This window comes from Pseudoxanthobacter soli DSM 19599 (assembly GCF_900148505.1).
Lineage (GTDB): Bacteria > Pseudomonadota > Alphaproteobacteria > Rhizobiales > Segnochrobactraceae > Pseudoxanthobacter > Pseudoxanthobacter soli.
On record NZ_FRXO01000005.1, the window covers coordinates 169,778 to 227,448 of the forward strand.

Genomic DNA, 57,671 nt, shown 5'->3' on the forward strand with positions numbered 1-57,671 from the left:
TCTCGGCCAGACGGCGCAGGGCGTCGTAGAGGCCCTCGCCGCCCGCGGTGGTGCCGCCGGGGCTGTTGATCGCCACGATCACGCCCTTCACGGCCGGATCCTTGGCCATGCGCTCGATGAGCTCGATGCGGTCGCGATCGTCGGTGATGACGCCGGAGACGGAAAGGCGGGCGATCTGGTCCTTCTCGCCCCGCACGTCGTCCAGCCCGCCGGCGAGGCCGATCCCTGCGATGATGGCGAGCGCGATGGCGACAATGGCGGCGACACGCCAGCCCGTGACCGAGCGGCGCAGGCGGCGGCGTTCAACCACCGCATCGGCCTGAAGCAGCGATCCGGTGTCGGAAGTGCCTCGTTCGACGGGCATCAGGCGTCCGTTCCCTCGCTTCACGGCAGACCGGGCAGCCGGCCGTGCTATGGCGTTTCCGCCGGATCCGTCCCCACCGATCCGGTGCCCCGATGTCCGGGTTCCTCGCCATGACGGCGCCGAAACCTCTTCCCTCGGCATCAAACAGACGCTGATGGCGAAAGCAAGGTTAATCTCACGGAAGCCGCTGGATCAACACGCGATTTCGCTCTTGACGCGACGGTCGTTTTCGTTCGTGTGCGAAGGCTGGCGCCTCAAAACGAAGAAACCCGCCTCGCGGCGGGTTTCCGGTATCGTCGGTCCCGGGGGCGCCGAAGCGCCCCGGGACCGGGAAGGAACGGCATCCGCGAAGCGGATCAGTCCTTGTCGCCGTCCTGGCGGGCGCGCAGCGCCGCGCCGAGGATGTCGCCGAGCGAGGCACCGGAGTCCGACGAGCCGAACTGGGCCACGGCTTCCTTCTCCTCGGCGATTTCCAGCGCCTTGATCGAGACCTGCACCTTGCGGGCGCGGCGGTCGAACTGGAGGATGCGGGCATCCACCTTGTCGCCGACGGCGAACCGCTCGGGGCGCTGGTCGGCACGGTCGCGGGCGAGGTCGGAGCGACGGATGAACGAGGTCAGGTCGGTACCGAGCAGCTTCACCTCGATGCCGCCTTCCTTCACCTCGGTCACTTCGCAGGTGACGATCGCGCCCTTCTTCAGGTCGCCCGCCTCCGCGAAGGGGTCGCCGGCAAGCTGCTTGATGCCGAGCGAGATGCGCTCCTTGTCGACGTCGACGTCGAGAACGACCGCCTTGACCACTTCGCCCTTGCGGAACTCCTCGATGACCTGCTCGCCGGGACGGTTCCAGTCGAGATCCGACAGGTGAACCATGCCGTCGACATCGCCGTCGAGGCCGAGGAACAGGCCGAACTCGGTCTTGTTCTTGACCTCGCCTTCGACGACGGACCCGATCGGGTACTTGTCGACGAAGCTCTCCCACGGATTGGACAGGGTCTGCTTCAGACCGAGGGAGATGCGGCGCTTCACCGGATCCACCTCGAGGATCATCACTTCCACTTCCTGCGAGGTGGAGACGATCTTGCCGGGGTGAACGTTCTTCTTGGTCCACGACATCTCGGAGACGTGGATCAGGCCTTCGATGCCCGGCTCCAGCTCCACGAAGGCGCCGTAGTCGGTGATGTTGGTCACGCGGCCGGTGAAGCGAGCCTCGACCGGATACTTGGCCTCGATGCCCTCCCACGGGTCGGACAGCAGCTGCTTCATGCCGAGCGAGATGCGGTGCGTCTCGTGATTGACGCGGATGATCTGCACGCGGACGGTCTGGCCGATCGTGAGGATCTCGGACGGATGGTTGACGCGACGCCACGCCATGTCGGTGACATGGAGCAGGCCGTCGATGCCGCCGAGGTCGACGAACGCACCGTAATCGGTGATGTTCTTGACCACGCCCTCGATGATCTGGCCCTCTTCCAGGCTCTGCACCAGCTCCGAACGCTGCTCGGCGCGGGTTTCCTCGAGAACGACGCGGCGCGACACGACGATGTTGCCGCGGCGCTTGTCCATCTTGAGGATCTGGAAGGGCTGCGCGGTGTGCATCAGCGGACCGACGTCGCGCACCGGGCGGATATCGACCTGGCTGCGCGGCAGGAACGCCACGGCGCCGTCGAGGTCGACGGTGAAGCCGCCCTTGACCTGATTGAAGATCTGGCCGGTGACCTTCTCGCCCTTGGTGAAGGCGACTTCGAGGCGCACCCAGCTCTCTTCGCGCCGCGCCTTCTCGCGCGACAGCACGGCCTCTCCGAGGGCGTTCTCGACGCGCTCCAGATAGACTTCGACTTCGTCGCCCACATTGAGCGCCCCGTCACGGGCGCGGGCTCCGAACTCCTTCAGGGCAACACGCCCTTCGACCTTCAAGCCGACGTCGATGACGGCGAGGTCCTTTTCGATTGCAACGACGATGCCCTTGATCACGGACCCTTCGTGCATCTCCGACTTGGAGAGAGACTCGTCGAGAAGCGCGGCAAAATCGTCGCGCGTGGGATTGAGCGAGGCCATTCAGACTCCTGAGCGTGCCGACGGTTCGAGTGGTTCGGACCGATCCGTCCAGCCCGGCCCCTTGGGGCTTCCGCCCTGTCATGAACGGGCGGGTCGGCACATGCGGGCTGACGGATTCGTAAGCTGCCTCCGGGCGTCCGCTTCTGCGTCCCCATGGGGCGGGCCTGCCGGCGCGTCCCGACAGGCATCGCGAAGACTTACGAAAACCGCCGTTTAAGCCCGGCTTACATAGCCGCAAGGGCCGTCATCCACAAGAGGATCTCGCCGGTTTCCGCCCTTTTTGCGCGTCCCCGCGCCACTTTTCGCGCGTTCCGAAGGAGGTCGACGATGCCGCTCCGGCCCGCCGGCGCATCACGCCGCCGCGCGGATGTCCTCCAGAAAGCGGCCGACCCGCTCCCGGAGCAGCTCCGACTGTGTCGAGAGTTCGGACGAGGCCGCCAGAACCTGATTGGCCGCGGCGCCTGTGCCTTCGGCCGCCTGGGCAACGCCGCTCATGTTGGACGTGACCTCATAGGTGCCCGAAGCCGCCTGGTCGACGTTCTGGACGATCTCGCCGGTCGCCGAATGCTGCTCGTCCACCGCGAGAGCGATCTCGTTCGCCACGGCGTTCATCTTCTCGATGGTGACGCGGATGCCGTCGATCGCCTGCACTGCATCGGCGGTCGAGTGCTGGATGTCGCCGATCTGGCGGGCGATGTCGCTCGTCGCCTTCGATGTCTGGGACGCCAGCGTCTTGACCTCGGCGGCGACGACCGCGAAGCCCCTGCCGGCCTCTCCTGCGCGCGCGGCTTCGATGGTGGCATTGAGCGCCAGCAGGTTGGTCTGGGCGGCGATGGCGTTGATGAGATCGACGATGGCGCCGATCCGCGAGGTCGCCTCGGCGAGATCGCGCACGATGGCGGCCGCGTCCCCGGCCTCGCGCACCGCGTCGCCGGACATGCGGGTCGAGGTTTCGATGCGCCGGCCGATGCCGTCGATCGAGGAGCCGAGCTGGGTAGCGAAGGCGGCGACCGACCGCACATTGGCCGAGGCCTGCTCGGCCGCCGCCGACACCGCCGTCGATTGATAGGCGGTTTCGTTCGCCGACTGGGAGAGCTGTTCCGCGGTCGATTGCAGTTTCGTCGCCGCGGAGGAAACGGTGCCGACGATCCCGCCGATGGCGGCGTCGAAACCGTCGGCGAGGTCGCGGGTCGCCTGCCGGCGCTGCCTCTCGGCCTCGGCCCGGGCCCGTTCCGCCTCGGCCTCCAGCGCGGCGTTGCGCACCATGCCGTCCTTGAACACGAGCACGGCCCCCGCCATGCGGCCGATCTCGTCGCCACGGTCGGTGTCGGGCACTTCGGTGGAAAGGTCATTGTCGGCGAGCCGCAGCATCGCCCCGGTCATCCGCTTCAGAGGGCGCAGCACGCGACGCCAGATCACGACGAAACTCGCAACCGCGACGACGAGCCCGACCACCATGGCTCCGACCGCCCAGAGGAAGGAGGTGCGGGCCTCGCCGGCGCTGGTGCGCGCCTGGTCCAGCGCCGCGTCCATGAAGGCGCTGGCGAGCGCGACAAGCGGAACGAAGGCTTTGTCGGCCTCGGCGCGATATTCCGCCAGCGAATAACCGGAGGCGCCGTTGCGGAGGTTTGCGATGAGCTGCGACTGGCGGGCGGCGAATTGTCCGCCGATAAAGCCCTTCTCGACCGCACCGGCCTTCTCGGCGAAGATCTTCGGCGTGCCCGGCGCGGTGGCGAATTCCTTGACCTGCGCCCAGAGCGTGGCGGTGCGGATCTGGGCGATCTGCGCCTTCTGCGATTCGATCGGGCTGAAGGCGCGCGCCTCGGAAAGCGCGGTGATGATCGCGAGCGCGATCTCGCCGCCGCTGGCGTGCACCTGCCACGTCAGGGTCTTGGCGCGTACATAGTTGCCCGCCACGGCATCGAGATTGCGCAAGGCGGCTTCGAGCGTGTCGGACGCGCGCTCGATGGCCTTCAGGAAATCGCCGGTTTCCGGCATGAAGCGGATGAGGAGCTGGGGGTTGCGCGTCTCGACGGAGACCGCGAGCGCGGCATCGACCGCCTTCCGCCGCTCGAGATGCGTCCGGTAGATCACCTCCAGCGACTTCGCCGCCTTCCGCCAGTCCGGCGCGTAGGGCAGGTCGATATTGGCCGAGACGATCCGCATGACGTCGTCGAGCTCTTTGCGATCGGCGGCGAACGTCGCCGCGGCGGCCGCCGCTTCCGCAGGAGGAAGCGCCAGCGCGGCGGCTGTGGCGTTGCGTTCGCTGCGGAAGGTCTGCAGCGCATGGAACAGCTGCTTCTCGACCTCGGCCATCTGGCCGACGACGTTGGCGAACTTGTACTGCCGGTATTGCTCCCAGGCGACGTAGCCGCAGGCGAGAACGACGATGAGGCTCATCACCGCGATCAGCGCGGTGAGCGTTGCGGCGATGCTGATAGAAACGGCGTGCGGCTTCGACATGGCGGCCCCTCGCAGCGCGGGCGGGGCCGCTGGCGGAGGCCGCCCGCAGGTTGACGGCGTTCCTTCTCCCGATCGGCTCGCCGCTCTCGCGCAGGCGCGCAAGAGTGGCCGGACCGCTGCTTTTCACCGATTATCCAGGGAAACACCCGTGGGTCGGCTGCGGTTCTCAATGGCCGGATTGCAACGCTAGGTGCCCAATCTTGCGCCAGGCTGACTTCCTGGTGGGCAGGCTGTGCAATGAGCCCCGCACGAGCGAATTTGCGTTCCGCCGCGGCCGGAGGGCCGGTCGAAGGAGGTGCTGGCTAGCCGAAAGTCTTACAGAACCGGGAGATTTTCGCGCGACGCCACGGCCGACGTCAGTCGGTTTTGCCCCTTGGCAGGTGGGCAGAATTAGAGCCGGAGGGCGGCGTCCGTCAGGTCGAGGGCGCGCAGAAAAGCGGCATCCGCGTCGAGATTGGTTGTATCGAGCAGGATGGCATCCTCGGCGATCCGCAGCGGGGCGCTGGCCCTGTTGCTGTCGCGGGCGTCGCGGCGCTCGAGATCGGCGAGGATCGTCGCGTAGTCCGCATGAAGCCCGCGGCTCGCCATCTCCGCGGTCCGCCGACGTGCCCGTTCGGCGACCGTGGCGGTCACGAACAGCTTGGCGTCCGCGTTGGGAAACACCACGGTGCCGATATCGCGCCCGTCGAGGACGGCCCCCGGCCCGCCATGGCCGAAGCTGCGCTGGCGGTCGAGCAGCGCGGCCCGGACAGCCGGGATCGCGGCGACGCGGGAGGCGGCCTCGCCGACGTCGTGGCGGGAAAGGGCGGCGGCATCGAGGCGCGAGAGGTCGATGCTCTCCGCCGCGCCGACGGCCGCCGCGCTGTCGTCGAGCGGCAGGCCGGCCTCGATGAGGGCTGCGCCGACCGCGCGATAGAGCAGCCCGGTGTCGAGATGCGGCAGCCGGTAATGGGCGGCGAGCCGGCGGGCGAGCGTGCCCTTGCCGGAGGCCGCCGGCCCATCGATGGCGATGATCATCGGCGGGTGCCGGGCAGTTCGGCCTCGGAGAATACCGCGCCGAGGCTGGTCATGAGGCTGCGGAATTCGGGGAAGCTCGTCATGATCATCGTGGTGTCGTCGACCGTCACCGGCTTGTCGGCCGCCAGCCCCATCACCAGGAACGCCATGGCGATGCGGTGGTCGAGGTGGGTTTCTACCACGCCGCCGCCGATCGGCGCGGTCCGGCCGCGGATCGTCAGCCAGTCGGGACCGGCATGATGGTCGACGCCGTTCGCGACGAGGCCGGCGGCGACGGCCGCCAGCCGGTCGGATTCCTTCACGCGAAGCTCAGCGAGGCCCTCCATCACCGTCTCGCCCTCGGCAAAGGCGGCGGCGACGGAAAGCGCGGGATATTCGTCGATCATCGACGGCGCGCGGGAGGCCGGCACGGTCACGCCGCGCAGCCGGCTCGACCGCACGGTGATGTCGCCGACGGGTTCGCCGCCGGACAGACGGCGGTTGCTGATCGTGAGATCCGCGCCCATCTCGATCAGGGTGTCGAACAGCCCGGTCCGGGTCGGGTTCAGCATCACGTTGTCGATGGAGATCTCGGAACCCGGGATGATCAGGCTCGCGATGATCAGGAACGCGGCCGAGCTCGGGTCCGCGGGAACGGCGACATCCTGCGGCTTCAGTTCCACGGGGCCGTGGATGCGGATCACGCGGCCGCCGTTCTGGTCCGGCTCGACCTCGATCGCGGCGCCGAAGCCCTTCAGCATCCGCTCGGTATGGTCGCGGGTCGCCGTCGGCTCGAAGACCGTGGTGGTGCCCTGGGTGTTGAGCGCGGCGAGGAGGATGGCGGACTTGACCTGCGCCGAGGCGATCGGCAGCCGGTACTCGATCGGAATGGGCGTCTCCGCGCCGCGAATCGACAGGGGCAGCCGGTCGCCCGCGCGCGCCACGACTTCCGTGCCCATGCGCCGCAGGGGCCCGAGCACACGGCCCATGGGCCGGCGGGAAAGGGAAGCGTCGCCGACGGCGGTCACCGCGATCGGATGGGTGCCGACCATCCCGAGGCAAAGGCGGGCGCCGGTACCGGAATTGCCGAAATCGAGCGCGGCGGCCGGCTCCATCAGTCCCCCGACCCCGACGCCGTGGACGTGCCAGATGCCGTTTTCGTCGCGCTCGATGCGCGCGCCGAGGGCACGCATCGTTTCAGCCGTCGCCAGCACGTCGGCGCCTTCAAGCAGGCCGGAAATGGTCGTCTCGCCCACGGCGAGGGTGCCCAGCATCAGCGAGCGGTGCGAGATCGACTTGTCGCCGGGCACGCGGACATGTCCCCTGAGGGCGCTGGAGGCAGAAGCTGTCAGCGGGACGGGGGTGGATGAGTGGCTCATGGGATCGAAATTCCGGCGAACAGGCGACACGATACGGACAGAGATGCGCCGTCCTAACATGCCCGTATGGGCACGTCACGCCGTCGAGCGGCATCGCTCCCACCTCGCTCCTCCAGCGCCGCGTGCCGGGTGAGGCGCGAAAGCCCGCTTTCCGATTGCTTCTTCGGCTTTGACAGCGCCCCCTTGCGCATGTAAGGGAGCGCCGCTTACGACAACAGGTGGGCGGTTTTTGCCGTCCGGCGGGGCCGTACTCCGCCGCACCGACCAGACTATCCGACTGACCCAGACAGACGAGGCGCGATCGTGGCGAAAGCGGAACTCGGCACCAAGCGGCACTGCCCGAATTGCGGCACCCGCTATTACGATCTGAACCGCACGCCGATCCTGTGCCCGAAGTGCGGGACCGTGTTCGACGTCGGTTCTGCCGTCCGTCCCGAGAAGGTCGCCAAGATGGCCGCCGTCGTCGCGGACGATCCCGAGGTCGAGGACGAGGTCGTCGACGTCGAGCTGGTGTCGCTCGAGGACGCCGACGCCGAGACCGCAGGTGTCGAGGACGTGCCGGACATCGAGGACGAGCAGATCGAGGACATCGGCGCCGAAGAGGACACGTTCCTCGAAGAAGACGACGACGAGGGCGACGACATGACCGACATCATCGGCGATGTCGAGGACGAGGAAGAGCGCTGAGCCTCTTCATGACGATCCGGGCGGAGACCTGATCCGCCCGGCAAGACTTGAGACCGCCAAGGCTTGAGACCGCCAAGGCTTGAGGCCGTCAAGGCTTGAGATCAGCAAGATCTTGAGATTTGGACGCGGCGCGGTCGTTCCGGACTGCGCCGAGGCGCCCCCGCCGGCGGCGCCACCCGGTTTGCAGCCTGCGCCGCCAGTGCGCAGGCCCTGTCCGGGCCGTCGGGTCCCTTCCGGTCAGATTTCCACATTGTCGATGAGGCGGGTCGCGCCGAGCCGGGCAGCGGCGAGCGCCACAAGGCATTCCGGCGTGCCGATCTCGTCCTGCGACGGCGGCAGCAGGTCGAAGCGGCGGCGGACGGTGACGTAGTCGACCGCCCAGCCGCGTGCGGCGATCCCGGCGACCGCTTCCGCCTCGATCGCGGGGATATCCCGGCCGCCCGCACGGATCTGCCGGGCGATGCGGTCGAGTGCCGCGGCGAGCGCCGGCGCTTCGCTCCGCTCCTCGGGCCTCAGAAATCCGTTGCGCGACGAGAGGGCGAGGCCGTCGCCGGCCCTGGCGGTATCGGCGCCGACGATCTCGATCGGCATGGCGAGCTGCTGCACCATGCGACGGATCACCATCAGCTGCTGGTAGTCCTTCTTGCCGAACACGGCGACGCGCGGCTGGACGAGCCCGAAGAGCTTGGCGACGACCGTGGCGACGCCGGTGAAGAAGCCCGGCCGGAATGCGCCCTCCAGGATGTCGGCCAGCGCCGGATCGGGCACCACCTTGAAGCTCTGCGGCTCCGGATACATCTCGCGCTCGTCGGGCGCGAACACCAGCACGTCCGGGCTGACGCTCGCGAGCTTGGCGGCGTCGTCGGCGAGGGTGCGGGGATAACGGTCGAAGTCCTCGTGCGGCAGGAACTGGAGGCGGTTGACGAAGATGCTCACCACCACCGGGCCGCCGCGGCGCAGGCCCTCGCGCACGAGCGAGAGATGGCCTTCGTGCAGGTTGCCCATGGTGGGGACAAAGACCGTCGCGCGCGCGCCCTCGAGCGCGCGGCGAAGGTCGGCGGCCGTGTGGACGATCTCCATGGCGGAGGAACCCGTGGTCTGGTGCTGCTGTGCTGGATGACGGGCCGGCCGCGCCGCCTCCCGCGATCGCGATGAGGCGCCGGCGTGGTGACGCCGCACTGGCCGCGGCCGGCGGAAGTCAGGTTCGGGCGGGCTTCCGGACGGCGAAGGTGTGCTCGGCGCCGGGGAAGCGCCGCGCGCGGACATCTGCCGCATAACTCGCCGCCGCCGCGCCGATCTCGGTGCCGAGATCCGCGTAACGCTTGACGAAACGGGGCGTGAAATCGGCGAAGGTGCCGAGGATATCGTCGATCACCAGCACCTGGCCGTCGCAGGCGACGGAGGCGCCGATGCCGATGGTCGGGACCGGGACGAGTTCGGTGATGCGGCGGGCGAGGGGCTCGACGACCGCCTCCACCACCATGGCGAAGGCGCCGGCTTCCGCCACCGCGACCGCGTCGGCGGTGATCTTCTCCTGCTCGGCATTGGAGCGGCCGCGGGCGCGGAAGCCGCCGAGATGGTTGACCGCCTGCGGCGTGAGGCCGACGTGGCCCATGACGGGGATACCGCGGTCGACGAGGAAGCGGATCGTCTCCGCCATCTCGATGCCGCCTTCGAGCTTCACCGCCGAGCATCCGGTTTCAGCCATGATGCGCGCAGCGGTGCGGAATGCTTGCTCCGGGCTCTCCTGATAAGCGCCGAATGGCAGGTCGATGACCACGCATGCGCGCCTGGAGCCCCGCATGACCGCCGAACCGTGAGCGATCATCATCTCGGGCGTGACGGCGAGGGTGCTCGGCAGGCCGTAGACCACCATCCCGAGGCTGTCGCCGACCAGCAGCATGTCGACATGGTCGTCGAGGAAACCGGCGATGGGCGCGGTATAGGCCGTCAGCATCACCACCGGTTCGCCACCCTTGCGTGCGGTGATGTCGGGCACGGTGATCCGGCGGCTTTCGCCTGTTGCGCTCATTGCCAACACTCCTCCCGCCGGCTTCCCGCTGCGGACGGTCGCGGGGGATGCGGATCGTTTGCGTGTCACGCGCCGACAAGGGTTGATTTATCCCCGCTCGCAGCCGCGTTCAACATGCTGCGGCGCATAATCGCCCGGCGGCGCCGCGCGGCGGGTCGCGGCCTCAGGGTGAAACCATCGTGACCGGCGCCATTGCCGGTTGGCAAAGCCGCGGGCAGGCATTAGAGCATATGCCGTCCGGACCCCGCGGGTCCAAACGGCGGGAACATGCTCAAGCGTTTGAATCCTGAGCGCTTTCCCGTCGATCAGATGATTGCATCCGATGGATGCGCGCTTCGGGCGAGGCGCGGGCCGTCGGTGATGTCCGAGGGCCGCGATGGCGCACCCACCCACCAACGCGAGCCGTGAAACCTCCATCCTCTGGCTGCTGTTCTCGTTCGACGGCCGCATCGGCCGCGAGCCGTTCTTTCTCGGCTTCGTGCTGATCACGCTGGTCGAGGTCGTGCTCATGAGCCCGATGCGCGGCGAGATCCAGGAGCTCATCGCGCAGCCGAACCTGCCGTTCCTCGTGATCATCGGCATCGCGCTCTGGACGGAGTTCGCGCTCGCCGTGAAGCGGCTGCACGATCGCGGCTACAGCGCGCTGTTCTCGCTGATCCTGTTCATCCCGTTCGTGAACTTCATCTTCTTCTTCCTCGTGCTCGCCCTGGTGCCCGGCGATGCCGGGCCGAACCGCTACGGCCCCTCGGCCAACAGCCGCCCGCGCTGACCCGCGCCGTCGGCTCCGCGCTCCGCGAAGGCGGACCGGACCGGCCGGTTCCGGGCAAAAAGGGGGCCGCCTTGCGGGGCGGCTTTGTTTCCTGTAACACCCCCGCCGGTTCCGGCTTCCAGGCCGTTGAACAGTTCAAAATCGATCGCCACCTGTCGCCGCGGTCTCATCGGCCCGCGGACCGACGCGCCCGGAGGCCGCCCGCGCGGCCTCGCCCGCCCGAAGAAGAGCCCTCCACGATGGCCCGCCTTGTGATGAAGTTCGGCGGCACCTCCGTCGCCAACCTGGACCGAATCCGCAACGTCGCCCGCCACGTCAAACGCGAGGTCGATGCGGGCCATCAGGTTGCCGTGGTCGTTTCCGCGATGTCGGGCGAGACCAACAAGCTCGTGGGCCTCTGCCGCGAGGCGAGCCCGCTGCACGACGCGCGCGAGTACGATGCGGTGGTCTCCTCCGGCGAACAGGTGACGTCGGGCCTGCTTGCAATCGTGCTGCAGTCGATCGGCGTCGACGCGCGCTCGTGGCAGGGCTGGCAGATCCCGCTCAAGACCGACGGCGCCCACGGCGCCGCGCGCATCATGGGCATCGACGGTGCGTTCCTGACCCAGCGGATCGACGGCGGCCAGGTCGCGGTCATCGCCGGCTTCCAGGGTATCGCGCCCGACAACCGCATCTCGACCCTCGGCCGCGGCGGCTCCGACACCAGCGCGGTCGCCATCGCCGCCGCCATCAAGGCCGACCGCTGCGACATCTACACCGATGTCGACGGCGTCTACACCACCGATCCGCGCATCGTGCCGAAGGCCCGTCGCCTCGACCGCGTTTCCTACGAGGAAATGCTGGAGATGGCCTCCCTCGGCGCCAAGGTGCTCCAGGTCCGTTCCGTGGAACTCGCCATGGTGGAACGGGTCCGTACCTTCGTGCGGTCGAGCTTCGACGATCCCGACGCGCCGCAGATCGGCGCCCACGGTCTTCCACCCGGCACCCTCATCTGCGACGAGGACGAAATCATGGAACACGAGGTCGTCACCGGCATCGCCTATTCCAAGGACGAGGCCCAGATCTCGCTGCGCGGCGTGGCCGACAAGCCGGGCGTGGCCGCGGCGGTGTTCGTGCCGCTGGCCGAGGCGAACATCAATGTCGACATGATCGTCCAGAACGTCACCGGCGACGGCTCGACGACGGACATCACCTTCACGGTGCCGGCGACCGACTACGATCGCGCCCGCGCCGTGCTCGCGGCTGCCACCGACCAGATCGGCGCCCACGAGATTCTGGGCTCCACCGATGTTGTGAAGGTGTCGGTGATCGGCATCGGTATGCGCACCCACGCAGGCGTCGCCGCCGCCTGCTTCAAGGGGCTGTCCTCCAAGGGCATCAACATCCGCGCGATCTCGACTTCGGAGATCAAGATCTCCGTGCTGATCGATGCGGCCTACACCGAGCTTGCGGTCCGGACTTTGCATTCGCTATACGGACTCGACGCGGCCTGACGCCGCCGTCGTCCATCGCCGGCGCAACCGGTGCGCGCGGACCGCGCGGCCGTCGTCCTGCCGGAAACCCGGCCTCGGCCGGGCCAGGACACGCGGCGCGGCCGCTGCCGGACGCAGGTTCGCCCGGCGGACGATGACTGAACCCGACCGGCCCCGTCCGGTCGCAGCCTGGAGACGTCGGGCGCGATGCGGTCTCCTTCCGCCGGTCCAAGATTGTTGCTGCGCCGCCTGCGCGAGGTGATGGCCGAGCCCATCGCCGCGCAGGAACGGCTCGACAAGATCGTCGTCCTGATCGCGGCCAACATGGTGGCCGAGGTCTGCTCGGTCTATCTGCTGCGCGCCGACGGCGTGCTCGAGCTGTTCTCCACCGAAGGCCTGAACCGCGCGGCCGTGCATCACACCGGCCTCAAGGTCGGCGAGGGTCTCGTCGGCCTCATCGCCGCGAGCGCGCAGCCGCTGAACCTCGCCGACGCCCAGTCCCACCCCGCCTTCGCCTACAAGCCGGAGACGGGCGAGGAAATCTACAATTCCTTCCTCGGCGTGCCGATCCTGCGGGCGGGGCGGATGCTCGGCGTGCTCGTGGTGCAGAATCAGGCCCACCGCACCTATTCCGACGAGGAGATCGAGGCGCTCCAGACCACCTCCATGGTCATCGCCGAGATGGTGGCGGCGGGAGAGATCGAACTCGCGCCCAAGCAGGGCAGCGGCCTCGACCTGCGCCGCCCGATGCACCTCACCGGCCTCGCGCTCGCCGACGGCGTCGGGCTCGGCCACGTGGTGCTGCACGAGCCGCGCGTCGTGGTCACGAACCTCATCGCGGAGGATGCCGGCCACGAACTTGCGCGGCTCCACCTCGCGCTCGAACGGCTGCGGCTTTCGCTCGACGACATGCTGGAGCGGCGCGAGGTCGCCCGCGACGGCGAGCACCGCGACGTGCTCGAGGCCTATGCCATGTTCGCGCGCGACCGCGGCTGGGCGCGCAAGATGGAAGAGGCGATCCGCAACGGCCTGACGGCCGAGGCGGCGGCCGAAAAGGTGCAGTCCGATACCCGCGCGCAGATGCTGCGCTCGACCGACCCCTATCTGCGGGAGCGGCTGCACGATCTCGACGACCTCGCCAACCGGCTGATGCGCGAACTCGTCGGCCGCGCCGGCGAACAGTTCGCCACGCTGCCGCGAGACGCGGTGCTCGTCGCGCGCAACATGGGCGCGGCCGAACTGCTCGACTACGAGCGCGACCGCCTGCGCGGGCTGGTACTCGAAGAAGGCAACCCGACGAGCCACATCACCATCGTCGCCAAGGCGCTCGGCATTCCGGTCGTGGGGCAGGTCGCCACGGTGGTATCGCTCGCCGAGGCCGGCGACGCGATCATCGTCGACGGCGAAAGCGGCGACGTGCACCTGCGGCCGCCGCCGGACATCGAGAACGCCTTCGCCGACCGCGTGCGGTTCCGGGCCCGCCGCCAGGCCGGCTACCGCCGGCTGCGCAACAAGCCGTCGGTGACCAAGGACGGCACGGCCATCGCGCTGCACCTCAATGCGGGCCTTCTGGTGGACATGCCGCAGCTGGAGGAATCCGGCGCGGCGGGCGTCGGGCTGTTCCGCACCGAACTCCTGTTCATGGTCGCGGCGCGGCTGCCGCGGGTCTCCGAGCAGGAAGAGCTCTACCGCCAGGTATTGGAGGCGGTGGGCGACCGGCCGATCAATTTCCGCTCGCTCGATATCGGCGGCGACAAGCTGCTGCCGTACCTGCGCTCGGTGGAGGAGGAGAACCCCGCCCTCGGCTGGCGCGCGATCCGGCTCGGGCTCGACCGACCGGCGCTGCTGCGCACCCAGATCCGGGCGCTGCTGAAGGCCGCCGCAGGCCGCGAACTGCGGCTGATGTTCCCCATGGTCACCATGGTGAAGGAATATCGCGCCGCGCGCGCGCTGGTGGACCGCGAGATCCGCCACCTGCGACGCCACGGCCACCCGATCGCGGAAACGCTGCGCTACGGCGTGATGATCGAGGTGCCGTCGCTGCTGTTCGAACTCGACGAACTGCTGGAAGAGGTCGATTTCGTTTCCGTCGGCTCCAACGACCTGTTCCAGTTCATGACCGCGACGGACCGCGGCAACACCCGGGTTTCGAGCCGCTACGATCCCGTTTCCGTGCCGTTCCTCAGGGCGCTGCGGCTGATCGTGGAGAAGGCGGAGGCGCTGCACGTTCCCGTCTCGCTCTGCGGCGAGATGGCCGGCCAGCCGCTGACGGCGATGGTGCTGATCGCGCTCGGTTTCCGCACGATCTCGATGCCGCCGGCCTCGATCGGCCCGGTGAAGGAGATGGTGCGCAGCCTCGATCTCGGCCGGCTCAGGGCCCGCCTGCTGCCCCGGCTGGAGCCGGGCTGCTGGAGCGGCGACCTGCGCGCGTTCCTCAAGGCCTATGCCGAGGAAAACGGGATTCCGGTATGACCATCTCCCCCGAGAAGCTCGACGCCCTGTCGGCGCGCTTCGCCATCATCGAGGACCGGCTCGGATCCGGCCCCGATGCCGAGACCCTGGTGAAGCTGTCGCGGGAATATGCCGAGCTGTCGCCGGTGGTGAACGCCATCGCCGCGCTGCGCCGGGCGGAACAGGAACTCGCCGATCTCGAGGCGCTGGCCGACGATCCGGAGATGACCGGCCTCGTCAATGCCGAGCGGCCCGTGCTGCAGGACGAGGTCGAGCGGCTGACCCACGAGATCCGCCTCGCGCTGATTCCGAAGGACGAGGCCGACGCCAAGAGCGCCATCCTCGAAGTGCGCGCCGGTACCGGCGGTGACGAGGCCGCGCTGTTCGCCGGCGACCTGTTCCGCATGTACACCCGCTATGCCGAGGCGCGGGGCTGGACCGTGGAGCCGGTGTCGTCGAGCGAGGGCGAGGCGGGCGGTTACAAGGAAGTGATCGCGGAGGTGCGCGGCGTCGGCGTGTTCGCGAGGCTCAAGTTCGAGTCCGGCGTGCACCGCGTCCAGCGCGTTCCGGCGACCGAATCGAGCGGGCGCATACACACCTCGGCGGCGACCGTGGCGGTGCTGCCGGAGGCGGAAGACGTCGATATCGACCTCGATCCGTCGGAACTGCGGGTCGATCTCTACCGCTCGTCGGGAGCGGGCGGCCAGCACGTCAACACCACCGATTCGGCGGTGCGGATCACCCATCTGCCGACCGGCATCATGGTGGCGGTGCAGGACGAGCGCTCGCAGCACAAGAACCGCGCGCGGGCGCTGATGCTGCTGCGGGCCAAGCTCTACGACGCCGAGCGCGAGCGACGCGATTCGGAGCGCTCCGCCGCCCGCCGCGGACAGGTCGGGTCCGGCGACCGTTCCGAGCGCATCCGCACCTACAATTTCCCGCAGGGCCGCGTGACCGACCACCGCATCAACCTGACGCTCTACAAGCTCGACCAGGTGATTTCCGGCGAGGCGCTCGACGAGATCATCGACGCGCTGACCGCCGAGCACCAGGCGGCGCTGCTCGCGGCCGAAGAGGCCTGAGGCGGCCGATGCCGGACGCGGCGGACAGCGGCACACGCATCGCGGACCTTCTGATCCGCACACGCGCGGCCTTCCGTGCCGCCGGCCTGCCGACCGCCGATCTCGATGCGCGGCTTCTGGTGTCCGAGGCGTTCGGGTTGTCGTCGACGGCCGTGGTGATCGAGGGCGACCGGGCGGCGACCGCCGACGGCCAGACCCGGCTCGCGGATTTCACGCGCCGCCGCCTTGACGGCGAGCCGGTCGGCCGCCTTCTCGGCCGGCGCGAGTTCTGGGGCATCCCGTTCGCGCTCGCCCCCGACACGCTGGAGCCGCGGCCCGATACCGAGACTGTGGTGGAGGCGGCGCTCGCGGCCTTTCCGCATCGCGACGCGCCGCTGCGTTTCGCCGATCTCGGCACCGGAACCGGGGCGATCGCCGTCGCGATCCTCTCGGAGCGGCCGAACGCCGTCGCCGTCGGGCTCGATCTCGCGCCCGGCGCGGTGGCGGCGGCGGTGAAGAATGCGGTCTCCGCAGGCGTCGGCACCCGCTTTCTGGGGGTCGTCGGCGATTTTTCACGGCTTCCGGTGGCCGGTTTCGATTTCATTGTCTCGAATCCGCCCTATATTACGTCTAGTGATATGGCTTCACTTGATCGGGGCGTGCTCGAATACGATCCGGCATTGGCACTCGATGGCGGTCCGGACGGGCTCGTCGCCTACCGTGCGCTCATCCCCGCGGCGTTCGCCGCCCTCAAGCCGGAGGGACGGCTGATCGTGGAGATCGGCGCCGGGCAGGAGCGCGACGTCGCCGCATTGATGACGCGGGCGGGGTTCGAAGCGGTGTTCGCGCGGCGCGATCTGGCGGGGCTCGACCGCGTGATCGAAGGCCGGCGGACGACGGCAAGATGAGCCAAATGTTCAGGAAAATCGCCTGAAAATAGCCCTTGGAAATCAGCGCCGAAGCGGCTAACGTCCATTTCGCCGAAGCAAAGCGCTGGTGATTGCAGCCGAAGGGGGGCGACGATCACTGGGATGTGACGTCCGGCAATGGCTTTTGCCTGCCGCGCGGTTCACCCGGACAAGGCCGGAGACGATTTCTCTCCCGGTCGGTTCACGAACCGGTGGCGTTCGGACATCGTATCTGCAATCCAGTGCCTCGGTAATACAACGCCGTGCCGCCGGAACGCACCGTCCCAAGGAACGCACCTTCCCCAAGGGCTGGCGCGTGCTCCGGCAAATGCCGAGAGGCGCTGAATTTCATGGGCTGTCGTCGTTCTCCGCCTTGCGGGGGACGGGTCTTGGATATTCGCGTGGGGCTTGAACATCCGCCCTTGTGGCAGGGGAACCGAGGGGCGCGAACCGAGGGGCGCGATCTGGATTTCGGGCGTCGACACCGCCGGAAAGCAAGCCGGCCCGCATCGGTTCAGGATGCCGCCGGGTAAACGGGAAGCCATGACCAGGAATGCCGGAGGCCGCATGCGGCCGGCCGGTTGGGCGACGCGCCGCGCAGGCCTCTGGCCGTCTGCGGTGACGCCGGTGAACGGGCGAGGCCACGCGCGGCGTGGCGGGGCCCTTTCTTTTAGAGAAGCGATCGGATGAGACAGGGAAATCCCAACAAGCGCCTCCGTGGCAGGAATAACAACAATAACAATAATAATAACGGCAATAACAATCGGAAAGGCCCAAATCCGTTGACGAGGACTTATGAGTCCAATGGGCCGGATGTGAAGATTCGTGGCACTGCGCTGCACATCGCTGAAAAGTACATGCAGCTTGCGCGCGATGCCCAGTCTTCGGGCGACACGGTTACCGGCGAGAACTATCTTCAGCACGCCGAGCATTATTATCGCATCATCGCTGCGGCGAATGCGACCTCTCCTCATCCCGTGTTCGTGCGGGAGGACGATACCGCCGACGACGATTTCGACGGCGCGCGCCAGGAAGGCCGCTACCAGGACTCCAACAATCGCTACGACAACAACGTCCGCAGCGAGGGCAACCGCTTCGAGGGCCAGCGCCAGGACCGTCCCGAGCGCCAGGAGCGCCAGGACCGTCCCGAACGCCAGGACCGTTCGGAGCGTTCGGAGCGCCACGACAATCGCCAGGAAGGCGGCTATCGCCACGAGGGCGGCCGCAACGGCGATGCGCCCTACCAGCAGCGCCCGCGCCACCAGCGCTTCGAGCGCCCGGTGTTCAACAACGGCGACCCGACCCTGCCCCCCGGCCTCGGCCAGCAGCCCGATATCGCGCCCGAGCCGGTGAACGCCGCCCGCGCGCCCGCCGCCCCCGCCCCGAGCCCGGCTCCGGTTCCCGCTGCGGCTGACGAGGCGCAGCCGGCCGTTGCATCGTTCGAGGCGGAGGTGCCGCCCGTTTCCGCAGAAGCCGCGCCGGCCGAGCCGGCCCCGCGGGCGACCCGCGGCCGTGGCCGTCCGCCGCGCACGCCGCGTCCGGCCGCCGAGGCCGACGAGGAGATCGCGAGCGCTGCCCAGGTTCCGGACGCCGAAGCCGAGGCGGGTGACGAGGAGGGCGCCGCGCGCCCGCGCCGCCGGGTTCGCGGCAGCCGCGGCCGCGGCCGTCGCTCGGCCGAGGCCGCCGAGGCCGTGGGCGAGCCGTCGCTGCCGCTGGGCGGCGAGTAGGCCGCAACGCACCGGTCCAGCGACCGGACGCATCGAAATCGGGAAAGGCCGCGCCGGCTGGCGCGGCCTTTTTCATGTCCGGGCGGGCGCGTTGAAGCCGTGCGAAATATCCGCCGAACCCCCCTTCCGTGTCGTTCCTGCAACACCATATGAAACCCGGTGCCGGAGCCATCCGGTGCCGCGGAGGCCGTTTTGAGGCTCCGCAATCCGCGATGCCCGCCATGCCGCTAGGGTGGCCGGGGCGGAAAGGAGAGGGACATGAATTTCGAAACCTATACCGAACGCGCACGGGGCTTCATCCAGTCGGCGCAGACCGGCGCCCTCGGCCAGGGCCACCAGCAGTTCCTGCCCGAACACCTTCTGAAGGTGCTTCTGGATGACGAGGAGGGGCTGGCATCCGGTCTGATCCAGCGCGCGGGCGGCAATCCCGCCGAGGCGCGGGCCGCGCTCGAACGGGCGCTCGCCAAGGTGCCGAAGGTCGGCGGCTCGGGCGGCGGCCAGCTCTATCTCGCCGGACCGACGGCGAAGGTGTTCGAGGCGGCCGAACGGCTCGCCAAGAAGGCCGGCGATTCCTATGTCACGGTCGAACGGCTTCTCGTCGCGCTCGCGAGCGAGAAGGATGCCGAGACCTCCAAGATCCTGAGCGCCGCCGGCGCGACGCCCGCGAAGCTCGAGGCGGCGATCGCCGACCTGCGCAAGGGGCGCACCGCCGACACCGCGTCCGCCGAATCCCAGTACGACGCGCTGAAGAAATATGCCCGCGACCTGACCCAGACCGCGCGTGACGGCAAGCTCGACCCGGTCATCGGCCGCGACGAGGAAATCCGCCGCACCATCCAGGTGCTGTCGCGCCGCACGAAGAACAATCCGGTGCTGATCGGCGAGCCGGGCGTCGGCAAGACCGCCATCGCCGAAGGGCTGGCGCTGCGCATCGTCAACGGCGACGTGCCGGAAAGCCTCAAGGACAAGCGCCTGCTCGCGCTCGACATGGGCTCGCTCATCGCCGGCGCGAAATATCGCGGCGAGTTCGAGGAGAGACTGAAGGCGGTGCTGTCCGAGATCGAGGCGGCGGCCGGCGGCATCATCCTGTTCATCGACGAGATGCACACCCTCGTCGGCGCCGGCAAGTCCGATGGCGCGATGGATGCCTCCAACCTGCTGAAGCCGGCGCTCGCCCGCGGCGAACTGCACTGCATCGGCGCGACCACGCTCGACGAGTACCGCAAATATGTCGAGAAGGACGCGGCGCTCGCCCGCCGCTTCCAGCCGGTGTTCGTCTCTGAGCCGACGGTCGAGGACACCATCTCGATCCTGCGCGGCCTGAAGGAGAAGTACGAGCTGCACCACGGCGTCCGCATCACGGACTCGGCGCTGGTGGCGGCGGCGACGCTGTCGAACCGCTACATCGCCGACCGCTTCCTGCCGGACAAGGCCATCGACCTCGTCGACGAAGCCGCGTCGCGGCTCAGGATGCAGGTCGATTCCAAGCCCGAGGAGCTCGACGAGCTCGATCGCCGCATCATCCAGCTCAAGATCGAGCGCGAGGCGCTGCGCAAGGAGACGGACACCGCCTCCAAGGAGCGTCTCGACAAGCTCGAGAAGGAACTGGCCGATCTGGAGGAGCAGTCCGCGACCCTCACCGCGCGGTGGCGGGCGGAGAAGGACAAGCTCGGCCGTGCCCAGTCGATCAAGGCCGATCTCGATCAGGCCCGCAGCGACCTGGAAAAGGCCCAGCGCACCGGCGACCTCGCCAAGGCCGGCGAAATCGCCTATGGCCGCATTCCCGAGCTGGAGCGCGAGCTGAAGGCGCTGGAGGAGGCGAAGTCCGGCGCGATGGTCGAAGAGGCCGTGACGCCCGACGATGTCGCCGGCGTGGTGTCGCGCTGGACCGGCGTGCCCATCGAGAAGATGCTCGAAGGCGAGCGCGAGAAGCTGCTGCGCATGGAGGACGAACTCGCCAAGCGGGTCGTCGGCCAGGCGGAGGCGGTTCACGCGGTCTCCACCGCCGTGCGCCGCGCGCGGGCCGGACTGCAGGATCCGAACCGGCCGATCGGCTCGTTCATGTTCCTCGGCCCGACCGGCGTCGGCAAGACCGAGCTGACCAAGGCGCTCGCGGTCTACCTCTTCGACGAGGAAAGCGCGATGGTGCGCATCGATATGTCGGAATACATGGAGAAGCACTCCGTGTCCCGGCTGATCGGCGCCCCTCCGGGCTATGTCGGCTATGAGGAAGGCGGCGCGCTCACCGAAGCGGTGCGGCGCCGGCCCTATCAGGTCGTGCTGTTCGACGAGATCGAGAAGGCGCATCCGGACGTGTTCAACGTCCTCCTGCAGGTGCTCGACGACGGGCGGCTGACGGACGGGCAGGGACGGACGGTGGACTTCCGCAACACCATCATCGTGCTCACCTCGAATCTCGGCTCCGAGTTCCTGGCCAACCAGCCGGACGGCGAGGATGTGGACGCGGTGCGCGACATGGTGATGGCGACGGTGCGGGCGCACTTCCGGCCGGAGTTCCTGAACCGGCTCGACGACATCATCCTGTTCCACCGCCTGCGGCGGACCGAGATGGGGGCGATCGTGTCGATCCAGCTCAAGCGGCTGGAGAAACTCCTGGAGGACCGGCGGATCGTGCTCGATCTCGACCGCAGCGCGCTCGAATGGCTGGCGGAGAAGGGCTACGACCCGGTCTACGGCGCTCGGCCGCTGAAGCGCGTCATCCAGCGCGAGGTGCAGGATCCGCTCGCCGAGCGCATCCTGTCCGGCACCGTGCACGACGGCGAGCGGGTGAGCGTGACGGCGGGCAGCGACCGGCTGATCTTCGTTTCCGAGGCGATGCCCGACGAAGACGGCGAGGCTGAGCCAAGCGCCGCGGCCTGAGCCAAGCGCCGCGGCCTGAATCGGGCGACTTGGCCAATCGGGCGACTTGGCCTGAATCGGGCGCCGTGAAGGCTTGAAGACCAACGGGCCGGATGCCATCGCATCCGGCCCGTTTTTTTGTTGGTGCCGCCGCGCGTCAGGCGGCGCGGACGGTTTCGAGGAAGCGGTTGACCTCGTGGCCGAGGCGTTCTGCCTGCGAGGACAGCGCCGAGGACGACGACAGCAGTTGCGACGCCGCGGCGCCGGTCTGGTCGGCCGCGCCCGCGACCCCGGTGATGTTGCGCGTGACCTCGCCGGTGCCGGAGGCGGCCTCGGTGATGTTGCGCACGATCTCATGGGTGGTCGCGCCCTGCTGCTCGACCGCGGCCGAAATCGAGGCCGCGATATCGTCCATTGACTGGATGCGCCCGGCGATGCCGCCGATCACGCCGACCGCCCGCTCGGTTGCGGCCTGGATGGTGCCGATCTGGGCGGAGATCTCGCTGGTGGCGCGCGTAGTCTGCTCGGCGAGCGTCTTCACCTCGGCGGCGACCACCGCGAAGCCCTTGCCGGCATCGCCCGCCCGCGCCGCCTCGATGGTGGCGTTGAGGGCGAGCAGGTTGGTCTGGGCGGCGATGCCGGAGATCAGCTGCACGACATTGCCGATCCGCATCGCGCCTTCCGACAGTTCGCGCACCAGGGCGCCGGTCTGGCCGGCCTCGGACACCGCGAGCTTCGACATGCCGGCGGAGCGCTCCACCTGGCTGCCGATTTCCTGCACCGACGCCCCCATTTCCTCCGCCGCGCTCGCCACCACCTGAACGTTGTTGGCGGCCTGCTCGGCGGCGGCGGCGACGGTCGTCGCCTGGGCCGCGGTCTCGGTGGCGGCCGAGGACATCGATTCGGCGGTGTGCTGGAGTTCGGTCGCGGCGGAGGACACCGCGGCGACGATGCCGCCGACGGCGTTCTCGAAGCGGTCGGCGAGGTCCTGCATCAGCCGGCGCCGTTCGACCGCCGCCTCGGCCTCGCGGGCCTTCGCCTCGGCCTCCAGCGCGGCATTGCGGATCATGTTGTCCCTGAAGACCTGCACGGCCGCGGCCATGTCGCCGATCTCGTCGCGGCGGCCGACGCCGGCGATCTCGGCTTCGGTGTCGCCGGCCGCCAGGGTGCGCATCGAATCCGACAGCCGTGTCATGCCGCGCACCACGCGCCGGTTGACGACGACGAAGCCGGCGACGGCGAAGAGCACCGTGAATACGACGACGACCGCGATGATGATGAAGCCCCGATTGGCATCCCGGTGTTCGGCGTGGGCGTCATCGACCACGAGCGTGACAGCGAGGGTGGCAGTGTCGGCGATCTTCGAAAGGCCCGCCCGGGCATCGACGCGCCACTTCTCGAAATCGATGTCCGGCATCTTGCCGGCGGTTAGCGCTTCGGAGACCGCCTCGCGGGCCTGGTTCAAGGGGCCGGTGAAATAGGCGGCGTCGGCTTCGGCCTGCGCCGCCTTGAGGCTGTCCGGAATACCGGGGCTCGAGATCATCTCGCTCGCCATCTTCCAGGCGAAACGGGCGGTGTCGTTGGTATCGTCGAGGGCGTGGAGTTCGGCCGCCGTCATCAGCCGCTTCTCGGCGAGGGCCGCGTTCAGCGCGAACACGTTCTGTCCCGCCATCGAGCGGGCGGACCAGACGAGGTTGCGAATCTGGATGAGCCGGGAGGTGGCGGGATCGAGCGCCTGCATCTCCTGTTCGACGATCCTGGAGGCCTGCTCGACGCTGTCGATGAGTGCGGTTCCACGGTCGAGATAGCGATCGCGCAGGGCCTTGTCGCGCGAGGCGACCGGCTGGCTCAACGCGGCGTCATAGTCCCGCCGCACGGCTTCCCAGGCCGTGAAGGCAGCTTCGAGACTGGCACGAGCCTGCGCTTCTTCCTTGCTCGGCAGGGCGGCAAGCCCGGCAAGCGCCCCCTGAACGGCGGTCGTCACCTTGCCGCGGGCGGTGGACACGGACTTCTGCAGGTTCGCGCCGTCCTGAGGCTCGCGAATGAGGGCGTTCGAGCCGTCGCCGCGCTCGACACGGACATTTGAAAGCGCCGCGAAAAGGTCACGGTCGATGATGGCATAGGAGGCAACGCTCTCCGTGATTTCTCTTTCTTGATACTCACGGTGCAGCCCCCATGCCGAAAGACCGATGGTAATCGTCATAAGGACGGATAATATTCCAGTCAGTGTGACTTTGATCGATAGAATCTTCGGACGTGAAATCGCTGTATCCATGAGTGGCGTCCCAACCGGTTTAATGTGACTCGCGGATTCAGGACGCTATTTCCGCTATCTTACCGGAAGCTATCGCGCTGCTTCGTCAATCTTTCCTGAAGCTGTCGCGCTGTTTCGCCAAATCGTCATATTATATTAATCATATATTTATCCGCATTAAAAAAAGTGCCATCAAGCCGGGCATAAGTTGAAGCCTTTAAATTCACGCGCTGCGTTTTCGGCGCGGGCCGTCCGGTGGTCGCTCGCCGGAGGCCGCGCTGTCGCGATGCCGCGATGAGCGCCGTGAAGGCTTGAAGACCAACGGGCCGGATGCCATCGCATCCGGCCCGTTCTTGTCAGGGGGGCGTGCGCGTCAGGCGGCGCGGACGGTTTCGAGGAAGCGGTTGACCTCGTGGCCGAGGCGTTCGGCCTGCGAGGACAGCGCCGAGGACGACGAGAGCAGCTGCGACGCCGCGGCGCCGGTCTGGTCGGCCGCGCCCGCGACCCCGGTGATGTTGCGCGTCACCTCGCCGGTGCCCGTCGCCGCCTGGGTGATGTTGCGCACGATCTCCTGAGTGGTCGCGCCCTGCTGCTCGACCGCGGCCGAAATCGAGGCCGCGATATCGTCCATCGACTGGATACGCCCGGCGATGCCGCCGATCACGCCGACCGCCCGCTCGGTTGCGGCCTGGATGGTGCCGATCTGGGCGGAGATCTCGCCGGTCGCGCGTGTGGTCTGCTCGGCGAGCGTCTTCACCTCGGCGGCGACCACCGCGAAGCCCTTGCCGGCATCCCCCGCCCGCGCCGCCTCGATGGTGGCGTTGAGGGCGAGAAGGTTGGTCTGGGCGGCGATGCCGGAGATCAGCTGCACGACATTGCCGATCCGCATCGCGCCTTCCGACAGCTCACGCACCAGGGCGCCGGTCTGGTCGGCCTCGGACACCGCGAGCTTCGACATGCCGGCGGAACGCTCCACCTGGCTGCCGATTTCCTGCACCGACGCGCCCATTTCCTCCGCCGCGCTCGCCACCACCTGGACGTTGTTGGCGGCCTGCTCGGCGGCGGCGGCGACGGTCGTCGCCTGGGCCGCGGTCTCGGTGGCGGCGGAGGACATCGATTCGGCGGTGTGCTGGAGTTCGGTCGCGGCGGAGGACACCGCGGCGACGATGCCACCGACCGCGTTCTCGAAGCGGTCGGCGAGGTCCTGCATCAGCCGGCGCCGTTCCACCGCCGCCTCGGCCTCGCGGGCCTTCGCCTCGGCCTCCAGCGCGGTGTTGCGGATCATGTTGTCCTTGAAGACCTGCACGGCCGCGGCCATGTCGCCGATCTCGTCGCGGCGGCCGACGCCGGCGATCTCGGCTTCGGTATCGCCGGTCGCCAGGGTGCGCATCGAATCCGACAGCCGGGTCATGCCGCGCACCACGCGCCGGTTGACGACGATGAAGCCGGCGACGGCGAAGGCCAGCGCGACCGCGACGAGAGCCGCGATGATGGCGAAGCTCCGATTGGCCTCGTGGTTGTCGGCGTTGGCGTCATCGACCACGAGCGTGACCGCGAGGGTGGCGGTGTCGGAGATCTCTGCAAGGCCCGCCCGGATATCGACGCGCCACTTCTCGAGATCCACGTCGGGCACCTTGCCGTCGGACAGCGTTTCGGCGACAGCCTTGCGGGTCTGGCTGAAGGGGCCGGTGAAATAGGCGGCGTCGGCTTCGGCCTTTGCCGCCTTGAGGCTGTCCGGGATGCCCGGGCTCTCGATCATCTCGCTTGCAATCGTCCAGGCGAACCTGGCGGTGTCGTCGGTATCGTCGAGGTCGGTGACTTCGGCTTCCGTCAGCGGCCGCTTCTGGGCGAGGGCCGTGTTCAGCGCGAGCGAACTCTGCCCGGCGGACGAGCGGGCGGACCAGACGAGGTTGCGAATCTGGACGAGCCGCGAGGTGGCGGGATCGAGCGCCTGCATCTCCTGTTCGACGATCCTGGAGGCCTGCTCGACGCCCGCGATGAGGGCGCTTCCCCGGTCGAAATAGCGATCGCGCAGGGCCTTGTCGCGCGAGGCGACCGGCTGGCCTACCGCGGCGTCATAGTCCTGCCGCACGGCTTCCCACGCCGTGAAGGCGGTGTTGAGCGCGGCGTGGGCCTGCGCTTCTTCCGCGGCCGGCAGGGCGGCAAGCCCGGCGAGCGCCGCCTGAACGGCGGTCGTCACCTTGCCGCGGGCATTGGTCACGGACTCGCGGAGGGTCGTGTTGTCATTGGGTTCCTGCAACAGCGCCGTCGAGCCGTCGCCGCGTTCGACACGGATATTTGACAGGGCGGAGAAAAGATCGCGGTCGATGATGGCGTACGAAGCAACGCTGGTGGCGGTTTCTTTCTCTTCATACGCGCGGTGCAGCGCCCATCCCGACAGGCTGATCGTAATAGCGATCAATACAAGCAATATAGTCGCCAATATTACTTTGATGGAGAAGAGGGTATTGCCTGCCGACCCAGAATTCATTGATAGCGCCCCAGCTGATTTTACGTGATTCGTGGAGTCTGGACGCTATTTCGGGTATCTTGCGTGAGGCTATCCCATCTCTTTATCAATAAGTAATATTATAAGAATTGCATATTTTATGTGCGTTAAAAAAGAATTCTATCTAGACGGGTAGAAAATTGAAACATGTCGTTCTGCTTTGTATGTCCGGCCGGTACGGCGGAAGATAGCCACTCTCACGGACGGGCTGGGGGCGCGCAAAATCCGGTTCCTGAGCCGGCTTCTGCCGTGGTGCCACTCTGCCGCGCGGCCCCGGAGATGCGGTGAGCGGACGCGGTCCGTCCGGCCGCTCGCCGGCTCCATCGCCCGCCGCCCCCTTGCATGTGCCGGGGTTCCCGGTCCAAATCCTCGCCGGAGCGGGTCACCGTTCCGCTTGTCCGGTTTCCCGGTTCCCGCCGCAGGATAGTCACGACGCCATGAGCGCCCGCCGTTCGACCCGCTTTCTCTCCGTTCTCGTGGTGGCCCTCGTCGCGGCAGGCTGGTGGTGGCTCGGCCGCCCGGTCGCGGTGCCGCCGTCTCCGCTCGCGCCCGGCGAGGAGATCGCGTGCCTGTCCTATGCGCCCTATGAGGACGAACAGACCCCGTTCGATCCGACGCTGTTCATCCAGCCCGAGCAGATCGACCGGCAGCTCGCGGAACTCTCCAAGGTCACGTCCTGCGTGCGGACCTATTCCACCGGGCAGGGGCTGGCCGCGGTGCCCGACATCGCCCGTCGCCACGGGCTGAAGGTGCTGCAGGGCATCTGGCTCGGCCGCAACCGCACGGACAACGCCAAGGAAATCGCCACCGCCATCGAACTCGCGAAGGCCTATCCCGACACCATTCGCGGTTTCGTGGTCGGCAACGAGGTGCTGCTGCGGCGCGACCTCTCCCGCGACACCCTGATCGATGCCATCCGGACGGTCCGCAAGGCGGTCGCGCCGATCCCGGTGACCTATGCCGACGTGTGGGAGTTCTGGGAAGAGAACAAGCCGATCGCCGACGAGGTCGATTTCGTCACCATCCACATCCTGCCGTACTGGGAAAACGACCCCGTGGACGTGAACGGCGCGCGCGACCACGTCGAGGACGTGCGGCGCGAGATGGGCGACCTGTTCAAGGGCAAGCCGATCCTGATCGGCGAGACGGGATGGCCGAGCCGCGGGCGGATGCGCGAGGGGGCGCTGCCGTCGCCTTCCAACCAGGTGCGCTATCTCTCCGAGATCATCGCGCTCTCCAAGAAGAACGGCTGGGACTACAACCTGATCGAGGCGCTGGACCAGCCCTGGAAGCGCGCGCTCGAAGGCACCGTGGGCGGCGAATGGGGCGTGCTCGACGACGACGGCGCCGTGAAGTTCCACTGGGGCGTGGCGATCAGCGACCATCCCGGCTGGCGCTGGCAGGGCGTGGTCGGCATTCTCGCCGCCGTGCTGGTGTTCGTCGCCGGTGCGGCGGCCCGCGGGCGCGGCGCCTATCGGGTTGCCTTCCTCGCGCTCGTGTGCGGCTTCGCGCTGCCGTGGTGGGCGGAGGAAGCGCCCGTCATCAGCCTGGACGGCTGGGACTGGGCGCTCGCGCTCGCGACCCTGGTGCTCGGCATCGCCATGCCGCTTCTGGCCGCCCGCGCGGTTGCCACCGCCGCCGCGCGCCCGCGCCTCGAGGCGGTGCTCGGGGGAAAGCCGGCCCCCGCGGGCCTCGCGCCGGTCGGCCGCCTGATCGGGTGGTGCCTCATTCCGACGCTGGTGCTGGCGGTGCCGACGCTGATCGCGCTCCTCGCCGATTCGCGCTATCGCGACTTCCAGTTCGCGGCTTTCGCGCCGCTTGCCGCGGCCTTGCTGATCGTGCCGGCCATCGGCCCCGCGGGGCGGTCGGAACGTCTGTTCGCTCTTGTGATCGTGGCGGCCGCCATCGGCGTGGTGGCGAACGAAGGCGTGCTGAACTGGCAGGCCTGGGCGTTCTCGATCGTGCTCGCCGCGCTCGCGGTCGCACTCAGGCCGTTCAGCCGCGGGCTGTCCGCGCCGGCCGCGCAAGCGACAGGATCGCGAGCGTGAACGCGAGGCCCGCGGGCCACGCGCTGAACAGCACGATGCACAGCACGGCGGCCACGATCGTGGCGCCGAACAGGAAAACGCTCGGGCGCACGAGCGTATAGAGGCCGATCAGCACGGCGACGATGCCCGGGAACACCGTGCGGAAGCCCTGGTTGAACACCATCCGCACCGTGCAGCGCAGCGACGCCTCGCCGGCTTCGCAGGACTGGGCGATCTCGGTCACGTCGATCAGCCCGTAGCGCAGCCACAGCGCGACGCCGAGGGCCACGACGGCGGCGAAGCCGATGGCGAGAAGATTGAGAAGCGAAAAGTGCAGTCTGGTCATCGTCGTCCGGTGTGATGGCAACGGGCCGGCACGCAACCGGGATGCCGTCGCGGCGTCCGCTCGGTTCTCTCGACCCTCCGCCGACCATGGCGGCTCCGATGGCGGTGCGCAACGGCGAATTCGCGGGGTGGAAAAGCCGTTTCCCGCCGGTTCCGGGCCGGTGCCGGGCGCTGCCAACCTTGACGGGCGGGGGGGCAGTTCCTACGTTCCAGCCGAACCCGACGCCGATGCCACGCCCGGCCTCGGCGCCCCAGTTCCCCGAACGTCGCGTTCGCGACAGATGAGGTTCGACATGGCTTCCGCCGCAGACTCCGCCACGACCAAGGTGACCGACACGTCCTTCAAGGCCGATGTTCTCGACGCGGACGTTCCGGTCGTCGTCGATTTCTGGGCCGAGTGGTGCGGCCCGTGCAAGATGATCGCGCCAGCGCTGGAGGAGATCGCCTCCAACCTCGAAGGATCCGTCCGCATCGCCAAGCTGAACGTGGACGAGAATCAGGCGACCGCGATCAAGTACGGCGTGCGCTCGATTCCGACGCTGATGGTCTTCAAGGGTGGCGAACTCGCCGCCACGAAGGTCGGCGCCCTGCCGAAGCAGCAGCTTCAGGACTGGATCAAGAGCGCGATCTGACCGGACGGCCGGCGCCCGGGCGCCGGCTCCACGACCGATACGTAATCGCCGGTATCGGTCCGCCGATGCCGGCGAACGGGTATCCCGAGATCCGAACAATCCCGAGATCAGACTGAACCGACATGACGACCGAAAGCCGCGAACCGACCCAGGAAACCGAACCGGCCGCCGAGGCCGTGGGCAGCGAGGATGCGCAGCAGCCTCAGGCTGCCGCGTCGGACGCCGTTGCGGCGCTGAAGGCCGAGAACGACAATCTGCGCGATCAGGTGCTGCGCACGCTGGCGGAGATGGAAAACCTGCGCCGGCGCACCGAGCGCGAGGTGCAGGATGCGGGCCGCTATGCGATCGCCTCGTTCGCCCGCGACATGCTGAGCGTCGGCGACAACCTGCGCCGGGCGCTCGACGCGCTGCCGGCGGAGGCGCGGGCCGCGGCCGACAGCGCGCTCACCAACCTGCTGAGCGGTGTGGAACTCACCGAGCGCGAGCTTCTGAAGGGGCTGGAGAAGCACGGCGTGCGCAAGATCGCACCGAGCGGTCAGAAGTTCGATCCCAACCTGCATCAGGCGATGTTCGAGGTTCCGAACGCCGAGGTTCCGAACGGCACCGTCGTTCAGGTGCTTCAGGAGGGGTTCGTCATCGGCGACCGCGTGCTGCGCCCGGCGCTGGTGGGCGTCTCCAAGGGCGGTCCGAAGTCCACTGCCAAGGCCGCGGACGAGACAGCGGGCTGAGAGCGCGGTTGCTTCGCCGGCATTTCGCCAGGGCGCCATCGCTTCCCGGACACCATCGCGTTCCGAATACCGTTCGACGAACACGGCCGCGCCCACTGGGCGCGGCTGTTTTCATTTGTCGCACCCAAGGCCGGGTGCGACGTCGCCTTTCGCGAGCGAGCACGCAAAAAGCGCCATCGCCAAGGTTCCCGACCGTCTATAGGCTTTCCTGGCCTCATCCATGAGGCGGGGGAACATGAGATGGAAAACCGGACTTGCAACGGTGGGGCGCCGTTGCGGTGGGGCTGCAGGCTCGCCGTCATCGGCCTCGGTCTCGGAGGCGTCGCAACCGCAACTCGGGCGGAATCGCCGCGGCCGGAAACGCCCACCACCTACCAGACGCTCAATTTCGGATCGAACGGGACCTTCCTGACCGGCATCCGGGGCGACAATATCGTCGGCAACTACACCATCCCGGGCACCGACGACACCGGCGGCCTCTATTACAACATGGCGGCGCAGACCTGGTCGCCGATGCCGGAGCCCACTCCGAACGGCGCGAACTTTCCCGGCGCGATCGGCTCCTCGCCCTACGGCCCGAATTTCGGCACGCCGGATGGCATCCTGCGCGTCGTCGGCAGCTACCAGACCACGGTCTCGGCGCCCTACGACCTCAGCTATCTCTACGATGCCGCGCAGCCGGCCGGACAGCGGATCACGCCGCTCGTCTATCCCGATCCCGGCACGTTCTACACGATCGCGCACAGCACCTTCGGCAATCTCGTCGTCGGCAATTACGACACCCGCCTCGCGACCGGAAACGCCTTCATCTACAATATCGACACCGGCACCTACACCACCAACAACATTCCCGGTGCGATCAGCACGACCGCATACGGCGTCTACGGCGACAAGATCGCGGGCGGTTACGGGGAGATCATGGTCGGCGGCGGGCTCCACGCCGAGCACGGCTATATCTACGATCTCACCACCGGAACCTATGAGACCTACGATCATCCCGGCGCGGTCGCGACCCATTTCGAGGGCATCACGAGCGCCGGCCGGTCTGGCGAATACAATCTCGTCGCCAACTGGATCACGGCCGACGGCACCGTCCATCCGGCGGTGATGCACATCGACGCCCTCGGCAAGACGAGCTGGTACGAGATCGACATCCCCGGCAAGGTCGTGTCGTCGAACTCCGCCTACGGCGACAATGTCGTCGGCATCTACATCGATTCGAACGGCATCAACGGCTACATCGCCACGATTCCCGGCATTTACAATCCGATCCGCAACACCGGGGCGCTGACATCCGACGCCGATAACGCGGCCGCGCTCTCCGGCCGCAAGGGCGACGACATTGTCAATACCGGCACGGTTCAGGTGACGGGCAACGGCGGCGTCGGCATCCGCGGCGAAACCTACGGCGTGCTCACCAATTCCGGCACCGTCATCGCCACCGGGATCGTCGGCGCGGCGGCGGAGATGCACGGGCTCTACGGCACCCTGCTCAATTCCGGCACCCTGCAGGCGCCCGCCGTCGCCGATGCCCTGCGCATCGGACCCGACAGCGTCGGCAGCGTGATCGTCAATACCGGCATCATCGACGGCCGCATCGCCGCGACCGGCGGATTGCAGAAGCGGTTCGAGAACGCCGGCTGGATCGGCGTCACCGGCACCGGCGTGCCGATCACCGATCTGTTCGGCGGCACCTTCGTTCAGACGCCTGTCGGCACCTTCGCAGTGCGGGTGAGCGACAGCGGCAACGACCAGCTCGGCGTGGTCGGCACCGTGCGGCTTGCCGGCACGCTCCAGGCCACGTTCCTCGGCACGAGCTTCGCGCCGACGACGACGCTCATCGGCGCGACCGAGGGCGTCACCGGTGTGTTCGACCGCTTCGTCACGGTCGACCTGCCGGCGCTGTTCAAGGCGACCCTGAATTACGCCCCGACCGAGGTCACGATGAACGTGGCCTCGAACCTCGTCGGGTTGCCCAACCTCACCACGAACGAGCGACAGGTCGGCGCCACCGTCGATGGCATCATCAACACGACGACGAACGACCTGCTGACCACCCTGCCGGACGCTCTCGCCCCGCTCTACGACGTCTCGGCGAGCGACCTGCCCGGCGCGCTCGCCGCGCTGTCCGGCGAGGCCTATGCGAGCGAGCAATCGGTGCTGGTGGGCGATGGCTTCTATCTCCGCCAGGCGCTGCTCTCGCGCCTGCGCCAGGGCGCCTATGCCGGGGCCGGCGATGCGACCGCCGCGCTCGGCTTCGGCGGGCCGGTTGTGGCCAAGGCTGGTGCGTCCGCCGCTCCGTCTGCCACCACGTCTCCGTCTGCCACCGCGTCTCCGTCCGCGTCCGCTCCGGCGTCGGGATCGACGTTCGAGGGCACGATGTGGGCGCAGGCGTTCGGCGGCTGGAGCGACTACAAAGGCGGTTCCGGCACGTCGAGCGTCGATGCCTCCATCGGCGGCTTCGTCTCGGGGCTCGACGCGAAGGTCGGCGACTGGCTGTTCGGCGCTGCGCTCGGCTATTCGCGTTCGAACGCCAAGGTCGATGCGCTGGCCAGTTCGTCCGATGTCGACAGCCTGCTGATGGCGCTCTATGCCGGCACCAGCATCGGCCGCCTGAACCTGCGGGGCGGCGCGTCCTATGCCTTCAACGACATCGACGCCTCGCGCACCATCGCCTATCCGGGCTTCGCCCAGCAGGCGAGCGCGGTCCATGGCGGCGGCACCGCGCAGGTGTTCGGCGAGGTCGGCTACGGGTTCGCGCTCGGGCCGGTCGCGCTCGAACCGTTCGCCGGCCTCGCCTATGTCCATGTCGATACCGACGATTTCTCGGAGGCGGACGCCTCCGCCGGCCTGACGGGGTCGGCGGGCTCCATGGGCGTCGGCTATTCGTCCCTCGGCCTGCGCATCGCGACCACCCTGGAGCTGCCGGCCGGGATGTCCCTGCAGCCTCATGCCTCGGTGTCGTGGGACTATGCCTTCGGCGATCTTTCGCCGTCGGCGCGGATGTCGTTTCTGAGCGCGCCGGCCACCGGCTTCACCGTGACCGGCGCCCCGCTGTCGCAGAACACGGCCCTCATCGATATCGGCGCGGACCTGCGGATCGGCGCGCAGGCGCAGCTCGGCCTCGCCTATGTCGGCCAGTTCGGCTCCGACATCACCACCAACGCCGTGCAGGCGAACCTGACGTGGCGTTTCTAGTTCCTCGAAGGTCGCCGCCGCGCGGGTGGGGGGCTTCTTTGGGCCAGCAATCGCGTCCGGGATGCGGCAGTCCCGGCGCGCACCCCTTTCGTTTCCGGCCCCGTTCCGCCATATAGGGCGAGGAAAACAGGCCTCCGCGAGGCCTCGATGAGCGGCCTGACGGCGCAGCGGGGTGCTGCCGTGCGGCCGCAAGGTGGAATTGAAGCCATGGTCAACGGTCTGCCGGTCGTGAAGATGAACGGTCTCGGCAACGCCATCGCCGTGATCGACCTCAGAGGCGGCGAGGCTCCCCTCACCGTCGCGGAGGCGCGCGCGCTGGCGGCCCCGTCGGTCGGGCTCGGCTTCGACCAGATCATGGCGCTGCATCCCGCGACGGACGGCGCCGACTGCTTCATGCGGATCTACAATGCCGACGGCTCCGAGGCGGGCGCGTGCGGCAACGGCACGCGCTGCGTGGCGGACCTCCTGTTCGCGGAAACCCGCCGGGACCGGCTGGTGCTGGCGACCGAGGCGGGCGATCTCGTCTGCACGCCCGGCGGTGCCGCCCACAGCGTGACCGTCGACATGGGCGCGCCGCAATTCGCCTGGGACCGCATTCCGCTTGCCGGGCCGGTGGACGATACCCGCGCCGTGACGGTGCCGCTCGATGCCGTTCCCGGTGCCGCGGCCGTGCGGGGCGCCGGGCTGATCGGACCGGCGAGCGTCGCCAATGTCGGCAACCCGCACGCCATCTTCTGGGTGGACGACATCGAGGCGATCGACTTCGCCACCCTCGGCCCGCTGCTGGAGAGGCACCCGCTGTTTCCCGAACGGGTCAACGTTTCGCTCGCCCGGGTGGACGGGCCGGACCGCATCACCCTGAAGGTGTGGGAGCGCGGCGCCGGCCTGACGCGGGCCTGCGGCACCGCGGCCTGCGCCACCATGGCGACGGCGGTGCGCACCGGCCGCGTCGGTCACGAAGCGACCATCGTGCTGCCCGGCGGCGAACTGCGCCTCGCCTGGCGGGAGAGCGACGGCCACATCTTGATGACCGGCCCGGCCGAGACCGAGGCGCGCGGCCTGATCGACCGGCAGAACCTGACCGTGCGCTTCGAGGCGCCGAGGGCGGCATGATGGCGGTCGACGTTCTCACCTTCGGCTGCCGGCTCAACACCGCCGAATCGGAAGTCATCCGCCGCGAGGCGGAGGCGGCCGGGCTCGGCAGCACGGTGGTGATCAACACCTGCGCCGTGACGGCGGAAGCCGTCCGCCAGGCGCGCCAGGCGATCCGCAAGGCGCGGCGCGAGAACGGCGACGCGCGGATCGTGGTGACCGGCTGCGCCGCCCAGATCGAGCCCGAGACCTTCGCCGGGATGGACGAGGTCGATCTGGTGCTCGGCAATGCCGAGAAGCTCGACCCGGCCGCGTGGCGCCGGGTGGCCGGCGACAACCGCCCGCCGGGGCTCTCGGGCCATCCCGATTTCGGCCTCTCGGCGGCGGAGAAGATCCGCGTCGACGACATCATGGCGGTCAAGGAGACCGCGGCGCACCTGATCGAGGGCATCGAGGGCCGGACCCGCGCCTTCGTGCAGGTGCAGAACGGCTGCGACCACCGCTGCACCTTCTGCGTCATCCCCTACGGACGCGGGCCCTCCCGGTCGGTGCCGATGGGCGCGGTGGTGAGCGAGATCCGCCGCATCGTCGCCAACGGCACGCCCGAGGTGGTGCTGACCGGTGTCGACCTGACCTCCTACGGTCAGGATCTGCCGGGAGCGCCGAGGCTCGGCGAACTCGTCACCCGCATCCTCAAGCTGGTGCCGGAACTGCCGCGGCTGCGGCTGTCGTCGATCGATTCGATCGAGGTCGACCCGTCGCTGATGCGCGCCATCGCGGAGGAGGAGCGGCTGATGCCGCATTTCCATCTCTCGCTGCAGGCGGGCGACGATATGATCCTGAAGCGGATGAAGCGGCGCCACCTTTCGGCAGATGCCGTGGCGTTCTGCGACGCCGTGCGGCGGCTGAGAAGCGACGTGGTGTTCGGCGCCGATTTCATCGCCGGCTTTCCGACCGAGACCGAGGAGATGTTCGCCAACACGCTGGCGCACATCGAGGATTGCGGCCTGACATATCTGCACGTCTTCCCGTTCTCGCCGCGCCGGGGCACACCCGCGGCCCGGATGCCGCAGCTTCCCCGCGAGGTGGTGAAGGCGCGGGCGGAGCGGCTGCGGGCGGCCGGCGACGCGCGGCTCGCGCGCCACCTCGCCGCCGAGATCGGCGCGACCCGGCACGTCCTGATCGAGCGCGACGGCCTCGGCCGCACCGAGCAGTTCACGCCGACGCTGATCCAGGGCGGCCGGCCGGGCGAGGTGCTGCCGGCGCGCATCACCGGTTTCGACGGCACGCGGCTCGTCGCTGAAGCCGCCTGAGCCTCGGCTCCAGTCAATCCCGGCAGCCGGCCTGCGCAAGCACGCGCGCCGGCCGCGCGAACGGAAGAACACACGATGGCGGAAGAAAAGCGTGGCCTGTTCGGGCGCCTGTTCGGGCGTCGCCCCCAGGCGGAGGAACCGGCCGCCCCCGAGAAGGCTGCGCCCGAGACGGCCGCTCTGCCGGAGGTGAGCGAGGGCCTTACGCCGGACGCCGTCCCGCCCGCGCCCGCAACGGACGGGGGTCAGCCGCCGGTCGCTGCCGAGACGGTGGAGGTGGTGGCGGACGCGCCGGCTCCTGCTGCCCCCGTTGGCGAGAAGGCCGAAGGCGAACCCCAGGGCGGATTGCCGAACGCGGGCCTATCGCCTGCGACGGTGGTGCCGGACGAGGAGCCCGCAAGCACCCTCGACCTCGCGGCCCTGAGTGAGGGCGCGGCCGCCGGGGACGTGGCGCCGGTGGACTTGACGTCTGCTGACCTGGCGTCTGCGACGGAAGCGCTCGATCTTCCGCCGGCCGAGCCCGTCGCCGTGCCGGCGGCACCATCCGCGCCTTCCCGCCCGTTCTTTGCGGATGCCGCGGCCCCGAGCGTCGAGCCGGTGGAAGAGGCGGCGCCGAAGGCCTCGTGGCTCGCGCGGCTGCGCAAGGGGCTGTCGCGCACCACCTCCTCGCTCGCCGGCGGCATTTCGAGCCTCTTCACCAAGCGCAAGCTCGATGTCGGCACGCTGCAGGATCTGGAAGATCTGCTGATCCAGGCCGATCTCGGCGTCGAGACCGCATCCGCCATCGCCGACCGGATTTCCGACAAGCGCTATGAGAAGGGCATTTCAGACGACGAGGTGAGGGCGATCCTCGCCGAGGAGATCGAGGCGCGCCTCGCGCCCGTGGCGAAGCCGCTGGCGATTTCCGTCGCGCACAAGCCCCACGTCGTGCTGGTCGTCGGCGTCAACGGCACCGGCAAGACCACCACCATCGGCAAGATTTCGGCGCAGTTGCGCGCCCACGGCCGCTCGGTGATGCTGGCGGCCGGCGACACGTTCCGCGCCGCCGCCATCGCCCAGCTTCGCATCTGGGGCGAACGCACCGGCGCCGCCGTGATCGCGCGCGCCGAGGGATCGGATGCCGCGAGCCTGACCTTCGAGGCGATGAAGGAGGCGAAGGAAGCCGGCGTCGACGTGCTGCTGATCGACACCGCCGGGCGCCTGCAAAACCGCGCCGAACTGATGGCGGAGCTGGAAAAGGTCATCCGCGTCATCCGCCGCCACGATCCGACCGCGCCCCACGACGTGATCCTGACCCTCGACGCCACCACCGGCCAGAACGCCATGAACCAGGTCGAGATCTTCGGCAAGACCGCGGGCGTCACCGGCCTCGTGATGACCAAGCTCGACGGCACGGCCCGCGGCGGCATCCTCGTCGCCATCGCCTCGCGTCACAAGCTGCCGGTCCACTTCATCGGCGTCGGCGAGGGCATCGACGATCTCGAGCCGTTCTCGGCGCGCGATTTCGCCCGCGCCATCGCCGGCCTCGACGCCTGATCGCGGCGGGCCGGCGAAGCGGGACGACGCAACACTCCGCCTTCCGCAGAGACAGCGGAAGGCGCCGCGATTTCGCGGCCGGCCTTCAGTGGTTGGTCACCGCATAGGTCTTGTGCGCGACCACTTCGAGCCCCTTCGAGGCGTACATCTTGAACAGGGCGATGTAGAACGCCGGCACGTCGTCGTTCGAGATCCGGAATTCCCCGACATTGGGGTCGAACGCATAGAGGTGCGACCCGAAGCCGAAGATCTTGCCGCCGGACTGGTAGGCGCAGATCGCGTGGCCGGACGTCTTCTGCGCGTTGGCCTCCTTGAAGCTGAGCGCGGTCAGCGTGTAGGCGTGGGTGCGGCAGACCTGACTGCGAAGCGTCAGGACCTCGTAGCCCGGCGGCTTGCAGTGGGTGGTGTGCCACTTGTTGACGAATTTCACCCCGTGCCGTTCGCCGCCTATGTTCATGCGCTTCAGCATGTCCGGCTTCGTTTCCTTGCCGCCCTTCTCGAACGTGTCGATGCCGTATGAATTGATCTGCGTGTTCAGCGCTTTGTAGAATTGCTGCTTGTCGGCCTGGATGTCGTCGATTCGCCTTTGCATGGCTTCCATCCGCTTGACCTGCCCGTCGGTGCGATAGCGGCGATGCGAGGCGATCCACTCGCAGCAGAGGCCGAAGCAGATGCCTTGCAGGAACTCGTGTTCGAACGGCTTTTCCGCCGAGAATTTCGGCCCGTTCTTGTAGCTCTCGACGATCTTCTTGAATTCTGCCGACTGCTTGTATTCGATCGACTGGAAATCGGAAAGCGACTGCTTCAAGGCAAAACTCCTGCCGCTGCGCGGATGCGGTTGCGCCGGTTCGACCGTCTCCGGCGGGGAGGGGGCGAAACACGGACCGCCGTGGCTTCAAAGTCCGGATGGGATCGTGCGGATGGCCCGGCGGATGGTGTCTGCAAGAGGACGTTGCACTTTCGCCCGGCACATCTTCAAGACGAGTTTACTCGAGACAGACATAGATGGATCGCCTGCAAATAATGTCGCGCCGCATGAAAGATTTTGAAACAAATCTCTCATGCCTTACCCCGCTTCTTTTCTATCGCTTGTCATGATCGCGCGCCATCGGCGTTTCAGCGGGCCGGCTTTTTGTCCTCCTCCGGCAGATGGCGGGTGAGCGTCACTTTCGGGTGGGGCGAACTGGTGCGAGGCGCTGCGAAAACGCATGGGACGACGCGCGGCGTCGGCGGCGCATCCGGACCGATCCGCGCGCCGCTGCCGATCGAGGGCTGTGGATGACGTGCGGTCAATTTGCCGGCGATGTGAAAGCCCATGTTGCATTCCGCGTCGCGAGCCGCTACAGAGACACCCGTTCGACACGCTCCCTTCGTCTAGCGGTCTAGGACGTCGCCCTCTCACGGCGAAAACAGGGGTTCGAGTCCCCTAGGGAGCGCCACTTTCCTCGAGCCTTGCGACCTGCGTCATACGCGGTCTGCTCGATGGAGCGAACATCGTTCATCCACGATCTGGAACGTTCGGCAGGCACGGGCTTTTGCGCCTGATGCCGATATCGCGATTCGCGCGGCTGCGGCGTTGCGGATATGGGCTGCGCCGGCTTCAGGGGGGCGTCGACGTCCTTCCAGCGGGGCTGCCGCCTGCCGTCGGCGAAGCGCGCCGGGCCTGACCCGCCACGGCGCCGGCGTTTGCCGCCGGTCTCTCACCTTTATCGCCGATCTCCCGCCTTTTCCGTCCAACGTGCCGGCGCTGTCCGCGGCGTGCCGAAGGACGGATCGGTGCGATTGACTCGTTCAATAAATCCGCATACCGTCTGCGCATGTTCGCAGTTTCTATATTCGGTATGTAGAACGCATGAGCCAGTCCTCCGCCGCCCGCTTCCCGTTTTCGATCGGCCATGTCGCCAAGGTGACGGGCGTCGCCGTGTCGACCATCCGCTCGTGGGAGAACCAGGGCCTTCTCGCGCCCAACAAGTCGGCCGGCGGCCACCGCTCCTATGGCGAGGCCGATATCGAGCGCATCCGGCGCATCGACCGGATGCGGCGGATGGACGGGCAGAGCCTGTCCGCCATACGCCGGGTGCTCGACAGCGAGGAAGAGATCGCGGCGCCCCAGGACGGCGAGGCGGCGCCGGCGGCGGCCTTCAATCACCTCGGCGCGCGCGTGCGCAGCCTGCGCCAGGAAGCGGGCCTGTCGCTGCGCGAACTCTCCGACCGCACCGCCATCGCCTCCTCGCACCTCAGCATGTTCGAGCGCGGCGTCGCCTTCCTGTCCCCCGCGCGCCTCAATGCCATCGCCGAGGTGTTCGGGCGCACGCTCGCCGAACTGCTCGGCGGCACCAAGGGGCGCGACTTCCCGGTCGTCCGTCGCGGCCAGGGCCGGATCGTCGGCTCCTTCGGGCCCGGCGTGACCATCGAGCAACTCACCGTCTCCCAGCGGCTGATGGATGCCGAGGTCTGGACGATCGATCCCGACCGCGAGAGCGACGGCTTCTACGCCCACGAGGGCGAGGAACTGATCTACGTGCTGGAAGGCTCGCTGGAACTGGCGCTCGCCGACCGCGATGCCGAGGTGCTGAACCCGGGCGACGGCGCCTATTTCAACAGCCGCATCGCCCACCGCTGGCGCAACACCGGCCGGGTGCCGGCCAAGGTGCTGTGGATCAACACCGACAGCGACCGGCTCTCGTCCATGAGCTTCGAGAAGACCGACCGCCGCCTCGGGCTCGGCGCCGGCATCGGCGAGGGCATCGGCGAGGGAGCGCTCAGCCTGGAGCTGCCGCAGGGCGCGCGCACCTTCCGCGTGATCGAGACCCACACCGAGGGCCACCCGACCCACATCCTGATCGAGCCTCTCGAGGGGCTCGACGCCGACAGCGTCGCCGGCAAGGCGCGCCAATTCGCCGAGCGCTACGACAGCCTGCGGCCGATGCTGCTGCACGAACCGCGAGGCCATTCCGGGGCCTTCGGACTGGTGCCGGTCGCCTCCAGCGCCGCCGATTTCGGGGCGTTCTTCATCTCCTCCTACGGCTATCCCGGCCTCTGCGGCCACGCGATCATGGGCTACACGGCGGCGCTCAGGGCACTCGGCCGCCTCGCCAGCCACCCGCGCTTCACCATCGAGGTGCCGAACGGCATCCTCACCGTGCATGTCGGGGCAGAGGGCGACGCGGACGCCATCGCGCTGGAAATGCCGCCGGCGATCGTCTCCGAGGCCGACCGGCGGGTTCACGTCGACGGACACGATCTCGACGTCGCCGTCGTCGTGTGCGGCGACTGCTACGCCCTCGTCAATGCCGACGCGGCCGGCCTCGCCCTCGATGTCGGCGGCATCGACCGGCTGCTCGCCGTCGGCGACGGCCTGCGCCGTCATCTGAACGAGGCGCTGCCCCGGCGCGCCGGCTCGCGGCCGGTGATCAATTCCGTGCTGTTCCATGGGGCGGACGAAGGCGGCGGCGCCCGCCAGTTCCTCGCCATCGACCGCCAGAAATTCGACCGCTCGCCCGGCGTCGCCGGCCTGTCCTGCCTTCTGGCCCTGCGGGCCGCCACCGGGGCGGCCGCTCCGGGCGCGCGGCTCGAAGCCGTCAGCCTGTTCGGCGGCCACCTCACGGGCGAACTCATCACCACGACCCACGGCGCCGGCAGCGCCGTGGCCGTCACCACCCGGATCACGGGACGCGCGCACCTCAAGGCCGTGGCGACGCTCATCCAGGAGGAGGGCGATCCTCTCGGCAGCGGCTTCCTGAGATAGCCCCCGCCTCGCAGCCTAACCAGAAAACCAGGGAACAGACGATGATAACCGCCTCATCCATCCGACCGTCTCCGGCCATCCGCCCGGCGATCCGCCATCTCGTCCTTCTGCTCGTCGGCGCTTTCGTCCTGGCGCTGTCCAGCCTGCAGTCCGCGTTCGCCACGGACCCGAACCTCGTGCTCGACCGCATCCGCAACAGCGGCGAACTGCGCGTGCCGGTGATGGTCGGCGAGGAGCCCGGCTATGTCCGCAACCGCGACACCGGCGAGTGGGGCGGCTTCTACATGGATTGGGCGAAGGACATCGCCGAGCTGCTCAACGTGAAGGTGGTGCCCGTCGAGACCACCTGGGGCAATCTCGCCGCCGACTTCCAGGCCAACAAGATCGACATCGCCTTCGGCCTCAACCCGAACCCGAAGCGCGGCCTCGTCGTCGACTATCTGAGCGTGCCGCTGTTCACCGATGCCTGGGCCATCGTCACCAAGCCGGGCTTCACCAAGAAGACCTGGGCCGAGCTGAACGATCCGTCCGTGCGCCTCGTGGTGCAGAAGGGCGGCACCATGCAGGTCGTCGCGGAATCCCTGACGCCCAAGGCCACGATCACCCCGGTCGAGGATCGCCCGCTCGGCGTGATGGAACTGCAGGCCGGCCGCGCCGACGCCATGATCCTCGCCGTGTTCGACGCCATCGAGGTCGCCAAGCAGATCAACGGCGAGATCATCCTGCCGAGCCCGATGCTGCTCAATCCGGCCACCATCGGCGTGCGCCGCGAGGAAGGCAACGAGGGCTACGAGAACTGGCTGACCAACTGGGTGAACCAGCAGCGCGCCCTCGGCCTCGCTCAGGGCAAGCTGCGCAAGACCTTCGAGGATCGCGGCATCGACCTTTCCGTGCTGCCGCCCGAGTTCAACTTCTGACGCCGATCCCGGTGCCGGCTTCGGCCGGCACCGGGCCCGTTCCTCGCCAAGCAAGGTCGCCGCGCCGTGTTCGACTGGTCCGTCATCACCCAAAACGCCCACCTGTTTGCCTGGGGACTTCTGGTCACCCTGGAATACACAGTGATCACCTGCGTTTTGGGGCTGATCGTCGGGCTCATGATCGCGCTCGCCCAGCTTTCGCCGCTGCGCACCCTGCGTGTCGTCGGCATGCTGTTCGTGGAATTCTTCCGCAACGTGCCGCTGCTCGTCTGGCTGCTGTGGAGCTATTACGCCCTGCCGATCTTCGCGGGCATCAACATCAGCAAGCAGGCCGCCGGCATCCTCGCGCTCAGCCTCTATGGCGGCGCCTATTATGCCGAGATCCTGCGCGCCGGCATCCAGTCGCTCGACCATGGCCAGGCCGACGCGGCGAAGGCGCTCGGCATGCGGCCGTGGCAGGCGATGCACCGGATCATCCTGCCGCAGGCTTTCCGGCAGATGATCCCGCCGCTCGCCGGCCAGACCATCATCCAGATGAAGAACACGACGCTTCTCTCCGTCATCACCGTGCCGGACCTGCTTTATCAGGCGAGCTACGTGTCGTCGTTCACCTACCGGCCGATGGAAGTCTACACGGTGGTCGGCCTCATCTTCCTGGCGATCCTGATCCCCTCCAACTATCTCGCGCGCCGGCTCGAGATGCGCAGCCATTGAGAGGGCCGAACATGACCCGTCTTCCCACCGATGCCGCTCCGCTGGTCGAACTCAGCCGCGTGCGCAAGGCCTACGGTTCCCACGAGGTCCTGAAGGGCATCGACCTGACCGTCTATCCCGGGGAAGTGGTGGCGCTGCTCGGCTCGTCCGGCTCCGGAAAGACGACGCTCCTGCGCTGCGTGAACCTTCTGGAGCAGCCGACCTCCGGCCGGATCGTGATCGACGGCGCGCCGATCTTCGACCGGACGCCGGACGGACGCGACAATGCCCGCATCAGCGGCCGTGACGTCGCAGCCATGCGAAGCCGCGTCGGCATGGTGTTCCAGCAGTTCAATCTGTTTCCGCACATGAACGTGCTGGCCAACGTCATGGAAGGGCCGCGCACGGTTCTGCGGGAGAACGACGCGACGAACCGTGCCCGCGCGCTCGACCTGCTCGCCAAGGTCGGCATGGCGGACTTCGCCGATCGCATGCCGGGCCGCCTTTCGGGCGGGCAGAAGCAGCGCGTTTCCATCGCCCGCGCCCTCAACATGCGCCCCTCGCTGATGCTGTTCGACGAGCCGACCTCCGCGCTCGATCCGGAACTCGTCGGTGAGGTGCTCAACACCATGATCACGCTGGCGCGCGAGGGCATGACGATGCTGGTCGTCACCCACGAACTGGGCTTCGCCCTCGAGGTCGCGACCCGGGTGGTGTTTCTCGACCAGGGCGCCATCGCCGCGCAGGGCACCCCGCAGGAGGTGCTGCTGCACCCGACCAACGAGCGCGTGCGCGGCTTCGTCAACCGCTTCCATGCCACTGCCGAGCTGATGCGCCCGCTGCTTCAGACCTGACGCGCGCCCGGCGTTACCCGACCCCTTTTCCGTCTGCGTCGCATGCCTGCGGGGCGTGCCACGCCACCGCCTTGTCCCGAGACCCGTTCAGAAACCGAGACCGCACATGACCAAGACCAACTGGCAGGGCATCCACAGTGTCCTCGTCACGCCCTTCCTGCCCGAGGGGCCGATCGACTTCCCGCGCTTCGAGGCGCTCGCCGAGGCGAACATCGCAAACGGCGCCGACGGGCTGATCGTCTGCGGCTCGACGGGCGAGTTCTACGCCATGACGGTGGCCGAGCGGGTGAAGCTGTTCGAGGCGACGGTGAAGGTCGCCGCCGGCCGCGTGCCGGTGCTGGCGGGCGTTTCCGACCTGCACACCGACATCGTGCTGGAGCTGACCCGCGCGGCCGAGACCACCGGCTGCGACGGCATCCTCGCGCTGCCGCCGATCTACGCCAAGCCCGACCTGCGCGAGGCCGAGCACTTCTATCGCCGCATCTGCGCCGCCTCCGGCCTGCCGGTGATGCTCTACAACAGCCCGGTCCGCATCGGCGTCAACATCACGCCCGATCTGGTGGCGCGGCTGGCCGAGATCCCGAACGTCGTGGCGATCAAGGACTCCTCCGGCGACATCCAGCAGGTCGCCGAGCTTTGCCAGAAGGTGAAGGGCGAGCTCGCGGTGTTCGTCGGCTACGAGACCATGATCCGCTCGTCGCTTCCGCTCGGCGTCGTCGGCGTGGTCGCCATGGCGCACCAGCTCTCCGGACGCCTCGTGCGCCGCTATTTCGATGCGTGCGCGGCCGGTGACGCCGCCACCGCGGACCGGCTGGAGCCGGCCCTGTTCGCCATCTACCGCTGCTTCAAGAGCGGCAGCTTCTATGCCGGCATCAAGGCGGCGATGAACGCGCTCGGCCAGCCCGTCGGCATCCCCCGCGAGCCGCTGCTTCCCTTCACGGATGCGCAGCTTGCGAGCGTCGCGAAGATCCTCGCCGACGCCGACGTCGCCGCCACCATCAAGACGCTCGCCTGAACGGATACAGAGATCATGCGCTCGACCCGCATCATTCAGGGCATCGATTCCCACACGGCCGGCTGCCCGCTTCGCCTCATCACCTCCGGCTTCGGGCCGATCCGCGGCGCCACCATGGTGGAGAAGCGGGCCGACCTGATGAGCCGTGACTGGCTGCGCCAGCTCGTCCTGTTCGAGCCGCGCGGCTCGTTCAACATGCCGGCCGCCGTGCTCACAGAAGCCTGCTCGCCGGATGCCGACATCGGCATGCTCATCCTGGAGCCGGACACCTATCCGCCGATGTGCGGCCACTGCGCCATGGCGGTCGCGACCATCGCGGTCGAGGCCGGCTACATCACCGCGCAGGAAGGCGAGACGCTGGTGCGGCTCGACACACCGGCCGGCGTGGTGCCGGCGCGGGTGAAGGTGGAGAACGGCCGCGCCGTCTCCGTCACGCTCGAGATGCCGCTGAGCTTCCTCTACCGGCGCGACGTGATGGTGGCGACGAAGAGCTTCGGTTCCGTCCGGGCCGACATCGCCTTCGGCGGCGACTTCTACCTCATCGTCAAGGCGTCCGATCTCGGCCTCGAACTGACGACCGACAATGCCTGGGCGCTGGTGAGCGCGGCGGCCGAGCTCCGCGCCGGCCTGAAGGACATCCCCGTCCAGCACCCGACGCTCGCCCATGTGAACGAGATCTACCAGATCGAGATCGTGGGCGAGGGCGACGGCGTGCGCTTCGACGGCAAGAACGTGGTCGTCTGCCCGCCGACCGTGATCGACCGCTCGCCCTGCGGCACCGGCACCGCCTCGCGCATGGCGATGCTGCACGGCAAGGGCGAGCTGAAGGTGGGCGACAGCTTCCGCCACGCCGGCATTCTCGACACCGTCTTCACCGGCCAGATCCATGGCGAGGACACCGTGGGCGACCTGCCGGCGATCCGCTGCACCGTGACCGGCTCGGCCTATCTCACCGGCAGCTTCAACTTTTTCCTCGATCCCAACGACCCGTTCCAGCAGGGCTTCCGTCTCACGGGCGTCTGAGGCAGCGGGTTCAGGAGAGGCACATGTCCCACGATTTCGACCCGAATGACGTCGCCGCCATCACCGATCACCTGATCGGAGGGCGGCGCGTTGCCGGCGACGGCGCGGAAATCGCGCTGGTTCGTCCCTCGGATGGCGCCGCGATCGGCACCATCCGCGCGGCCGACGAGGCGCTGGTGGACGAGGCGATGCAGAACGCCGCCGAGGTGCGCGTCACCTCCGGCTGGGCCACCGCCACGCCGCTGGAGCGGGCGCGGGTTCTGAAGGCGTGGGCCGACCTGATCGACGCGCGGCGCACCGAACTCGGACGGCTCGAAGCGGCGACGACGACCCGGCCGGTGGCCGACGTCATCACCCGCGATCTCGTCCGGGCCGCGGGCGCCGTGCGCTATTTCGCCGAATGGGCCGACAAGGTCGAAGGCGCGCTGATCGCCGGGGCGAACAGCGGCACGACCCTGCTGAAGCCGGAGCCCTACGGCGTCATCGCCTCCATCGCGCCGTTCAACTTTCCGGCGATCAACGCGATCTGGAAGTCGGCGCCTGCGCTGGCGACCGGCAACGCGGTGGTGCTGAAACCGTCGGAACTGACCCCGTCCTCGGCCGTGATGATCGCCGAACTCGCGATCGAGGCGGGACTGCCGGCGGGCCTGTTCAATGTCGTCCAGGGCGCCGGCGCCACCGGTTCCGCGCTGGTGCGCCATCCCCTGACGGGCAAGATCACCTTCACCGGCTCGTCGGCGACCGGCGCGCGGGTGATGGCGGATGCGGCGATGACCGGAACCAAGCCGCTGACCCTGGAACTCGGCGGCAAAACCCCCCAGCTCGTCATGGACGACGCCCACGATCTGGAGGCGCTCGCCGCCACCATCGCCGGCGGCTTCCTCGCCAATGCCGGTCAGGTCTGCACCGCCGGCTCGCGGCTGATCGCGCCGCGCCGTCTTCTCGGCGAACTCACCGAGCGGATCGTGGCGCTCGCGGAGGCGCGCGTGGCCGGCCCGACATGGGACACCCGCGCGACCCTTCCGCCGATCATCAGCGAGAAGCAGGCGGCCCGCATCGACCGCATGATCGCCGAGACGGTGGCCGACGGCGCCACCGTCATCACCGGCGGCCGGCGCTGCAGCAACATGAATGCGGGCGCCTATGTCGAGCCGACGGTGCTCTCCGGCGTGCCCGACACGTCGGTCGGCTTCCGCGAGGAATTCTTCGGGCCCGTGCTGTCGGTCTACGGCTACGACGACGAGGACGAGGCGCTCGCGATGGCGAACCATCCGCGCTACGCGCTCGCCGCCAGCCTCTACACCACCAGCGCCGCCAAGGCGCTCGCGCTTCCCGCGCGCCTCAATGCCGGCACGGTGTGGGTCAACGGCCACGGCCGCCAGCCCGATTTCGCCACCCCGCAGGGCGGCTTCGCCGGCTCCGGCTTCGGCAAGGAGATGGGGCGTGCGGGGCTTGAGGGCTTCCTGCGCTTCAAAACCGTCTGGCTCAACCACGGCTGAGATCATGTCCGAACACGCGTATGACTATATCGTCGTCGGCGGCGGCGCGGCGGGCGCCGTGCTGGCGAGCCGGCTCTCGGAGATGTCGACCCTGAAGGTCGCGCTCGTCGAGGCCGGACGCGATACGCCGCCCGGCGCCGAGCCGGCCGACACGCTCGATGCCTATCCGATCGTCGCCTATTTCAACCGGCTCTATCACTGGCAGAACCTGACGGTTCACCTCACGGATCCGAAGCCCGGCGCGCCGGGACGGCGCTACGAGCAGGCGCGCGTCATGGGCGGGGGCACCTCGATCAACGGCCAGTTCGCCTTCCGCGGCGTGCCGTGGGACTACGATCACTGGCGCGAGGACGGCGCCGAGGGCTGGGGCTGGAACGACGTCCTGCCCTATTTCCGCAAGCTGGAAACGGACCTCGATTTCGGCGACAGCCAGCTCCACGGCAGTCATGGCCCGATGCCGCTGCGCCGCATCCCCGAAAAGGACTGGTCGCCGTTCGCGAAGACGGTCGCGCGGGTTCTCGACAAAAAGGGCGTCCGCAATATCGGCGATCACAACGGCGTCTTCGACGACGGCTATTTCCCGATGACCATCAACAATGTCGGCGGCGAGCGGGTCTCGACGGCGCGCGCCTATCTGACCCGCGAGGTCAGGGCGCGGCCCAATCTCACCATTCTCGCCGAGACCGAGCTGAAGGAACTCGTGTTCGAGGGCAGCCGCGTCACCGGCCTCAAGGCAGTCGGGCCACAGGGACCCGTCACACTGAAGGCGCGGGAGGTGATCCTCTCCACCGGCGCGCTGCAGACCCCGGCCCACCTGATGCGCGCTGGCATCGGCCCGGCGGCGCACCTGAAGACCCACGGTATCGCGGTGCGGGCGGACCGGCCCGGCGTCGGGCAGAACCTGCAGGACCACCCGATGGTGGCCTTCGCGGCCTATCTGCCGAAATCCGCCCGGCTGCCGTCGACCCAGCGCCGCCACATCCAGCTCGGTTACCGCTATTCCTCCGGCCTGCCGGACACGACGCCGGGCGACATGTTCGTGCTGCCGTCGAACCGCGCCGCCTGGCACCCGCTCGGCCGCCGTCTCGCCTCCATCCTCGTCTGCGTGAACCGGCCCTATTCCACCGGCGAGGTGCGCCTGCAGGGCCGCGACACCGACACCGCGCCCTTCATCAATTTCCGCCAGCTTTCCGACGAGCGCGACCTCAAGCGGCTGGAGGACGGGATGCACCGGCTGTGGGGCATCGTCAACGATCCGGCGATGAACGGGGTGATCGAGAGCATCTTCCCGGCGACGTTCTCCGAGCGCGTGCGCAAGCTCGGCGCGGTGAGCCGCACCAACTGGTTCATGACGCTTGTGGCCGCGGGAATCATGGGCACCGGTTCGCTCTCCCGGAAGCTGATGATTGAGAACGTCATCACGCCGGGCCTGAAGGCGCGGGACATGATGGGCTCGCCGCAGGCGCTGCGCGACTGGATTATGGAGAACGCCTGCGGCAGCTGGCACGCCTCCGGCACCTGCCGGATCGGCCGGCCCGACGATCCCCGCGCGGTCGTCGACAGCGAGGCCCGGGTGATCGGGGTCGAGGGGCTGCGCGTGGTCGACGCCTCGATCATGCCGGCGGTGATCAGCGCCAACACCATGCTGACGACCGTCATGGCGGGCGAGAAGATCGCCGACGCCATCAAGTCCGGCCGGTAGGAGAGACCACGCCATGGCGATCCGCCGCTGGATCTCGACCATCGACAGCCACACGGCGGGCCACCCGACGCGGGTGGTCACCGGGGGCGTGCCGCCGCTCCACGGCGACACGGTCGCCGACCGTTGCGACGATTTCCGCGCCCGCTTCGATGCCCTGCGCACGTTCCTGCTGCACGAGCCGCGCGGCCATGCGGCGATGGTGGGCGTGGTGATGACCGAAAGCCGGCGCGCCGATTTCGGCGCCTTCTTTCTCGGCAGCTACAAATATCTGGAGATGTGCGGGCACGCGACCATCGGGCTCGCCGTCACGCTCGACCACATGGGCCTGATCGGCCCCTCCGACGTGCCGGAGAGCGCGTTCACGCTGGAGGTTCCGGCCGGGATCATCACGGTGCACGTTCGCCGTGCCGGCGGTGCCGTGGCCGCCGTCACCTTCGAGAACGTGCCAGCCCATGTCGCCTCTAGCGGCGTAACCGTCGAGGCCGTCGGGGTGAGCGTTTCGGCCGACGTCGTCTGGGGTGGCAACTGGTACGGGCTCGTCGAAGCCCGATCGGCCGGGGTGGAGCTTACCCCCGCCGGCGTTTCTCACGCCATGGCCACGGGCTCCGCGCTCAAGGCCCGGCTCAACGCGATGATCGCCGCCGGCGAGGTGCCGGGCGTCGGCCGGCCGGTCGATTCCATCCTATTCTACGACAGACGGGCCGATGCCGGCGGCGTGATCAGCCGCCAGCTCGTGGTGCTGGAATCGAACAAGTTCGACCGCTCGCCCTGCGGCACCGGCTCTTCCGCGCGCCTCGCGCAGATGGTGGCGCGCGGCGAGATCGGCCTCGGCCAGCCGATCCGCACCCGCAACATCCTCGACGTCGATTTCACCGCCACGGCCAAGGCGATCGAGGGGCGCACCGACGCCATCGAGCCGCACATCGTCGGGCTTGCCCACATCACCGGCGAACACCGCTTCGTGCTTTCCGACGGCGATCCCCTGCCGGACGGCTTCCTCTGCCGCTGAGCCAACAGGCGATCCGCCTCATTCCCGGATCCTGGAGACGACCATGACCAACCTTCCCGACTATGATGAAACCATCGAGCTTCTGATCGACGGCACCTGGTGCCAGGGCTCCGACGGCAAGAGCGAGGTGCTTGAGAACCCGGCCACCGGCGCCGCGCTCGGCACCGTGCCTCATGCCTCCGACGCCGATCTCGCCCGCGCTCTCGATGCCGCGCAGCGCGGCTTCCGGGTCTGGAAGGCGATGACCGCGCAGGCGCGCTACACGCTGATGATGAAGGCCGCCGACCTCATCGAGGCGCGCAAGGAGCGGATCGGGCGTCTCCTGACCATGGAGAACGGCAAGCCGCTCGGCGAGGCCGTGCCCGAGGTGCAGTTCGCCGCCGACGCCACGCGCTGGTACGCCGAGGAAGGCAAACGCGCCTATGGCCGCATCGTGCCGGCCCGCGCCGCGAACGTGCGCCAGATGGTGCTGAAGGAGCCGGTCGGTCCGGTCGTCGCGTTCGCGGCGTGGAACTTCCCGTCCTCCAACGTCATCCGCAAGATCGCCGGCGCGCTCGGCGCCGGGTGCTCGATCATCATCAAGCCGGCGGAAGAGACGCCGGGCACGGCGGTCGCGATCGCGCGCTGCTTCCAGGAGGCCGGGCTGCCGGCGGGCGTGCTCAACGTCGTCTTCGGCGAGCCGTCGCATGTCAGCGAGGTGCTGCTGGCCTCGCCGATCCCGAAGGCGGTGACGCTGACCGGCTCGACCGCGGTCGGCAAGCAGCTCGCCCGCCTCTCCGCCGAGACGCTGAAGCGCTGCACCATGGAACTCGGCGGCCACGCGCCGGTGATCGTCCACGGCGACGCGGATCTCGACCTTGCCGCGCGCACGCTGGCCGCCTTCAAGTTCCGCAATGCCGGTCAGGTCTGCACCTCGCCGACGCGCTTCTTCATCCATGAATCGCTCTACGAGCCGTTCATCGAGCGTTTCGTCGGGCTCGCCTCCGCGCTGAAGGTCGGCAACGGCCTCGACGCCGACACCCAGATGGGGCCGATGATCGCCCGCCGCCGGCTCGCGGCGATGGAGGAACTGGTGAACGATGCCGTCGCCAAGGGTGCCAGCCTGAAGCTCGGCGGCCGCCGCATCGGCAACCAGGGCCACTTCTTTGCGCCGACCGTGCTCGCCGACGTCCCGGCGGATGCCGCGATCATGTCGCGCGAGCCGTTCGGTCCGATCGCGCCGATCACGTCCTTCTCCGGCTTCGATGAGGTGATCGAGCGGGCGAATGCGCTGCCCTACGGCCTCGCCTCCTTCGTCTTCACCCGCTCCGGGGGGTTGGCGGCCCGCACCGAGGAAGCGCTCGACGCCGGCCTCGTCGGCGTCAACCACATGGCGGTGTCGACGCCGGAAACGCCGTTCGGCGGCGTGAACGAATCCGGCTACGGCTCCGAAAGCGGCATCGAAGGGCTCGACGCCTTCCTGCGCACCAAGTTCGTCACCGAACTCGCCGCGCTCTGACGCTCTGACGCGGTCCCGGAGGCGCGCCCCCGTTCAGCGCCGGGGGCGCAGCCTTCGGGCGGCGGAGGCGATGTGGCGGGGCAGGCGGTCGAGGCCGGCGCGGGTGGCTGCCGCATGCCAGAGGGTGCGCGGCAGCACCGGGGCGGATTCCTCCGGCGGCAGGCGCAGGCCGGCGACCGCCACCTTTCCGTTCGTCACCTTGCGGGCGATCATGGTCGCCTCGCCGAACGAGATGGCGTCGTTCTCCTCCGGCTCGTCGTCGAACCGCGCGGCGAACAGTTCCGCAACCGTCATGTTCATCTGCTCGCCGGAGATCGGCAGCCCGTAGAGTTCCGCCAGCAGGCCGAGCACGGCAGTGCCGTTGAAGCGGAACTCGCCGACCGAGGCGGCCTCGCGGAACGAGGTCTCGCCGAACGGCCGGAACAGCCGGTCGAGTTCGGGCACGCGCTGGGTCGGCACCACGAGATAGGCGTAGTCGCCCGGCACCAGCCGCCCGGCGTCGAGCGGGTTCAGCACCTCGGCGCCGCGCACCACCAGCACCGGCACGGCCCAGCCGGGCAGCACCGTGTCGCCCGCGGCCGCCGGGCTGTCGGCCAGCAGCGGATAGCCCACCATTTCGCGCTCGATCTGGCCGGGAAGGTCGAGCTCGGTGCGCGTCACCGGGCGGACGGTGCGGGCAAGCGCGATGTCGAACCGGCGCGCGGCGGCGGTGATGGTCCAGCCCTGCACCAGCAGCGAGACGAGCACCACGAAGAACGCGATGTTGAAATAGATCTGGGCGTGGGGCGCGCCGACCAGCATGGGAATGGTGGCGAGGAAGATGCTGACCGCACCGCGCAGGCCCACCCACGAGATGAAGCCCTTCTCGCGCCGGGTGAAGCCGAACGGGGTCAGGCAGAGCCACACCGCCAGCGGCCGGCCGACGATGATGAGGAAGGCCGAGATCACGATGCCGGGGATGGCGACGTCGATCAGGGCCGACGGCGTGATCAGGAGGCCCAGCACCAGGAACATGCCGATCTGGCAGAGCCAGGTGGCGGCCGACAGAAAGCCCTGGGTGTTGGGCAGGCCGCGCACCGGCCGGTTGCCGGTGACGAGACCGGCGAGATAGACGGCCAGGAAGCCGCTGCCGTCGGCGGCCGCGGTCAGGGCATAGATCAGCACCGCCACCGTGGCCACGAACGGCCCGTTGAGACCCGCGGGCAGGCTGAGCCGGTTCAGGCACCAGACGATGCCGAACCCGCCGGCCACGCCGAGCCCGGCGCCCAGCACCAGCTGCCGGGCGAGGTTGGTCGCGATCACCCAGTCCCAGCCCTCGTGACGGGCCATTACCAGTTCGAGCAGCACCATGACGAGGAAGACGGCGACGGGGTCGTTGGTGCCCGATTCGATCTCGAGCGTCGCGCCGATCCGCCGGCGCAGTTGCAGCCCGCCGGCACGCAGCAGGAAGAACACCGCCGCTGCGTCCGTCGAGGCGACCGCGGCCCCGAGCAGGAACCCTTCCGTCCAGCTCAGCGGCAGCAGCAGATGGGCGACCGCGCCCGTCAGCCCGGTGGTGACGAGAACGCCGACGGTCGACAGCAGCAGGGCCGGCGAGAAGGCGCCGCGTGCCGCCCGCATCCTGGTCTGCAGCCCGCCGTCGAACAGGATCACGGCGAGCGCCGTGGAACCGATCAGGTAGGTCAGGCGATAGTCCGAGAAATGGATCCCGCCCGGCCCATCCTCGCCCACCAGCATTCCGATCGCCAGGAAGACGAGGATCAGGGGCGCGCCGAAGCGGGTCGCAATAAGGCTTGAGAGAATGCCGACCGCCACCACCAGCGCCGCAAGCATCAGGATGGTGTTGATGAAGCCGATGCTTGCCATGGATCCGTCTGTAACGATGCCGTGTCTGGAGATGCCGTCGCCGCGAGGATAGTCCGGTCGGATCGTCGCGAGCCGACCGGAAAGCACTCCGAAGACGGTGCCGACGATAACGGCCGATTCGCGCTCGCGAAACCGTTGCGAGGTCGCCGGAACGTTATGACCGGGGGTGTTGCCGAACGGCTGCGGCGTCCCCGCCCGGAGCAGGCCGGGACGGGAAGTTGCGTGAAGGGCTCGCGATATCGGCGGGCTGGCAGTACAACGTCGCGGCAGCGATGCGGCGACCAGACAGGAGCGAGGGCGGAATATGGTAGAGTGCCGGACGATGGCAGACGTTCGCCGGGAAATCGATCGTATCGACCGTGCGCTCGTCGATCTGATGGCCGAACGGCAGGGCTATATCGAGCAGGCCGCGCGTATCAAGGCCAATCGCGATGAAGTTCACGATGATGCCCGCATAGAGGATGTCGTTGCCAAGGTGCTGGCAACCGCCGCCGAGCGGGGCCTTTCCGCGGATATTGCCGAGCCGGTGTGGAGACTGTTGATCGCAAAGTCGATCGAGCACGAATTCAATGCCTTCGATCGCCGCAAGGACAGTTGAGGCTGGCGGTATGTCTGCGGTGTTGTTTTCGCTGCCGCACGTCTAGTGCGCCTCGATCTGGAATCGAGGGTGGCCTAAAAGGCTTGCAGTCAGCCTGAATTCAGAGCAGGGTGAAGCGCACGGAAATGTCGCTTCCCCGTTTCCATTGCTCCGGCGGTGTTCTGCACTTCGCGACGGGGTGATCAACTCCTGAAGAGACGCGAACTTAACGCGGCATAGCAATTTGAGGTGTGCATTTAGCTTCGAGAGATTTTTGGAAGACCGCCGGGTTTCCGGTTGAGCAGCTTCCGAAGAGCCGGTTTCGAAGACATGATGTTGCCCTCCCCCGCAAATCCAGAAATTCGACCTCAAGCCCCCGGTCTGAAGAAAACTCGATGAATAAAGAACTCGTTGAACTGTCCGCACGTTTGAAGGACGCTCAAAAGGAGCTGATCCTCTCGGCTGCACGGGCGAAGATGATGCCGTCGGACAGCGTGATCCGGAAGATCGCCGAACTCGAGCAGGCGATCGTCGCGACCGAAACCCTCATCGAGGAACAGGCCGGCCGCTGACGCGGCTTTGGCCATCGGATCGTTCGGCGGCGGATTGTCTCGCCTGAATGGCTGCCGGCGTCGGCCGGTTCCGTCCGGGCGTGTCGACGTCCGACCGGCCTGAGCGTCGGCGGGTGACGTCGGCCGCGCCGGTTCGGCGTCGGTCGTGTCCTGTCGTTTCGCGCACATTGTCGTTTCGCGCGTCTTGTCGTTTCGCGCGCCTTGCCGTCGTGCACCTTGCCGACGCGCGGCGCAGGGGCGGCTTTGGGGCTTGCCGTCGCAGGGGTGGCGCTGCTATCCCGTGCGCCCCGCCGGGCTCCCTTCGTCGTGCCCGCCGGCCGCAAAGCGGCGGGGTGCGGCCGACGGACGAGACGGCATCATGCATTGCGGACTGGATTTCGGCACCTCGAACACCACGCTCGGGGTGGTCGAGAGCGGCTTGCCGCGCCTCGCTGCGCTTGAGGGCGATCACGTCACCCTGCCGAGTGCCGCCTTCTTCGGCCTCGCCGACGGCGTGCGCGCGAACGAGACCGGCCCCCGCATCGGCCGGGCGGCGATGGAGGCCTATCTCGAGGGCATCGACGGCCGCCTGATGCGGGCGCTGAAGTCCGTGCTTGGCACCGCCCTCATCGACGAGACCACCCAGGTCGGCCGCAACCGCGTCGGCTTCCGCGAGGTGATCGCCTCGTTCCTCGCCGAAACCCGGCGCCGGGCCGAGGCCGATTTCGACCGTCCTCTCGACCGCGTGGTGCTGGGGCGGCCGGTGCAGTTCGTCACCGACGACGCCGACGGCAACCGCCGTGCCGAGGCCGCGCTCGGCGACATCGCCCGTTCGGTCGGCTTCCGCGACATCGCCTTCCAGTTCGAACCGGTAGCGGCGGCGCTGGAATATGAACGCGCGCTTTCCGGCGAGGAACTCGCGCTCGTCGCCGATATCGGCGGCGGCACCTCCGACTTCACGCTGATCCGCCTCGGTCCGGGGAGGGCCGGGCGGGAGGACCGCGCGGCGGACGTGCTGGCGAACGAAGGCGTGCGCATCGGCGGCACCGATTTCGACCACAAGCTTTCCATGGCGGCGGTGATGCCGTTCCTCGGCTATCGCTCGCGCCTGAAGAAGGCCGGGCTCGACGTGCCGAGCTGGTATTATTTCGATCTCTCGACGTGGTCGCGGATCAACTTCCTCTACAGCTCCCACGTCCTGCGCGAACTCGTCGAGGTGCGCCGGCAGGCGATGCAGCCGGAACTGATCGACCGGCTGAGCCACGTCCTCACGGAACATGCCGGCCACGGGCTCCTGATGGTGGTGGAACACGCCAAGATCGCGCTGTCCGCCGCCACGACCGCGACCATCCCGCTCGGCCTGATCGAACGCGGGCTTGAAACCACCGTCGGGCGCGACGTGTTCGAGGAGGCGACCGAGGTGCTCGCGGAGGGCATCGCCTCGCGCATCCGCGACTGCCTCGCCGCCGCCGGCTGTTCGGCTGGCGACGTGGATGCGGTCTTCCTGACCGGCGGCTCCACCGGGCTGCCCCATGTGCGCCGGGCGATCCTGGCGGAACTGCCCGCGGCGCGCGCCGTCGACGGCGACCGCTTCGGCGCGGTCGGGCTCGGGCTCGCCATCGACGCGGCGCGGCGCTTCGGCTGACGGGCGGCCGAGTCGGAAAGCGGCGTCCGTCGCGCCGAACGGCAGGACAAAGCCCCGTTCGCGGACGGTTGAGCAGCCTCCTCCCGTTCGCGGCGCTTCGGTCCGGGTGCAATATGCTCAAGCTTTTGCTCTGGAGCGATTTCTTGTCGATCTGATGATTCCATCAGATCGGAAAGCGCTCTAGAGCATTCGCTTCGAGGCCGCGCCGACCGAAACGGCGAGGGGCCTGACGGAGACCGGAACCGCGATGCTCGACCTCACGCCCGCCACCCGCGTCGGCCTCATCGGCCTCGGCTATGTCGGCCTGCCGCTCGCCGTGGCGTTCGGCCGCCGCTATGAAACGGTCGGGTTCGACCGCGATGCGGCCCGGGTCGGCGAACTCGCGGCGGGTCGCGACCGCACGCTGGAGGTGGACGCGGCCACGCTCGCCGCCGCCGACAGGCTCGTTCTCACCGCCGATCCGGCCGATCTCGCCGGCTGCGACGTCTTCATCGTCACCGTGCCGACGCCGGTCGACCGCCACAAGCGGCCCGACCTGTCGTTCCTGATCGCGGCGAGCGAGACGGTCGGCCGCGTCATCCGGCCGGGTGCGGTGGTGGTGTTCGAATCGACCGTCTATCCCGGCGCCACCGAAGAGGACTGCGTGCCCGTGATCGAGCGCGTCTCGGGTCTCGTCTTCAACCGCGATTTCTTTGCCGGCTACAGTCCCGAGCGCATCAATCCCGGCGACCGCGCGCGCCGGCTGGAGACGGTGATCAAGGTCACCTCCGGCTCGACACCCGAGGCCGCGGCCTTCGTCGATGCGCTCTATGGCTCCGTGGTGCCGGCGGGCACCCACCGCGCGCCCTCGATCCGCGTCGCCGAGGCGGCCAAGGTGATCGAGAACACCCAGCGCGATCTCAACATCGCCCTCGTCAACGAACTCGCGATCATCTTCAGCCATCTCGGCATCGATACCGAGGACGTGCTGAAGGCGGCGGGCACGAAGTGGAACTTTCTGCCGTTCAGGCCGGGCCTCGTCGGCGGCCACTGCATCGGGGTCGATCCCTATTACCTGACCCACAAGGCGCAGTCGGTCGGCTATCATCCGGAGATCATCCTCGCCGGGCGGCGCATCAACGACGGCATGGGCGCCTATGTGGCGGGCGAACTCGTCAAGGCGATGCTGCGCCGGCGCATCCAGGTGGCGGGCGCGCGCATCCTGGTGTTGGGGCTGACGTTCAAGGAAAACTGCCCGGACCTGCGCAACAGCCGGGTGATCGACATCATCCGCGAACTCGAGGCCTTCGGCGCCGCCGTGGACGTTCACGATCCCTGGGCGGACCCGGCCGCGGCGGCCCACGAATATGGCGTGACGCCGATCGACGCGCCCGCGCCGGGCCATTACGACGCCGTGGTGGTCGCGGTCGCCCACGAGGCGTTCCGCGAGATGGGTTACGAGGGCATCGCCGCGCTCACGCGGCCCGACCGCGTGATCTTCGACGTGAAATATGTCGTCGGGCGCGGCCACGGCGACGTGATTCGGCTATAGCTGACCCCGATGTGCCGCGGCGGCGACAGGCCGCGCGGCGGACGAGTGCTGAGGTTCGAAGACGATCATGACGACCAGAGTTGAGGACCGGCCGGAGCAGTCCGTGGCGCCCGTCGGGGCCGATCTGCCGCCGCCGGACCGCGGGTCCGCGCCGGAGGCGCAATACATCCTGACGCTGTCCTGCGCCAACCGCCCGGGCATCGTGGCGGCGGTTTCGACCTATCTGTTCGAGAGCCGCTGCAACATCCTCGACGCCAACCAGTACGACGACCGCGAGACCGGCCGGTTCTTCATGCGGGTCGTGGTCAATCCAGTGGGCGAGGGCGTCGCGCTCGACGCGCTGAAGGAGGGCTTCGCCGCGCTCGCCGGGCGCTTCGCCATGGAATGGTCGCTGCGGTCGCGGTTCGAGCGGCGCCGGGTGCTGCTGCTCGCCTCGAAGTCCGACCACTGCCTCGCGGATCTCGTCTACCGCTGGCGCATCGGCGAGATCCCGATGGATATCGCCGGCATCGTCTCCAACCATTCGCGCGAGACCTATGCCCATCTCGATCTCGACGGCATCCCGTTCCACCACCTGCCGGTGACGCGGCAGACCAAGATGGAGCAGGAAGCCCGCATCTGGCAGATCGTGCAGGAGAGCCGGGCCGAACTCGTCGTGCTCGCGCGCTACATGCAGGTGCTGTCCGA

Annotated in this window: 44 protein-coding genes and 1 tRNA gene (2 of these 45 running past the window's edge); 32 read left to right on the forward strand and 13 right to left on the reverse strand. The window is 68.5% G+C overall.

Annotated features, from left to right (window positions below; translation table 11 throughout):
- From sppA to aroA, 5 genes are all read right to left on the reverse strand, one after another.
- On the reverse strand, positions 1 to 364 hold the beginning of the coding sequence (gene sppA, locus BUF17_RS13580) for a signal peptide peptidase SppA (RefSeq protein WP_073629551.1). The gene continues 689 nt to the left of window position 1, outside the view; the window shows 364 of its 1,053 coding nt (coding positions 1-364); it begins with the start codon at positions 362 to 364; its stop codon lies off the left edge, out of view.
- Positions 365 to 720: 356 nt separating this feature from the next.
- The gene (rpsA, locus tag BUF17_RS13585) at positions 721 to 2,421 is read right to left on the reverse strand and encodes a 30S ribosomal protein S1 (RefSeq protein WP_073629553.1); all 1,701 of its coding nucleotides are present in this window, start codon (positions 2,419 to 2,421) and stop codon (positions 721 to 723) included.
- A 351-nt stretch (positions 2,422 to 2,772) separates the two neighbouring features.
- Positions 2,773 to 4,884 (reverse strand): methyl-accepting chemotaxis protein, encoded by a 2,112-nt coding sequence (locus BUF17_RS13590; RefSeq protein WP_073629555.1) that lies wholly within the window; start codon positions 4,882 to 4,884, stop codon positions 2,773 to 2,775.
- A 390-nt stretch (positions 4,885 to 5,274) separates the two neighbouring features.
- Positions 5,275 to 5,901 (reverse strand): (d)CMP kinase, encoded by a 627-nt coding sequence (cmk, locus tag BUF17_RS13595; RefSeq protein ID WP_073629557.1) that lies wholly within the window; start codon positions 5,899 to 5,901, stop codon positions 5,275 to 5,277.
- Positions 5,898 to 7,259: a 3-phosphoshikimate 1-carboxyvinyltransferase gene (gene aroA / locus BUF17_RS13600; RefSeq protein WP_175563699.1), complete on the reverse strand. Its 1,362-nt coding sequence runs from the start codon at positions 7,257 to 7,259 to the stop codon at positions 5,898 to 5,900. Before aroA ends, cmk begins: the two co-directional genes overlap by 4 nt.
- A 303-nt stretch (positions 7,260 to 7,562) precedes the next feature.
- Here aroA and BUF17_RS13605 point away from each other — a divergent pair, with 303 nt between their 5' ends.
- Positions 7,563 to 7,946 carry a TIGR02300 family protein gene (locus BUF17_RS13605; protein WP_073629559.1) on the forward strand — a complete coding sequence of 128 codons (384 nt, stop codon included), beginning with the start codon at positions 7,563 to 7,565 and terminating at the stop codon, positions 7,944 to 7,946.
- A 237-nt stretch (positions 7,947 to 8,183) separates the two neighbouring features.
- Here BUF17_RS13605 and panC read toward each other — a convergent pair whose 3' ends face one another.
- Both panC and panB read right to left on the reverse strand, forming a co-directional pair.
- Positions 8,184 to 9,026, reverse strand: a complete 843-nt coding sequence (gene panC, locus BUF17_RS13610; protein ID WP_073629561.1) for a pantoate--beta-alanine ligase — start codon at positions 9,024 to 9,026, stop codon at positions 8,184 to 8,186.
- 118 nt (positions 9,027 to 9,144) lie between these two features.
- A complete protein-coding gene (panB, locus tag BUF17_RS13615) occupies positions 9,145 to 9,978 on the reverse strand; it encodes a 3-methyl-2-oxobutanoate hydroxymethyltransferase (RefSeq protein WP_073629563.1) in 834 nt (277 codons plus the stop codon).
- Between the two features lie 376 nt (positions 9,979 to 10,354).
- On the opposite strand from panB, the gene BUF17_RS13620 reads away from it, so the two are divergent.
- The 7 genes from BUF17_RS13620 (at position 10,355) to clpB (ending at position 21,246) form a co-directional block, all read left to right on the forward strand.
- Entirely contained in the window at positions 10,355 to 10,747 is a 393-nt protein-coding gene (locus tag BUF17_RS13620; protein ID WP_073629565.1) for a DUF805 domain-containing protein, read from the forward strand.
- Between the two features lie 239 nt (positions 10,748 to 10,986).
- Positions 10,987 to 12,240, forward strand: a complete 1,254-nt coding sequence (locus BUF17_RS13625; RefSeq protein ID WP_073629567.1) for an aspartate kinase — start codon at positions 10,987 to 10,989, stop codon at positions 12,238 to 12,240.
- Positions 12,241 to 12,426: 186 nt separating this feature from the next.
- Positions 12,427 to 14,691, forward strand: coding sequence for a phosphoenolpyruvate--protein phosphotransferase (ptsP, locus tag BUF17_RS13630; RefSeq protein WP_073629569.1), 2,265 nt, complete (start codon positions 12,427 to 12,429; stop codon positions 14,689 to 14,691).
- Positions 14,688 to 15,752: a peptide chain release factor 1 gene (prfA, locus tag BUF17_RS13635; protein ID WP_073629571.1), complete on the forward strand. Its 1,065-nt coding sequence runs from the start codon at positions 14,688 to 14,690 to the stop codon at positions 15,750 to 15,752. Before ptsP ends, prfA begins: the two co-directional genes overlap by 4 nt.
- A gap of 8 nt (positions 15,753 to 15,760) precedes the next feature.
- Positions 15,761 to 16,639 carry a peptide chain release factor N(5)-glutamine methyltransferase gene (gene prmC / locus BUF17_RS13640; protein WP_073629573.1) on the forward strand — a complete coding sequence of 293 codons (879 nt, stop codon included), beginning with the start codon at positions 15,761 to 15,763 and terminating at the stop codon, positions 16,637 to 16,639.
- Positions 16,640 to 17,325: 686 nt separating this feature from the next.
- Positions 17,326 to 18,366 carry a DUF4167 domain-containing protein gene (locus BUF17_RS13645; RefSeq protein WP_073629575.1) on the forward strand — a complete coding sequence of 347 codons (1,041 nt, stop codon included), beginning with the start codon at positions 17,326 to 17,328 and terminating at the stop codon, positions 18,364 to 18,366.
- 258 nt (positions 18,367 to 18,624) lie between these two features.
- The gene (clpB, locus tag BUF17_RS13650; RefSeq protein ID WP_073629577.1) at positions 18,625 to 21,246 is read left to right on the forward strand and encodes an ATP-dependent chaperone ClpB; all 2,622 of its coding nucleotides are present in this window, start codon (positions 18,625 to 18,627) and stop codon (positions 21,244 to 21,246) included.
- 136 nt (positions 21,247 to 21,382) lie between these two features.
- Here clpB and BUF17_RS13655 read toward each other — a convergent pair whose 3' ends face one another.
- Together BUF17_RS13655 and BUF17_RS13660 are read right to left on the reverse strand one after the other, a co-directional pair.
- Positions 21,383 to 23,428 (reverse strand): methyl-accepting chemotaxis protein, encoded by a 2,046-nt coding sequence (locus tag BUF17_RS13655; protein ID WP_084564657.1) that lies wholly within the window; start codon positions 23,426 to 23,428, stop codon positions 21,383 to 21,385.
- A gap of 424 nt (positions 23,429 to 23,852) precedes the next feature.
- Positions 23,853 to 25,739: a methyl-accepting chemotaxis protein gene (locus BUF17_RS13660; RefSeq protein ID WP_175563700.1), complete on the reverse strand. Its 1,887-nt coding sequence runs from the start codon at positions 25,737 to 25,739 to the stop codon at positions 23,853 to 23,855.
- Positions 25,740 to 25,806: 67 nt separating this feature from the next.
- On the opposite strand from BUF17_RS13660, the gene BUF17_RS22950 reads away from it, so the two are divergent.
- Positions 25,807 to 25,998: a hypothetical protein gene (locus BUF17_RS22950; RefSeq protein WP_175563701.1), complete on the forward strand. Its 192-nt coding sequence runs from the start codon at positions 25,807 to 25,809 to the stop codon at positions 25,996 to 25,998.
- Positions 25,999 to 26,425: 427 nt separating this feature from the next.
- A complete protein-coding gene (locus BUF17_RS13665) occupies positions 26,426 to 28,036 on the forward strand; it encodes a glycoside hydrolase family 17 protein (RefSeq protein WP_073629583.1) in 1,611 nt (536 codons plus the stop codon).
- Here BUF17_RS13665 and BUF17_RS13670 read toward each other — a convergent pair.
- Positions 27,984 to 28,361, reverse strand: coding sequence for a hypothetical protein (locus BUF17_RS13670; RefSeq protein ID WP_073629585.1), 378 nt, complete (start codon positions 28,359 to 28,361; stop codon positions 27,984 to 27,986). The two genes, BUF17_RS13665 and BUF17_RS13670, sit on opposite strands and share 53 nt — an antisense overlap.
- Before the next feature lie 292 nt (positions 28,362 to 28,653).
- On the opposite strand from BUF17_RS13670, the gene trxA reads away from it, so the two are divergent.
- The 6 genes from trxA to ftsY all read left to right on the forward strand — a co-directional run bounded on the left by trxA (position 28,654) and on the right by ftsY (position 36,856).
- The gene (gene trxA / locus BUF17_RS13675) at positions 28,654 to 28,992 is read left to right on the forward strand and encodes a thioredoxin TrxA (protein WP_073630045.1); all 339 of its coding nucleotides are present in this window, start codon (positions 28,654 to 28,656) and stop codon (positions 28,990 to 28,992) included.
- Between the two features lie 122 nt (positions 28,993 to 29,114).
- Positions 29,115 to 29,720, forward strand: coding sequence for a nucleotide exchange factor GrpE (gene grpE, locus BUF17_RS13680; RefSeq protein ID WP_073629587.1), 606 nt, complete (start codon positions 29,115 to 29,117; stop codon positions 29,718 to 29,720).
- A 240-nt stretch (positions 29,721 to 29,960) separates the two neighbouring features.
- Positions 29,961 to 32,918 (forward strand): autotransporter family protein, encoded by a 2,958-nt coding sequence (locus tag BUF17_RS13685; protein WP_073629589.1) that lies wholly within the window; start codon positions 29,961 to 29,963, stop codon positions 32,916 to 32,918.
- 147 nt (positions 32,919 to 33,065) lie between these two features.
- On the forward strand, positions 33,066 to 34,031 hold the full coding sequence (gene dapF, locus BUF17_RS13690; protein ID WP_244530883.1) for a diaminopimelate epimerase: 966 nt from the start codon (positions 33,066 to 33,068) through the stop codon (positions 34,029 to 34,031).
- Positions 34,031 to 35,323 (forward strand): tRNA (N(6)-L-threonylcarbamoyladenosine(37)-C(2))-methylthiotransferase MtaB, encoded by a 1,293-nt coding sequence (mtaB, locus tag BUF17_RS13695; RefSeq protein WP_073629593.1) that lies wholly within the window; start codon positions 34,031 to 34,033, stop codon positions 35,321 to 35,323. Before dapF ends, mtaB begins: the two co-directional genes overlap by 1 nt.
- Positions 35,324 to 35,398: 75 nt before the next feature.
- Positions 35,399 to 36,856 carry a signal recognition particle-docking protein FtsY gene (ftsY, locus tag BUF17_RS13700; protein ID WP_073629595.1) on the forward strand — a complete coding sequence of 486 codons (1,458 nt, stop codon included), beginning with the start codon at positions 35,399 to 35,401 and terminating at the stop codon, positions 36,854 to 36,856.
- Between the two features lie 85 nt (positions 36,857 to 36,941).
- Here the strand turns inward: ftsY and BUF17_RS13705 are convergent, their stop codons facing one another.
- Both BUF17_RS13705 and BUF17_RS13710 read right to left on the reverse strand, forming a co-directional pair.
- Entirely contained in the window at positions 36,942 to 37,664 is a 723-nt protein-coding gene (locus tag BUF17_RS13705; RefSeq protein WP_073629597.1) for a YopT-type cysteine protease domain-containing protein, read from the reverse strand.
- 308 nt (positions 37,665 to 37,972) lie between these two features.
- Complete coding sequence (locus BUF17_RS13710; RefSeq protein ID WP_073629599.1) at positions 37,973 to 38,173, reverse strand: hypothetical protein; 201 nt, start codon at positions 38,171 to 38,173, stop codon at positions 37,973 to 37,975.
- A 46-nt stretch (positions 38,174 to 38,219) separates the two neighbouring features.
- Here BUF17_RS13710 and BUF17_RS13715 point away from each other — a divergent pair.
- The 11 genes from BUF17_RS13715 to BUF17_RS13765 all read left to right on the forward strand — a co-directional run bounded on the left by BUF17_RS13715 (position 38,220) and on the right by BUF17_RS13765 (position 50,814).
- Positions 38,220 to 38,295 (forward strand) — tRNA-Glu (locus tag BUF17_RS13715).
- A 413-nt stretch (positions 38,296 to 38,708) separates the two neighbouring features.
- On the forward strand, positions 38,709 to 40,604 hold the full coding sequence (locus BUF17_RS13720; RefSeq protein ID WP_073629601.1) for a proline racemase family protein: 1,896 nt from the start codon (positions 38,709 to 38,711) through the stop codon (positions 40,602 to 40,604).
- Positions 40,605 to 40,645: 41 nt separating this feature from the next.
- Positions 40,646 to 41,521: a transporter substrate-binding domain-containing protein gene (locus BUF17_RS13725; RefSeq protein ID WP_073629603.1), complete on the forward strand. Its 876-nt coding sequence runs from the start codon at positions 40,646 to 40,648 to the stop codon at positions 41,519 to 41,521.
- Between the two features lie 66 nt (positions 41,522 to 41,587).
- Positions 41,588 to 42,235, forward strand: a complete 648-nt coding sequence (locus BUF17_RS13730; protein WP_073629605.1) for an amino acid ABC transporter permease — start codon at positions 41,588 to 41,590, stop codon at positions 42,233 to 42,235.
- 11 nt (positions 42,236 to 42,246) lie between these two features.
- A complete protein-coding gene (locus tag BUF17_RS13735) occupies positions 42,247 to 43,068 on the forward strand; it encodes an amino acid ABC transporter ATP-binding protein (protein ID WP_073629607.1) in 822 nt (273 codons plus the stop codon).
- A gap of 106 nt (positions 43,069 to 43,174) precedes the next feature.
- Positions 43,175 to 44,083 (forward strand): 4-hydroxy-tetrahydrodipicolinate synthase, encoded by a 909-nt coding sequence (gene dapA / locus BUF17_RS13740; RefSeq protein ID WP_073629609.1) that lies wholly within the window; start codon positions 43,175 to 43,177, stop codon positions 44,081 to 44,083.
- A 15-nt stretch (positions 44,084 to 44,098) separates the two neighbouring features.
- Positions 44,099 to 45,106 (forward strand): proline racemase family protein, encoded by a 1,008-nt coding sequence (locus tag BUF17_RS13745; RefSeq protein ID WP_073629611.1) that lies wholly within the window; start codon positions 44,099 to 44,101, stop codon positions 45,104 to 45,106.
- Positions 45,107 to 45,129: 23 nt separating this feature from the next.
- On the forward strand, positions 45,130 to 46,605 hold the full coding sequence (locus tag BUF17_RS13750) for an aldehyde dehydrogenase family protein (RefSeq protein ID WP_073629613.1): 1,476 nt from the start codon (positions 45,130 to 45,132) through the stop codon (positions 46,603 to 46,605).
- Positions 46,606 to 46,609: 4 nt separating this feature from the next.
- Positions 46,610 to 48,307 (forward strand): GMC family oxidoreductase, encoded by a 1,698-nt coding sequence (locus BUF17_RS13755; RefSeq protein ID WP_073629615.1) that lies wholly within the window; start codon positions 46,610 to 46,612, stop codon positions 48,305 to 48,307.
- Positions 48,308 to 48,320: 13 nt separating this feature from the next.
- Positions 48,321 to 49,316 (forward strand): proline racemase family protein, encoded by a 996-nt coding sequence (locus tag BUF17_RS13760; RefSeq protein WP_073629617.1) that lies wholly within the window; start codon positions 48,321 to 48,323, stop codon positions 49,314 to 49,316.
- Positions 49,317 to 49,359: 43 nt separating this feature from the next.
- Positions 49,360 to 50,814, forward strand: coding sequence for an NAD-dependent succinate-semialdehyde dehydrogenase (locus BUF17_RS13765; RefSeq protein WP_073629619.1), 1,455 nt, complete (start codon positions 49,360 to 49,362; stop codon positions 50,812 to 50,814).
- 33 nt (positions 50,815 to 50,847) lie between these two features.
- On the opposite strand, the gene BUF17_RS13770 is transcribed toward BUF17_RS13765, so the two are convergent.
- Positions 50,848 to 52,680: a potassium/proton antiporter gene (locus BUF17_RS13770; protein WP_073629621.1), complete on the reverse strand. Its 1,833-nt coding sequence runs from the start codon at positions 52,678 to 52,680 to the stop codon at positions 50,848 to 50,850.
- A 322-nt stretch (positions 52,681 to 53,002) separates the two neighbouring features.
- Between BUF17_RS13770 and BUF17_RS13775 the strand changes: the two genes are divergently transcribed.
- From BUF17_RS13775 to purU, 5 genes are all read left to right on the forward strand, one after another.
- Positions 53,003 to 53,278, forward strand: a complete 276-nt coding sequence (locus BUF17_RS13775) for a chorismate mutase (RefSeq protein ID WP_244530884.1) — start codon at positions 53,003 to 53,005, stop codon at positions 53,276 to 53,278.
- Between the two features lie 374 nt (positions 53,279 to 53,652).
- A complete protein-coding gene (locus BUF17_RS22955) occupies positions 53,653 to 53,829 on the forward strand; it encodes a hypothetical protein (protein WP_175563702.1) in 177 nt (58 codons plus the stop codon).
- A gap of 355 nt (positions 53,830 to 54,184) precedes the next feature.
- Positions 54,185 to 55,453, forward strand: coding sequence for an Hsp70 family protein (locus tag BUF17_RS13780; RefSeq protein ID WP_139282547.1), 1,269 nt, complete (start codon positions 54,185 to 54,187; stop codon positions 55,451 to 55,453).
- A 247-nt stretch (positions 55,454 to 55,700) separates the two neighbouring features.
- Positions 55,701 to 56,984 (forward strand): nucleotide sugar dehydrogenase, encoded by a 1,284-nt coding sequence (locus BUF17_RS13785; protein WP_073629628.1) that lies wholly within the window; start codon positions 55,701 to 55,703, stop codon positions 56,982 to 56,984.
- A gap of 67 nt (positions 56,985 to 57,051) precedes the next feature.
- On the forward strand, positions 57,052 to 57,671 hold the 5' portion of the coding sequence (gene purU / locus BUF17_RS13790; RefSeq protein WP_084564659.1) for a formyltetrahydrofolate deformylase. 325 nt of this gene lie beyond the right edge of the window; only the first 620 of its 945 coding nucleotides appear in the window; the start codon lies at positions 57,052 to 57,054; its stop codon lies off the right edge, out of view.

Bases quoted from the DNA above. Each gene is read 5' to 3' on its own strand.
- rpsA (WP_073629553.1), bottom strand. From the start codon at position 2,421: ATGGCCTCGCTCAATCCCACGCGCGACGATTTTGCCGCGCTTCTCGAC.
- BUF17_RS13590 (WP_073629555.1), bottom strand. From the start codon at position 4,884: ATGTCGAAGCCGCACGCCGTTTCTATCAGCATCGCCGCAACGCTCACC.
- cmk (WP_073629557.1), bottom strand. From the start codon at position 5,901: ATGATCATCGCCATCGATGGGCCGGCGGCCTCCGGCAAGGGCACGCTC.
- aroA (WP_175563699.1), bottom strand. From the start codon at position 7,259: ATGAGCCACTCATCCACCCCCGTCCCGCTGACAGCTTCTGCCTCCAGC.
- panC (WP_073629561.1), bottom strand. From the start codon at position 9,026: ATGGAGATCGTCCACACGGCCGCCGACCTTCGCCGCGCGCTCGAGGGC.
- panB (WP_073629563.1), bottom strand. From the start codon at position 9,978: ATGAGCGCAACAGGCGAAAGCCGCCGGATCACCGTGCCCGACATCACC.
- BUF17_RS13620 (WP_073629565.1), top strand. From the start codon at position 10,355: ATGGCGCACCCACCCACCAACGCGAGCCGTGAAACCTCCATCCTCTGG.
- BUF17_RS13625 (WP_073629567.1), top strand. From the start codon at position 10,987: ATGGCCCGCCTTGTGATGAAGTTCGGCGGCACCTCCGTCGCCAACCTG.
- ptsP (WP_073629569.1), top strand. From the start codon at position 12,427: ATGCGGTCTCCTTCCGCCGGTCCAAGATTGTTGCTGCGCCGCCTGCGC.
- prfA (WP_073629571.1), top strand. From the start codon at position 14,688: ATGACCATCTCCCCCGAGAAGCTCGACGCCCTGTCGGCGCGCTTCGCC.
- prmC (WP_073629573.1), top strand. From the start codon at position 15,761: ATGCCGGACGCGGCGGACAGCGGCACACGCATCGCGGACCTTCTGATC.
- BUF17_RS13645 (WP_073629575.1), top strand. From the start codon at position 17,326: ATGAGACAGGGAAATCCCAACAAGCGCCTCCGTGGCAGGAATAACAAC.
- clpB (WP_073629577.1), top strand. From the start codon at position 18,625: ATGAATTTCGAAACCTATACCGAACGCGCACGGGGCTTCATCCAGTCG.
- BUF17_RS13655 (WP_084564657.1), bottom strand. From the start codon at position 23,428: ATGACGATTACCATCGGTCTTTCGGCATGGGGGCTGCACCGTGAGTAT.
- BUF17_RS22950 (WP_175563701.1), top strand. From the start codon at position 25,807: ATGATGGCGTACGAAGCAACGCTGGTGGCGGTTTCTTTCTCTTCATAC.
- BUF17_RS13665 (WP_073629583.1), top strand. From the start codon at position 26,426: ATGAGCGCCCGCCGTTCGACCCGCTTTCTCTCCGTTCTCGTGGTGGCC.
- BUF17_RS13670 (WP_073629585.1), bottom strand. From the start codon at position 28,361: ATGACCAGACTGCACTTTTCGCTTCTCAATCTTCTCGCCATCGGCTTC.
- trxA (WP_073630045.1), top strand. From the start codon at position 28,654: ATGGCTTCCGCCGCAGACTCCGCCACGACCAAGGTGACCGACACGTCC.
- grpE (WP_073629587.1), top strand. From the start codon at position 29,115: ATGACGACCGAAAGCCGCGAACCGACCCAGGAAACCGAACCGGCCGCC.
- BUF17_RS13685 (WP_073629589.1), top strand. From the start codon at position 29,961: ATGGAAAACCGGACTTGCAACGGTGGGGCGCCGTTGCGGTGGGGCTGC.
- dapF (WP_244530883.1), top strand. From the start codon at position 33,066: ATGAGCGGCCTGACGGCGCAGCGGGGTGCTGCCGTGCGGCCGCAAGGT.
- mtaB (WP_073629593.1), top strand. From the start codon at position 34,031: ATGGCGGTCGACGTTCTCACCTTCGGCTGCCGGCTCAACACCGCCGAA.
- ftsY (WP_073629595.1), top strand. From the start codon at position 35,399: ATGGCGGAAGAAAAGCGTGGCCTGTTCGGGCGCCTGTTCGGGCGTCGC.
- BUF17_RS13710 (WP_073629599.1), bottom strand. From the start codon at position 38,173: ATGGGCTTTCACATCGCCGGCAAATTGACCGCACGTCATCCACAGCCC.
- BUF17_RS13720 (WP_073629601.1), top strand. From the start codon at position 38,709: ATGAGCCAGTCCTCCGCCGCCCGCTTCCCGTTTTCGATCGGCCATGTC.
- BUF17_RS13725 (WP_073629603.1), top strand. From the start codon at position 40,646: ATGATAACCGCCTCATCCATCCGACCGTCTCCGGCCATCCGCCCGGCG.
- BUF17_RS13735 (WP_073629607.1), top strand. From the start codon at position 42,247: ATGACCCGTCTTCCCACCGATGCCGCTCCGCTGGTCGAACTCAGCCGC.
- dapA (WP_073629609.1), top strand. From the start codon at position 43,175: ATGACCAAGACCAACTGGCAGGGCATCCACAGTGTCCTCGTCACGCCC.
- BUF17_RS13745 (WP_073629611.1), top strand. From the start codon at position 44,099: ATGCGCTCGACCCGCATCATTCAGGGCATCGATTCCCACACGGCCGGC.
- BUF17_RS13750 (WP_073629613.1), top strand. From the start codon at position 45,130: ATGTCCCACGATTTCGACCCGAATGACGTCGCCGCCATCACCGATCAC.
- BUF17_RS13755 (WP_073629615.1), top strand. From the start codon at position 46,610: ATGTCCGAACACGCGTATGACTATATCGTCGTCGGCGGCGGCGCGGCG.
- BUF17_RS13760 (WP_073629617.1), top strand. From the start codon at position 48,321: ATGGCGATCCGCCGCTGGATCTCGACCATCGACAGCCACACGGCGGGC.
- BUF17_RS13765 (WP_073629619.1), top strand. From the start codon at position 49,360: ATGACCAACCTTCCCGACTATGATGAAACCATCGAGCTTCTGATCGAC.
- BUF17_RS13770 (WP_073629621.1), bottom strand. From the start codon at position 52,680: ATGGCAAGCATCGGCTTCATCAACACCATCCTGATGCTTGCGGCGCTG.
- BUF17_RS13775 (WP_244530884.1), top strand. From the start codon at position 53,003: ATGGCAGACGTTCGCCGGGAAATCGATCGTATCGACCGTGCGCTCGTC.
- BUF17_RS22955 (WP_175563702.1), top strand. From the start codon at position 53,653: ATGAATAAAGAACTCGTTGAACTGTCCGCACGTTTGAAGGACGCTCAA.
- BUF17_RS13785 (WP_073629628.1), top strand. From the start codon at position 55,701: ATGCTCGACCTCACGCCCGCCACCCGCGTCGGCCTCATCGGCCTCGGC.